This is a genomic window from Paraburkholderia phenazinium (genome assembly GCF_900100735.1).
GTDB classification, from domain to species: Bacteria; Pseudomonadota; Gammaproteobacteria; order Burkholderiales; family Burkholderiaceae; genus Paraburkholderia; species Paraburkholderia phenazinia.
In genome coordinates, this window is sequence record NZ_FNCJ01000032.1 from 1 (window position 1) to 56,035 (window position 56,035).

Annotated in this window: 56 protein-coding genes (1 of these 56 cut by a window edge); 37 read left to right on the forward strand and 19 right to left on the reverse strand. The window is 62.0% G+C overall.

Translation table 11 applies throughout. From position 1 onward, the window contains the following. The first annotated feature begins 113 nt into the window (after positions 1–113). Entirely contained in the window at positions 114–1,151 is a 1,038-nt protein-coding gene (locus BLQ92_RS37010) for an IS481 family transposase (RefSeq protein ID WP_090691711.1), read from the forward strand. A 90-nt stretch (positions 1,152–1,241) separates the two neighbouring features. On the opposite strand, the gene BLQ92_RS37015 is transcribed toward BLQ92_RS37010, so the two are convergent. Beyond that, on the reverse strand, positions 1,242–1,511 hold the full coding sequence (locus BLQ92_RS37015; protein WP_090695562.1) for a DUF7660 family protein: 270 nt from the start codon (positions 1,509–1,511) through the stop codon (positions 1,242–1,244). Continuing rightward, positions 1,501–7,494, reverse strand: a complete 5,994-nt coding sequence (locus tag BLQ92_RS37020) for a LysM peptidoglycan-binding domain-containing protein (RefSeq protein ID WP_090695565.1) — start codon at positions 7,492–7,494, stop codon at positions 1,501–1,503. Before BLQ92_RS37020 ends, BLQ92_RS37015 begins: the two co-directional genes overlap by 11 nt. A 62-nt stretch (positions 7,495–7,556) precedes the next feature. Here BLQ92_RS37020 and BLQ92_RS37025 point away from each other — a divergent pair, with 62 nt between their 5' ends. The 16 genes from BLQ92_RS37025 to BLQ92_RS39745 are packed head-to-tail and all read left to right on the forward strand — an operon-like array spanning position 7,557 to position 18,437. Continuing rightward, the gene (locus tag BLQ92_RS37025; protein ID WP_175773312.1) at positions 7,557–7,784 is read left to right on the forward strand and encodes a flagellar basal body rod protein FlgC; all 228 of its coding nucleotides are present in this window, start codon (positions 7,557–7,559) and stop codon (positions 7,782–7,784) included. Then, a complete protein-coding gene (gene fliE, locus BLQ92_RS37030; RefSeq protein WP_090695567.1) occupies positions 7,781–8,080 on the forward strand; it encodes a flagellar hook-basal body complex protein FliE in 300 nt (99 codons plus the stop codon). The genes BLQ92_RS37025 and fliE overlap by 4 nt, the downstream gene beginning before the upstream one ends. Positions 8,081–8,093: 13 nt before the next feature. After that, positions 8,094–9,587, forward strand: a complete 1,494-nt coding sequence (gene fliF, locus BLQ92_RS37035; RefSeq protein ID WP_244106595.1) for a flagellar basal-body MS-ring/collar protein FliF — start codon at positions 8,094–8,096, stop codon at positions 9,585–9,587. Continuing rightward, positions 9,584–10,123 carry a hypothetical protein gene (locus BLQ92_RS37040; RefSeq protein ID WP_090695571.1) on the forward strand — a complete coding sequence of 180 codons (540 nt, stop codon included), beginning with the start codon at positions 9,584–9,586 and terminating at the stop codon, positions 10,121–10,123. The genes fliF and BLQ92_RS37040 overlap by 4 nt, the downstream gene beginning before the upstream one ends. Further along, on the forward strand, positions 10,120–10,833 hold the full coding sequence (locus tag BLQ92_RS37045; protein WP_090695573.1) for a FliH/SctL family protein: 714 nt from the start codon (positions 10,120–10,122) through the stop codon (positions 10,831–10,833). The genes BLQ92_RS37040 and BLQ92_RS37045 overlap by 4 nt, the downstream gene beginning before the upstream one ends. Next, positions 10,820–12,157, forward strand: a complete 1,338-nt coding sequence (locus BLQ92_RS37050) for a FliI/YscN family ATPase (RefSeq protein WP_244106594.1) — start codon at positions 10,820–10,822, stop codon at positions 12,155–12,157. The genes BLQ92_RS37045 and BLQ92_RS37050 overlap by 14 nt, the downstream gene beginning before the upstream one ends. Beyond that, entirely contained in the window at positions 12,154–12,606 is a 453-nt protein-coding gene (locus BLQ92_RS37055) for a hypothetical protein (protein ID WP_090695578.1), read from the forward strand. The genes BLQ92_RS37050 and BLQ92_RS37055 overlap by 4 nt, the downstream gene beginning before the upstream one ends. After that, positions 12,603–13,346 (forward strand): hypothetical protein, encoded by a 744-nt coding sequence (locus BLQ92_RS37060; protein WP_143016742.1) that lies wholly within the window; start codon positions 12,603–12,605, stop codon positions 13,344–13,346. Before BLQ92_RS37055 ends, BLQ92_RS37060 begins: the two co-directional genes overlap by 4 nt. Beyond that, on the forward strand, positions 13,336–13,743 hold the full coding sequence (locus BLQ92_RS37065; protein WP_090695582.1) for a flagellar hook assembly protein FlgD: 408 nt from the start codon (positions 13,336–13,338) through the stop codon (positions 13,741–13,743). Before BLQ92_RS37060 ends, BLQ92_RS37065 begins: the two co-directional genes overlap by 11 nt. A gap of 12 nt (positions 13,744–13,755) precedes the next feature. Then, positions 13,756–14,949, forward strand: a complete 1,194-nt coding sequence (locus tag BLQ92_RS37070; protein ID WP_090695584.1) for a flagellar hook protein FlgE — start codon at positions 13,756–13,758, stop codon at positions 14,947–14,949. Further along, the gene (locus tag BLQ92_RS37075; RefSeq protein WP_090695586.1) at positions 14,946–15,782 is read left to right on the forward strand and encodes a FliM/FliN family flagellar motor C-terminal domain-containing protein; all 837 of its coding nucleotides are present in this window, start codon (positions 14,946–14,948) and stop codon (positions 15,780–15,782) included. Before BLQ92_RS37070 ends, BLQ92_RS37075 begins: the two co-directional genes overlap by 4 nt. A gap of 32 nt (positions 15,783–15,814) precedes the next feature. Then, positions 15,815–16,108, forward strand: a complete 294-nt coding sequence (fliN, locus tag BLQ92_RS37080) for a flagellar motor switch protein FliN (protein ID WP_090695588.1) — start codon at positions 15,815–15,817, stop codon at positions 16,106–16,108. Further along, the gene (locus BLQ92_RS37085; RefSeq protein ID WP_090695590.1) at positions 16,105–16,488 is read left to right on the forward strand and encodes a flagellar biosynthetic protein FliO; all 384 of its coding nucleotides are present in this window, start codon (positions 16,105–16,107) and stop codon (positions 16,486–16,488) included. Before fliN ends, BLQ92_RS37085 begins: the two co-directional genes overlap by 4 nt. Next, complete coding sequence (fliP, locus tag BLQ92_RS37090; RefSeq protein WP_090695592.1) at positions 16,485–17,279, forward strand: flagellar type III secretion system pore protein FliP; 795 nt, start codon at positions 16,485–16,487, stop codon at positions 17,277–17,279. The genes BLQ92_RS37085 and fliP overlap by 4 nt, the downstream gene beginning before the upstream one ends. Continuing rightward, positions 17,276–18,064, forward strand: coding sequence for a sigma-70 family RNA polymerase sigma factor (locus BLQ92_RS37095; protein ID WP_244106593.1), 789 nt, complete (start codon positions 17,276–17,278; stop codon positions 18,062–18,064). Before fliP ends, BLQ92_RS37095 begins: the two co-directional genes overlap by 4 nt. Positions 18,065–18,068: 4 nt before the next feature. Next, entirely contained in the window at positions 18,069–18,437 is a 369-nt protein-coding gene (locus tag BLQ92_RS39745; protein ID WP_143016743.1) for a hypothetical protein, read from the forward strand. Here the strand turns inward: BLQ92_RS39745 and BLQ92_RS37100 are convergent. The 3 genes from BLQ92_RS37100 to BLQ92_RS37110 form a co-directional block, all read right to left on the reverse strand. Continuing rightward, on the reverse strand, positions 18,434–19,246 hold the full coding sequence (locus BLQ92_RS37100) for an alpha/beta hydrolase (RefSeq protein WP_090695665.1): 813 nt from the start codon (positions 19,244–19,246) through the stop codon (positions 18,434–18,436). The two genes, BLQ92_RS39745 and BLQ92_RS37100, sit on opposite strands and share 4 nt — an antisense overlap. A 2-nt stretch (positions 19,247–19,248) precedes the next feature. Further along, positions 19,249–20,544 carry an MASE1 domain-containing protein gene (locus BLQ92_RS37105; protein WP_090695594.1) on the reverse strand — a complete coding sequence of 432 codons (1,296 nt, stop codon included), beginning with the start codon at positions 20,542–20,544 and terminating at the stop codon, positions 19,249–19,251. A 161-nt stretch (positions 20,545–20,705) separates the two neighbouring features. Beyond that, positions 20,706–21,593, reverse strand: coding sequence for an AraC family transcriptional regulator (locus BLQ92_RS37110; protein ID WP_090695596.1), 888 nt, complete (start codon positions 21,591–21,593; stop codon positions 20,706–20,708). A 223-nt stretch (positions 21,594–21,816) separates the two neighbouring features. Here BLQ92_RS37110 and BLQ92_RS37115 point away from each other — a divergent pair, with 223 nt between their 5' ends. Together BLQ92_RS37115 and mprA are read left to right on the forward strand one after the other, a co-directional pair. Beyond that, on the forward strand, positions 21,817–22,716 hold the full coding sequence (locus BLQ92_RS37115) for an NmrA family NAD(P)-binding protein (protein ID WP_090695597.1): 900 nt from the start codon (positions 21,817–21,819) through the stop codon (positions 22,714–22,716). A gap of 34 nt (positions 22,717–22,750) precedes the next feature. After that, positions 22,751–22,972, forward strand: coding sequence for an MprA protease, GlyGly-CTERM protein-sorting domain-containing form (gene mprA, locus BLQ92_RS37120; protein ID WP_090695599.1), 222 nt, complete (start codon positions 22,751–22,753; stop codon positions 22,970–22,972). A gap of 48 nt (positions 22,973–23,020) precedes the next feature. On the opposite strand, the gene ribA is transcribed toward mprA, so the two are convergent. After that, positions 23,021–23,668, reverse strand: coding sequence for a GTP cyclohydrolase II (gene ribA, locus BLQ92_RS37125; RefSeq protein ID WP_090695602.1), 648 nt, complete (start codon positions 23,666–23,668; stop codon positions 23,021–23,023). A gap of 281 nt (positions 23,669–23,949) precedes the next feature. On the opposite strand from ribA, the gene BLQ92_RS37130 reads away from it, so the two are divergent. Continuing rightward, positions 23,950–24,390 carry a CBS domain-containing protein gene (locus tag BLQ92_RS37130; RefSeq protein ID WP_090695604.1) on the forward strand — a complete coding sequence of 147 codons (441 nt, stop codon included), beginning with the start codon at positions 23,950–23,952 and terminating at the stop codon, positions 24,388–24,390. Positions 24,391–24,660: 270 nt separating this feature from the next. Here BLQ92_RS37130 and BLQ92_RS37135 read toward each other — a convergent pair whose 3' ends face one another. Both BLQ92_RS37135 and BLQ92_RS37140 read right to left on the reverse strand, forming a co-directional pair. Then, positions 24,661–25,017 carry a DUF4148 domain-containing protein gene (locus tag BLQ92_RS37135; RefSeq protein ID WP_090695607.1) on the reverse strand — a complete coding sequence of 119 codons (357 nt, stop codon included), beginning with the start codon at positions 25,015–25,017 and terminating at the stop codon, positions 24,661–24,663. Between the two features lie 275 nt (positions 25,018–25,292). Beyond that, positions 25,293–25,919, reverse strand: a complete 627-nt coding sequence (locus tag BLQ92_RS37140) for a DNA-3-methyladenine glycosylase (protein ID WP_090695610.1) — start codon at positions 25,917–25,919, stop codon at positions 25,293–25,295. Between the two features lie 352 nt (positions 25,920–26,271). On the opposite strand from BLQ92_RS37140, the gene BLQ92_RS37145 reads away from it, so the two are divergent. Further along, positions 26,272–26,628, forward strand: a complete 357-nt coding sequence (locus tag BLQ92_RS37145) for a BON domain-containing protein (protein ID WP_090695612.1) — start codon at positions 26,272–26,274, stop codon at positions 26,626–26,628. Positions 26,629–26,762: 134 nt separating this feature from the next. On the opposite strand, the gene BLQ92_RS37150 is transcribed toward BLQ92_RS37145, so the two are convergent. After that, positions 26,763–27,917: an acyl-CoA dehydrogenase family protein gene (locus BLQ92_RS37150; protein WP_090695614.1), complete on the reverse strand. Its 1,155-nt coding sequence runs from the start codon at positions 27,915–27,917 to the stop codon at positions 26,763–26,765. A 123-nt stretch (positions 27,918–28,040) separates the two neighbouring features. Between BLQ92_RS37150 and BLQ92_RS37155 the strand changes: the two genes are divergently transcribed. After that, positions 28,041–29,120, forward strand: coding sequence for a calcium:cation antiporter (locus BLQ92_RS37155; RefSeq protein WP_090695615.1), 1,080 nt, complete (start codon positions 28,041–28,043; stop codon positions 29,118–29,120). A gap of 38 nt (positions 29,121–29,158) precedes the next feature. Here the strand turns inward: BLQ92_RS37155 and BLQ92_RS37160 are convergent, their stop codons facing one another. Beyond that, positions 29,159–30,034 (reverse strand): LysR substrate-binding domain-containing protein, encoded by an 876-nt coding sequence (locus tag BLQ92_RS37160; protein ID WP_090695667.1) that lies wholly within the window; start codon positions 30,032–30,034, stop codon positions 29,159–29,161. A gap of 347 nt (positions 30,035–30,381) precedes the next feature. Between BLQ92_RS37160 and BLQ92_RS37165 the strand changes: the two genes are divergently transcribed. The 7 genes from BLQ92_RS37165 (at position 30,382) to BLQ92_RS37195 (ending at position 36,749) form a co-directional block, all read left to right on the forward strand. Next, positions 30,382–31,476 (forward strand): ABC transporter substrate-binding protein, encoded by a 1,095-nt coding sequence (locus BLQ92_RS37165; RefSeq protein ID WP_090695617.1) that lies wholly within the window; start codon positions 30,382–30,384, stop codon positions 31,474–31,476. Then, positions 31,473–32,381, forward strand: coding sequence for an ABC transporter permease (locus BLQ92_RS37170; protein ID WP_244106592.1), 909 nt, complete (start codon positions 31,473–31,475; stop codon positions 32,379–32,381). The genes BLQ92_RS37165 and BLQ92_RS37170 overlap by 4 nt, the downstream gene beginning before the upstream one ends. Beyond that, positions 32,378–33,241, forward strand: a complete 864-nt coding sequence (locus BLQ92_RS37175; RefSeq protein WP_090695619.1) for an ABC transporter permease — start codon at positions 32,378–32,380, stop codon at positions 33,239–33,241. The genes BLQ92_RS37170 and BLQ92_RS37175 overlap by 4 nt, the downstream gene beginning before the upstream one ends. Before the next feature lie 45 nt (positions 33,242–33,286). Then, positions 33,287–34,366: an ABC transporter ATP-binding protein gene (locus BLQ92_RS37180; protein WP_090695622.1), complete on the forward strand. Its 1,080-nt coding sequence runs from the start codon at positions 33,287–33,289 to the stop codon at positions 34,364–34,366. Between the two features lie 53 nt (positions 34,367–34,419). Then, positions 34,420–35,283, forward strand: a complete 864-nt coding sequence (locus BLQ92_RS37185) for a transporter substrate-binding domain-containing protein (protein WP_244106591.1) — start codon at positions 34,420–34,422, stop codon at positions 35,281–35,283. 63 nt (positions 35,284–35,346) lie between these two features. Continuing rightward, positions 35,347–36,090 (forward strand): amino acid ABC transporter permease, encoded by a 744-nt coding sequence (locus BLQ92_RS37190; RefSeq protein ID WP_090695624.1) that lies wholly within the window; start codon positions 35,347–35,349, stop codon positions 36,088–36,090. A 2-nt stretch (positions 36,091–36,092) separates the two neighbouring features. Next, positions 36,093–36,749: an amino acid ABC transporter permease gene (locus tag BLQ92_RS37195; protein WP_090695626.1), complete on the forward strand. Its 657-nt coding sequence runs from the start codon at positions 36,093–36,095 to the stop codon at positions 36,747–36,749. Between the two features lie 14 nt (positions 36,750–36,763). Here BLQ92_RS37195 and BLQ92_RS39750 read toward each other — a convergent pair whose 3' ends face one another. The 5 genes from BLQ92_RS39750 to BLQ92_RS37215 all read right to left on the reverse strand — a co-directional run bounded on the left by BLQ92_RS39750 (position 36,764) and on the right by BLQ92_RS37215 (position 43,387). Next, entirely contained in the window at positions 36,764–37,108 is a 345-nt protein-coding gene (locus BLQ92_RS39750; RefSeq protein ID WP_143016744.1) for a hypothetical protein, read from the reverse strand. Positions 37,109–37,172: 64 nt separating this feature from the next. Beyond that, on the reverse strand, positions 37,173–38,891 hold the full coding sequence (locus BLQ92_RS37200; protein ID WP_175773311.1) for an asparagine synthase-related protein: 1,719 nt from the start codon (positions 38,889–38,891) through the stop codon (positions 37,173–37,175). Positions 38,892–39,341: 450 nt separating this feature from the next. Beyond that, positions 39,342–40,622, reverse strand: coding sequence for a cytochrome c (locus BLQ92_RS37205; RefSeq protein WP_090695631.1), 1,281 nt, complete (start codon positions 40,620–40,622; stop codon positions 39,342–39,344). A gap of 13 nt (positions 40,623–40,635) precedes the next feature. After that, positions 40,636–42,930, reverse strand: coding sequence for a xanthine dehydrogenase family protein molybdopterin-binding subunit (locus tag BLQ92_RS37210; RefSeq protein ID WP_090695633.1), 2,295 nt, complete (start codon positions 42,928–42,930; stop codon positions 40,636–40,638). A 1-nt stretch (position 42,931) separates the two neighbouring features. After that, complete coding sequence (locus BLQ92_RS37215; protein ID WP_074268351.1) at positions 42,932–43,387, reverse strand: (2Fe-2S)-binding protein; 456 nt, start codon at positions 43,385–43,387, stop codon at positions 42,932–42,934. Positions 43,388–43,580: 193 nt separating this feature from the next. Here BLQ92_RS37215 and BLQ92_RS37220 point away from each other — a divergent pair, with 193 nt between their 5' ends. Continuing rightward, the gene (locus BLQ92_RS37220; RefSeq protein WP_090695635.1) at positions 43,581–43,979 is read left to right on the forward strand and encodes a hypothetical protein; all 399 of its coding nucleotides are present in this window, start codon (positions 43,581–43,583) and stop codon (positions 43,977–43,979) included. A 35-nt stretch (positions 43,980–44,014) separates the two neighbouring features. Here the strand turns inward: BLQ92_RS37220 and BLQ92_RS37225 are convergent, their stop codons facing one another. The 4 genes from BLQ92_RS37225 to BLQ92_RS39755 form a co-directional block, all read right to left on the reverse strand. After that, positions 44,015–47,764, reverse strand: a complete 3,750-nt coding sequence (locus BLQ92_RS37225) for an alpha-L-fucosidase (protein WP_090695637.1) — start codon at positions 47,762–47,764, stop codon at positions 44,015–44,017. A 254-nt stretch (positions 47,765–48,018) separates the two neighbouring features. After that, on the reverse strand, positions 48,019–48,420 hold the full coding sequence (locus BLQ92_RS37230; RefSeq protein WP_090695640.1) for a DUF3597 domain-containing protein: 402 nt from the start codon (positions 48,418–48,420) through the stop codon (positions 48,019–48,021). Between the two features lie 147 nt (positions 48,421–48,567). Then, a complete protein-coding gene (gene ccmI / locus BLQ92_RS37235) occupies positions 48,568–48,963 on the reverse strand; it encodes a c-type cytochrome biogenesis protein CcmI (RefSeq protein WP_090695642.1) in 396 nt (131 codons plus the stop codon). A 9-nt stretch (positions 48,964–48,972) separates the two neighbouring features. Beyond that, positions 48,973–49,203, reverse strand: a complete 231-nt coding sequence (locus tag BLQ92_RS39755) for a chaperone NapD (protein WP_143016746.1) — start codon at positions 49,201–49,203, stop codon at positions 48,973–48,975. 498 nt (positions 49,204–49,701) lie between these two features. Here BLQ92_RS39755 and aceB point away from each other — a divergent pair, with 498 nt between their 5' ends. From aceB to BLQ92_RS37275, 7 genes are all read left to right on the forward strand, one after another. Next, entirely contained in the window at positions 49,702–52,227 is a 2,526-nt protein-coding gene (aceB, locus tag BLQ92_RS37245) for a malate synthase A (RefSeq protein WP_218133064.1), read from the forward strand. Between the two features lie 29 nt (positions 52,228–52,256). Next, positions 52,257–52,520 (forward strand): MoaD/ThiS family protein, encoded by a 264-nt coding sequence (locus tag BLQ92_RS37250; protein WP_090695646.1) that lies wholly within the window; start codon positions 52,257–52,259, stop codon positions 52,518–52,520. A gap of 42 nt (positions 52,521–52,562) precedes the next feature. Beyond that, positions 52,563–52,802, forward strand: coding sequence for an acyl carrier protein (locus BLQ92_RS37255; protein WP_090695649.1), 240 nt, complete (start codon positions 52,563–52,565; stop codon positions 52,800–52,802). Between the two features lie 4 nt (positions 52,803–52,806). After that, positions 52,807–53,916 (forward strand): LuxE/PaaK family acyltransferase, encoded by a 1,110-nt coding sequence (locus BLQ92_RS37260; RefSeq protein WP_208449437.1) that lies wholly within the window; start codon positions 52,807–52,809, stop codon positions 53,914–53,916. Next, positions 53,913–54,680, forward strand: a complete 768-nt coding sequence (gene fabI / locus BLQ92_RS37265; protein WP_090695651.1) for an enoyl-ACP reductase FabI — start codon at positions 53,913–53,915, stop codon at positions 54,678–54,680. Before BLQ92_RS37260 ends, fabI begins: the two co-directional genes overlap by 4 nt. Before the next feature lie 25 nt (positions 54,681–54,705). Beyond that, a complete protein-coding gene (locus BLQ92_RS37270) occupies positions 54,706–55,473 on the forward strand; it encodes an SDR family NAD(P)-dependent oxidoreductase (RefSeq protein WP_090695677.1) in 768 nt (255 codons plus the stop codon). Between the two features lie 74 nt (positions 55,474–55,547). Next, a protein-coding gene (locus tag BLQ92_RS37275) for an AMP-binding protein (protein ID WP_090695653.1) crosses the window boundary here: on the forward strand, positions 55,548–56,035 show its beginning. 856 nt of this gene lie beyond the right edge of the window; the window shows 488 of its 1,344 coding nt (coding positions 1–488); the start codon lies at positions 55,548–55,550; the stop codon falls past the right edge of the window.

Sequence of the window (56,035 nt, forward strand, 5' to 3'; positions counted from 1 at the left end):
TGCAATAGCCTAGACTAAATCTGACAGTGGTCGGTTTCTCGTGCTGTTGCGCGTGGGCGTGGAGGACGTAGTCCGAAGCGGCAACGCGCGCGGCAAACCGCAAGGAGTCAACCATGACTCAGGAACAGAAAGTCATCCGTGCCAAGGTCGGCATGCTCGAACTGGCTCGGCAACTGGGCAATGTCAGCCAAGCCTGCCGGGTAATGGGCTATTCCCGCGACAGCTTCTACCGCTTCAAGGAACTGTACGACAAGGGCGGCGAAGCGGCCCTGCAGGAAATCTCCCACCACCGCCCGCTGCTGAAGAACCGCGTGGATCCGCGGGTCGAGGCGGCGGTGGTCGAACTGGCCCTGGAACTGCCCGCTTACGGCCAGATCCGTATCGCCAACGAGGTGCTCAAACGCCACGCCCTTAGCGTCTCGCCTCAGGGGGTGCGTAGCATCTGGTTGCGCCATGACCTCGAGACCATGAACAAGCGCCTGAAGGCGCTGGAGGCCAAGTCCGCCCAGGAAGGACTGGTGTTGACTGAATCGCAGTTGGCGGCGCTTGAACGCGCCAAACTGGAAAAGGAAACGCACGGCGAGTTCGAATCTGAATGCCCCGGCTACTGCGGCGCCCAGGATACCTTTTACGTTGGTACGCTCAAGGGCGTGGGCCGGGTCTATCAGCAAACCTTCGTCGACACCTACTCGAAGGTGGCGTTCGCCAAGCTTTACGACCGGAAGACACCGCTGCCGGCCGCCGACCTGCTCAACGATCGCGTCGTTCCGTTCTTCGACAGCTATGGCATCCCGCTCGTGCGCGTGCTCACTGACCGGGGTACCGAGTATTGCGGCAACCCGGAGCACCATGAATACGAGCTTTATCTGGCCGTGGAGAACATCGATCACACCCGCACCAAAGCGCGCTCTCCACAAACCAACGGCATCGTCGAGCGGCTTCACAAGACCATGCTCAACGAGTTCTATCGCATCGCCTTCCGCCGGAAGATCTACGATTCGATCCCGACCTTGCAAAGCGATCTCGACGCATGGCTTGACCAGTACAACAATGAGCGCGAACATCAGGGGCGATGGTGTTATGGCAAGACGCCTATGCGTACCTTCCTCGATTCGCTTGAACTCGCCAGGGAGAAACTGATTCCTCGCTGAATCGTGTTCCTTACCTCACTTCCCCGACTACCTGTCAGATCCGGTCTAGGCTAATACACTTTAATGGCTACGCAACGCGTGAGCCTTGAATCAACTGCCGTACACCGTCGCCGCCAACAGCATTTCAGCTACCAGCCGCCATGAAACGACATCAACGTCTACCGTCTCACCCATGTTCTTGTAGTAGCCTGCCATGTCGTTGGCAAACGATGACAGCCCACCCAGGAACTCACCTAGCGAGCGGTTCTCCCATTGAGCCTGCTGCTGCCGGTAATCCTCGTTCAAATACTCAACAAACTTTATAAAGTCCTCGCGAGACTGAACTGTCTTTGCGTACTCGTACAAATCATCACCTACCATTGTTGCCTCCGCGAATCACTAGCGAAACCCCATCATTCTGAGTTGTGAATTTGAACAACTCACGCTTAGGGATGCTATCCAGCTTCTGGTATGGAACGTCAACCCCTGCCTGCTGGAAGCTATAAAGACGTCGATTGTCCAACGTAAACACCTTGTTGTTCAATTCAACCAACCGCACCGGATCAATAGAAGTGGCTTCAATAGCACCACTTTTCAGGCCTTCAACGAACTCGTTAACCGACCCATACGGCGGTCTAAAATTCGCGCTGGCGTTATCCTGACTAAAACGGATAGTTCTTGGGTTAATCAGTCCACTCGGAGCTAACTCGGCAAACTGCGCTCCCGATAGAAACGTTGGCGCTGTACTTGCAGGACCATTTTCAACAATGGCCATGCGGAAGCCAAACTTATCGGCTGCGCTTCCGATCATCTCATCGGCCGTTTGCGCCACGGATGTACCCACCCGTCCCGCAACACTGCCCGCATCCTCAGCCAGCCACGACGTATACACCGAACGCGCCGCAAGTCCTTCCAGACCGCCGATCATTGGACCGATCAGCTTGCCGGCAACCGCACCGCCAGCCACGCTGAACACTGCCTCGGCCTTCGAATTCGGCAACATCCCGTCGGCAACTCCGCCGACCAGGGCACCGCCGTACAGCGCCGCACCTCCCAGGATACCACCCTGATGCACACCCCAGGCCGACACATCGGTCGCGGCATTGAGTACCGCGTCCTTCGGGTGGAATACCTCCCGGATCTGACCCGCGCCCATCTCCAGCGCATCGCCCAGTCCGATCGCCCCGTTCCAGTACGCATTCGCAATGTTGCCCAGACCGTCGAACAGCCCCGGCGCCGCGCCGATGCTACCCGGCGTACCTCCCGGCAACACACTCACCGAGATCGGCGGATACGGTACAGCCTTGCCAATTACGTCCGGCGAGATCGACGAGCCAACAATCGATCTGCCGTTGTCCACCAGCGTCAGCAGACGCTCATCGGCTGGCGTCAGGTTCATGGTGGACACTGCCGAACCATACGCGCTCGCCCCGGGCGTGAACTGGCTATTGGCCAGCCACGCAAACTGATCGCCCGCATTGGCACCGTAGCTCGCCTGCGCCGTCTGCCTCACCAGTTCTTCGTAGCTGCCACCAGAGCCATACAGTGCGCTCATGCTGCCGTTACCGCTCACGGCAGTTTTCCCGACGCTTTGCGCCTGCACCTGGTTCACTACAAGGTTTCCAACCGTGGATGCGATCGCATCCGCGGTGATCGCCCCAACATTGCGCCCAAGACTGCCACCACGCGCTAACGTACTCGCCGCGCCCGCCGCAACTCCCGACGCAACTCCACCCACAACCGGTATTTTACCCACCGCCGTCTGGCCAACACCATACCCCGCACCCGACGCAATTGCACTCGCCGCAACACCTTTCCAGTCAAACCCATGCGACAGCCCCGTTGCTATGCCGAGCCCTTGGGTCAGCGCCGAGCGTCCCGCCCCCAGCACCGCCTGAGCACCGATCTGGCTACCCGCCTCACCCAGCCCTCCCATCGCGTCGGCCAGCGCCTTGCCCACACCGGAAGCAGCAAACCCGCCAGTCAACGCCCCAGTCAACGCTCCCTGCGCCAGGCCATTCCAGTTGAAACCGTTCTGCTGACCGGCCGACATCATCACACCCTGACCCGCGGCAGCACCCGCGGCTCCCGCCGTCACGCCCGCAGCCACTCCCACGCCCACAGACGTCGCCGTGCCCGCAGCCGCAGCCGTCGTGCCCAGTTCGGCATACAGAAGTTCAGAGGTCGCTCCATAAGTCACTGCGGTCACGATGGCCGTAATCACCACCGCAACGATCATGGCGATCCCACCACATCCACTTCCCCCCGCCGAAGGCGGCGGGGGCGGATCCGGCAACGTCGGCTGCGTATTGCCAATCGCACGGCCCGGGTCATACGGCTTGAAAGTACTCGCCGTGTTATGCACGTTCGTCACCCGGTTGGGCACCGTCAGCACCTGGCCGGCCTTCAGCACATCGTCGCCCTTCAGCCCGTTCGCCTCCGCCAGCACATACCACAGCGTGCTGTCGCCCCACAGCGCAGAGGCCACCGACTGCAGCGTATCGCCCTGGCGCACCGTCCACTGCCCCGGACTCACCGCGGGATACACCCCGCTGATCGCCATGAAGTTCTCGTCGAAGTCCGCGCTGCCGACTGGCGTGAACACCTTGTACTGGCTTTCGCTGCCCTTGCCCAGCTTGCCCGCCAGCTCTTGCACGTAGTCGACCTTGTCGGTCCCGTCGTTGCCCTGGTTGCCCACCCGGTTGCCGTTCAGGTAGTAATAGTTATGCTTGCGGTCGCCCGTCGCGCCGGTGATCGTCCCGTTCGCATCGACGCTCACGCCCACCAGTTCGTCGCGACGCTGCACCTGGCCGCGCAGGTCGGTCCAGTACCTGAAGGCGCGCGCGGCACCTGGGGCACCGCCTCCGTCGTCGTACGCGGCTTTCAGATTGCCGTTCGCGTCGTAATTGAAGTACGAGCTGGCCGGCTTCCAGTCCCGCACCGCCGGATTCGAACCCTGCGAGACCACCGACTTCTGCTTCGCCGCGTCCCACCACTCGTACGTGTAGGTGGTCGTCACCGTGGTGCCTCCCGTCTGGTCGGGATTCGTGGCCACCTTCGCCAGCGTGCCGTCGGCCATGCGCGTATACGTCGTGGTACGACCCTCGACGCTGTCGTGTTCCGACGTCATCAGGCTGTCCGCGTCCCAGTTCCGCGTGGCATTCGTCACCACCTGCCCGGTTCTCGCGTCCCGTTCCACCACCGCCGTGACCCGCCCCAGCCTGTCGTTGGTGCGCTGCTGCACCACCACGCCGTTCACCCGCTGCGTCGACAGATAGCCGTTCGCGTCGTACTCATAGCGCTCCGTGCGGCCATCCAGCGCGTACACCGCCAGCACACGCTCACCCGCCGCGTTGTACCCCAACTGGACGCCGTCGCCACCGGCCGCACCGATCACGATCGAGACGCTCCGGTCGTCAGGACTGGTCGCGCGTGCGCCCGACAGCGTACCCATCGACACCGTGAAGCGGTTCAGCGCGTCGTACTCGTACCAGTACTCCTGCGTCTTCGCATGGTAGCCAACCATGTCCGTGTATTCCGCCAGCATTCGCCTGCGGTTGCCCACTGCGTCGTACTCGTAGGACACCTTGTAGCTATCGTCGCGGATCGCGACCACCCGGTTCAGCGCGTCGTATTCAACTGTCGACTGCGCGAACGTGTAGACATCCCCAAAACTCTGGAAATATTCCGCCGTGCGGTTGCCGTCGCCGTCGTATTCATAGAGCGACTGCGTTTTCGTGGCGTTGTCGACAATCGAGCGCACCAGGCCATGTGAGTAGTACGTGTAGTCGACGTTCTGACCGCTCGATCCCTCCTGCTTCGTCAGCAGGCCCGCCCAGTTGTAGGTGTAGCGGAAAACATGGCCGCCCAGGTCGGTATGCTTCGTCAGCCGGCCGAACAGGTCCGTCTCGTCAACCATCGAGCGCCCGTTTGCATCGGTCGTGGTTCTGATCCAGCCGCCGGCGGTCGCGGTGCCCAGCGAACCGATGCTGCTCGCCCACCGGTAGTCGTACTGCACCGTACGCCCCGCAGCGCTCACCGTCCGGATGATCCGGCCATCCGCGTCGTAATACGTCCGTTCACGGCCACCCAACGCGTCAGTGTGCGCGATGCGGTTACCCAAGGTGTCGTACTCGTACCGATCGACGCTGCGTTGGCCGTTCGCCAGCACCGGGCGCGCGATCTCGATCAAACGGTGCTCTCCGTCGTACGTGTAGTCAGTGCGACGGTTCAGCTCGTCGGTCGATACCCGCAGGTCACCCCGCACATCGTGCTGGAACACCTTGCTGTAACCCATCGCGTCCCACGACTTCGCCACGCCCGGCTGAGCCAGTCCGTAGTTCCACTGCTGGGTCGACAGATTGCCGTTCGCGTCTTTCTGGCCGACCAGATTGCCGGTGAGGTCGTAGTAGAACGTGGTTAGCGGTGCGAGATCGATCTGCGCGCCATTGGCGAGCGTCACCTTCACCAGCGGCTCGCGCTTGAGCGTGAGCATGCCCATCGTGTTGTACGACAGGTAAGTCCAGTTACCCCTGCCGTCGCGTTCGGCCGACACTTCGCCAAAAGCGTCGTGCGACTGCATCCGGTCGATCGTCATGTCCTTCGCAGTCTGGTCGATCACGCCGACAATATCGACGTTCGTCACCGGATTGTTGCGGGTACCCGTCAGGAAATAGCTTTCACGCTCCATGAGAACGGTACCGCGCACGTCTCTCGCAAGGTAGCGGTACTCGTATTCGACGTTGGTCGGCAAGGACGTTGCATCGAAGAAGAAGTGCCCGCCTGCATCACGGGTGAGCGTCACTTCAACAAACGGCCGGGCGTAGTCCTCCTCATTCTTGGGGGCCTCGCGGTAGAACAGCGTCAGCGACGTGGCATTCGTCAGTGGATGTCCGCCATCGTCGGTCGGACTGAACTCGAATATGCAAGGGCGTTCGCTACCCGTGAGCGTCACCTGCGAATTGCCGATGTCCCCCACCGTAATATCGCCCGCGCCCATCGACAATGGCCGGCCATACGCGTCGTATGCGGTGAACTTGATCGCATAGCGATACGAGGAGCCAGGGTGAGGAATGAGCCCGTCGTTGAGCGTATCCCACGCGAACTCGCCGTTGCCGCCGCGTTTGATCGCACTGTAATGCGTCGTGCCGTCCTGCTCCCACGAAACCATCATGTATTCCGTGTCGGAAGGCTGCGCGTGGAATACGAGCGTCGATTTGTAGTCGCTCAGATAACCGAAGTTGAACTCGGGCTGCTGGCCAGCGCCGGGCAGATTGACGCTGCCACGCAACAAATCGAGCTTCGTGTTGCCGCCGTACAGATCGATCTCCACGTCGTATTTTCCCGCGGCGTACGCGGACAGGTCGAGCGCGAACGCTCCCGTGGCCGGGTTGCGTCCCACTGGGTATTCGGTCCGCCAGTTCGCCTCCCCCGCTCCGCGCACTCGCACCACAAGGTGATCGGCAAGCTTCGCGTCGATGCTCTGCGGCGAATACAGGTTGAGCACCTGTGGCGCCGACCAGATGTAACTGCCCGAGGAGTCTGCGGCGAAGCCCGGGCGGGTGCTTACTGCATCGTATGGGAGGTCGGTTTGCGCAACCGACGAACCGCCCGCACGCGAGATGTGCACCGCGTATCCCTCCCGGCGCAGCAGTGTATCCGGCAGACGCCCATCGCTGCCGTCGCTCACCGCCATGAAAATCATTTCATAGTCGCCGTCGGGCAGTCCGCTGATGTCCGCACTATATGAGCGCGGCTGGGCGTTCGGGCTGTTGCCCAACAACTGGAAGTTCCCGGTCGAGCCCGCTGGGCGGTAATAGAGCATGCCCTGCGCGCCCGATGGAAACGTTCCACTCGCGACGGTCAGCAGGTTTGACGCTTGCGCGATGAGTGTCGAACTGTTGAGCGCGTCGCCCGCCGCCACCGTGTAAGGCGTAAGGTTCGAGGCACCGGGTACGGTCGAGTCAAACAGTCGTGTCGTCTGCTGGACCGTGCTGATCAGTTGCGGCGCGCCGATACCGTTAAGCGGCGTGAGGTAGATTTCGACGGAATAGCTGAAGTCGACTCTGGAACCCATGTCGCCATACAGCGTCGGATAGAGCGCCTGGTGCGCTCCCACCGGCTGGGCAAAGGGTTTGTTGCTCGGAAAGCCTCCCACGAAGTCCCAGTCGACCGGGATTTCGACGCTGCCGCTCAGCGGGCTGCCGATCACCGAGCCGAGTGTATACGAATCCGTAAAGGGTGCGAGGTACAAGGGGTCCGGCGAATCGCCCGCCCTCGGGGGTTGAACCCACCCGATGCCCGAATACGAGACCTTCGTCCTGAACTCGAGTTGATACGCCCCGTAGCTCGACAGGTCCGGCACACTAACGGTCAGCGAATCGCGCGGGCAGCACCGCCACAGCCGCCGGCCCAGGGCTGAGCGGCGTGCAAACCTACGGCATCGAGCAAATCGATGCACCCGCACGCCTTGTCTATGACCCCGCGCATCCTCATGCCGATGCCAAGGGTTTCGTCGCCTACCCGGGTCTCGACCATGCTGGAGAGATGGCCCTGATGGTCCAGACGCTACGGGTCTACGAATCCGACGTGGTGATGTTCAACGCGGCTCGCTCGATGTACATGCGCGCACTCGATCTGGGAAGTCACTCATGAATGTCGCCGAAATCAGCGCCGCTCAATCGGCGTTCCTCGCGCCAACGTGGCAGTCGAGCCTTGCCCAGCACCCCCAGCAAGGCTTCGGCGAGATGCTCGTGTCGGGCGCGCAGCAGGTCGACACGTCGGTGGCTGCCGCCAATAGCGCAGTGCTGGACTTCGCGCTTGGCAAAGCTGTGCCGCCGCATCAGGTCATGATGGCGCTGGAAGATGCTCGCCTGTCACTTCAGTTCGCGCTGCAGGTTCGTTCACGGCTGGTAGAGGGTTATCAGGAACTCATGCGGATGCAACTCTAGGATGGAAGCCGAAATGTCGAGCCTCACCTCGTACTTCACCGAAGGCACACGCCGGCGGCAATTCGTGCTCGCCGGCGTGCTGGCGCTGTTGCTGGTCGGCATCATGCTGGCCGCATACCTCGTGTTGCGCCCGCGCTATCAGGTGCTGTTCAGCGATCTCAGGCCACAGGATGCCTCGACGCTAATCGCAGCACTGGAGAAACAGAAGGTTCCGTACCGGATCGACGAGAAGTCGTCCGCCATTCTGGTGCCCGAAGGCGACACGCGCGCCATGCGTCTGAAGCTCATGAGCGGCGACCTGCGGCTGCAAGGTTCGGTCGGCTTCGAACTCTTCAACAACTCCGACCTCGGTCTGACCGACTTCGCACAAAAGGTGAACTATCAGCGCGCCCTGCAGGGCGAACTGGCGCGCACGATCATGACGCTCGACGACATCGATCTCGCACGCGTTCACCTGACCTTGCCCGAAGCGTCGATTTTCCATCGCGACGCGGCGCGCCCCAAAGCGTCGGTCGCGCTCTTCATGCGCGAGGGTCACGTGCTTGCGCCGGACACCGTGCGGGGCATCCAGCGACTGGTGGCGGCCACCGTGCCCGAGTTGTCCCCGACCGACGTGATTGTGGTCGACCAGAAAGGCGACCTCGCCAATCCGCGCGGCAACGACCTCGACGATCCAAAGTACGCGCTGAAGACCGCGCTCGAACACCACTACGAACAGAAAATCCTTGCGCAGATCGCCCCATTGACCGGCTCAAGCCATGCGTCGGTTAGCGTCGACGCGAGCCTGAATTTCGACCAGTCGAGAACCACGCGGGAATCGGATCTGACCCAGCCGGTACCGGATCCGGAAAGCAGAACGGCGTCCCTGACAACTCCGCTGCCGGGGGCATCCGGCAGGTCGTCCATCCCTGCCGGGCTGCCGCCGCTGCCCTCGGCCACGGCGGCGGACGGCACCCGAACCGACCGCAAGCTGGAACAGACCGTCTCCGAACCCGGCTCGATCCGCCGGCTATCGGTCGGGATCGTACTCGACCATCCGCTCGCGCAGGAAGATCTGAACCGCATCCATTCTGTCGTTGCGGCTTCGATCGGCCTCGATCCGGCGAGAGGCGATGTGCTGTCGATCTTTGTAGGCGGCCCGCTTGCGGCTGGGGCGTCGAGCGCTCCCGCTGCCCTTGGCGTTGCGCTCCCGGCCAGCGATGCAGACCCCGCGGAGACCGCGGGGCTATCGCAAGCCGACGAGCCAGCCCAAAGCAGAGAGCGTTCAGAACCCGTTGCCACCCAGGCATCGCAGGAATCGCTCGGCACAACGAGCTTTGGCGGCTGGTCGCTGCGTCAAGCCGCTGCGGTTGCTGGCGTCGGGTTGCTGCTCCTTCTCGCTGCATGGACGATCTGGCGGTTTCGCAAGCGGTCGTCGGCAGCTGCACGCACATTAAGCCAACAACAACGCGACGAATACATCGTGCGCTTGCGCAGGCTGCTGGCGCAGGAAGGAGCAGAACAGTGAGCGTCTCCGGGCCACAACACGCCAACGCGCGACGGCTGCGCCGCACGGTAGCTGAACTGAGCCGGTGCTCGATCGAGGACATCGAGGCGGTGTGGAGCGCGCTCACTCCCCCCGAACGGACGCAACTACGCCCCCTGCTGGCCGAAGCGCCGTATCACGCGGGAGCCGCTGTGAGCGGATTCGAAGACGTCGGCAACGCCGAGGTCCAAAGTAACGCGAACGAGCCGCATAGCGCCCTTGGCGCACAGGCATTGATTCGCACTTGCGACACCCTGCCCGCCGAACTGATGTCGCGCCTGTTGTCCTGCGTCGATCCTCAGACGCGTGAGGCAGTACTCGATGCTCTGCCCAGGGACCGGCATATGGCGCTCGTGCAGCCCAGCCGCGTCTATGCGATGACCGGGACTGCGCGCGCCGCGTTGCTGGAGGCCGCCAGCACGTCGCTGGAGCAGCCGGAAGCCGCAACGGCAGCAAGCGCGTCGAAGCCCGCCAATCTCGGGCAGAAAATTCGCGCCTGGTTGGGGCGAAAAGTATGAGCCAGCTACTCAAAGCGGGCCATGTCACGATCGCCACGGGTCGCAAGGCGCTCGAAGCGCGGACGGCCATTCAAGTGGAAACGAAGCGGCTCGATCAACGTGCGGATCAACCGCACGCGCCACAGTCTGGCGACGAACAAGCCGAACGGCTCAAGCACCGCATTGCCGAGCTTGAGCAGGCCGCAGCGGACCAGGTGCGCCAGTGCGAAACGCTGGAACAGGCCGCGTATCAGCGCGGCATGGATGAGGGCATGCAACTGGGCGCAGCCACGGTCAAACGCGATCATGAAGCGCAACTCGCGACGTTACGCGAGGGTGTCCAGGCAGCGTTGGAAGCGTTTGCCGAGCAATTGCGCGCCATCGAACCGCTCGCGCTCGAGATGACGCTCATCGCGCTTGAAAAAATTCTCGGCGATCCGGCCGCGTATGCCGAGCTCATCGGCCAAACAACGCGGCACCATCTCGCGCAAGTAACGGCAAATTCAACCGTCGGCGTGCGGGTCTCTGCAGCCGATTTTCCGGATGCCGAACAACTGCGCCTCGCGTTTGCCCCCCTTAGCGGGCATTCGGCGCTTTCGGTACAGGCCGATCCACAGATGCCAGCGGGCTCGTGCATGATCGATCTGAAGCTCGGCCGGCTGGATATCAGTCTGCCACAGCAGAAAGCGCATCTGATGAGTGCGCTGGCAACGCTGCATGAGACCGCCTGACATGCGCGCCGAGCATCCCTACCTCGCCGCCATGCGCCGCGTCGATCCGGTAACGCGGCTTGGTACCGTCACGCGCGTGATGCCCACCTTCATCGAGGCCGATGGCCCCGGCGTGCCGCTCGGCTCGCTGTGCACGCTCGGCAACCCGGGCCCGCAGCAGGGGCTGGCAGAGGTCGTCAAGGTCGAGGTGGGACGCGTCACGCTGGTGCCGTACACCGCCGCCTCGTCACTCTGTGTCGGCGACACGGTGCGCGCCACCCGGGTCGGCGCCACCATGCCGATGGGAGCAGGTTATCTCGGGCGTGTCATCGACCCGCTTGGCCGGCCAGTGGATAGCGGGCCGCCTGTCATCGCCGGCGAGACGTCGTGGCCGCTCGCAGGGGTCGGCACGCCGCCGCTGGCACGTCTGTCGCCGTCACTGCCGTTGCAAACCGGTGTGCGGGTTCTCGACAGCCTGTTGACGCTGGGCATCGGCCAGCGGGTCGGCATCTTCGCCGGCAGCGGCGTGGGCAAAACCACTTTGCTCAGCAGCCTCGCAAGCCATGTGGAAGCTGACGTTTGCGTGCTCTGTCTGGTCGGCGAGCGCGGGCGCGAAGCGGACGAATTCTGGCATCGTTCGCTCTCCGAATCGGCCCGCGCGCGCTCGACCATGGTCGTGGCCACCTCGGATCAGCCAGCGGTGATGCGTGCACGCAGCGTGCTTGTCGCGCTGTCACTCGCTGAATACTTCCGCTCGCGCGGCGCCCATGTATTGCTTCTGCTCGACTCGGTAACCCGCTACGCCCTCGCACTGCGCGAAATAGGTCTCGCGGCAGGCGAGCCGCCAACCGTGCGCGCTTACACCCCGAGCGTGTTCGCCGCCCTCCCCAAGGTCGTCGAACGATGCGGCGCGCTCAAAGGAAGCGGCGCCATCACCGCGTTGATGACCGTACTGACCGAAACCGACGACGTCGATGACCCGATGGCCGAAACAATGCGTGCGCTGCTCGATGGGCACATCGTGTTGACCCGCGAACTCGCCGAGCAGGGCCACTTTCCGGCCATCCACGTAGCACGCAGCGTCAGCCGGGTCATGCCGCAGGTCACCCGTTCTGAGGATCGGCAGCTTGCCGCCGACGTGGTCGCACAGCTCGCGCTGTATGAATCCTCGCGCACCTTGATCGAATCGGGACTCTACGCGGCAGGCAGCAATCCGGGACTCGATCGCGCGCTGCGGCTGCGTGCGGGCCTAACCGGCTTTCTTCGTCAGGACACCAGCAAGGCCATCTCGCGTGAGACCGCACTCGCGGAGCTGGCCGTGTTGTTAAAAGAGGAGCGGACGTGAGCAAACGCAAACAGTTCGATACCGCAAAGGTGATAGCCGAAGTTCGCCGGCTGCAACTCGAGCGCACGCGCATCGAAACCCTGCGCCGCGCACAAGCCCATCAGAGCGAGCAGGTGCGCGAGCACCAGGTGTTAGCCGAACTCGACGCCTGCCTCGATGGATGGCGCCGCGCCTTGCTTGCGCCCACGGGTCTTTCGCCCACTCTGGCGCTAAACGGTGCGGGCGCCGTTGCATCGGGGCGCGTCGCGCATCTGCAGGCCCAACAGGCGACACGAGACGCGGCAGCGCGTGTCGACGAAAAACGCACCGAGATGCTGGGTCGCGAACACCAGGCCGGCGTAGCGGAACAGCGTCTAAAGGACGCCCGGCGCCGCTTTCAGCGTTCCAGCGAGGAGCGCGAAGCGAGCCGGCTGGAAGATATGCACGTTTTATACGGAGACCGCTTGTGAATCTGAGTGTATCTCGCACCTGGCCTGAAGCGCGGGGGCAGGCTGACCCTTCACGCTCGCCGAAAGGCCCGGATCGCGTTGCGTTCCAGCAGGTTCTGCGGGTGATGGAAAAAGACATGTGGGCCGGCGCGCAATCGCCAGGCACTGCGGGGAAGCAGCCGGGGACAGCCCAGACGGTGCATCCCGGCCCCACTCGCGATCATGCCCATCCGATACCCGGCACTGTTGCCAGCTCGACTGAGAATCCGGGCGTGGGCGCCCCACGTGCGACGCCTGCCGTTCGTGCTCGTGCGCATGGCCTGGCGCTCCCCGAGGCCCAGGTGGCGCCTGCGCGTCCAGTCGCGGCGAACGGCCCGGAGCAGCAGGAAGCCGCGAGTGCGATACCCATATGTCTCGCCTCGTCCGCTCAAATGATGCACACGCCATCGGCCGGACGCGAAGCGACGCGGCTACCGTCAGACCTCACCATGCCGCCCGCGCCGCAGGACGCTCGTCTGGACACGCCCGTGAAACCGCCGGGCGCAGTTGGCGCAGTCCCCTACCGGCTCAACGTCACAGTTGATGCGGGCACGGTTTCCATCGTCGTGCGCATCAACGGCGCGGCGTCTGAAGACCTCGATACGCTGAAGCAGAAAGCGCTGGCCGAAGCACGCCGGCATGGCATGCACGAGGTCAGACTCGTGATCAACGGCATCGCGCAGACTTCGAACCCCTTGCCAGGAGCACCCTATGGCTATTAGCCCCGTCAGTTCCACCAGTGATGTGAACAACCGGATCGATTCGATGGGTCTCGACATGCAGTCGCTGCTGCAAATCATCCTGACTCAGTTGACCTATCAGGATCCGCTCAAGCCGGTCGACAACTTTGAATTCGTGTCGCAGCTCGCGCAGTTCACCTCACTTGAGCAAACCCGCCAGATGACCGACAAGATCGACAACCTGCTGTCGGTCCAGTCAGCGACGCAAACCTTGGGTCTGCTCGGCCGCAACGTCGACGTGCAGACCGACACCGCGCTCCTGAGCGGTGTGGTCAAGAGCGTGTCGTTCAAGGACTCGCAGCCGCAACTGACGATCGAGACCGACAGCGGCCAGTTTCTCACTAACGCAACCATTTCGCAGATCGTCTCGGTCCGCTAAAGGAAAGTGCAAATGCTAGAAAGCATCTATATCGGCATGAGCGGGCTGACCGCTTACTCGAAAGGCCTGCAAACCATCAGCAACAACGTCGCCAACCTGAATACCGCCGGGTTCAAGAGCTCGACACCGCGCTTCGCGGATCTTTACTATGGCCAGCAATTCCAGCAAGCCGCGCCTGGCTTGGCCAATACCGGCCAGTTCGGCAGCGGCGTCGAGTACGGCTATTCGTCCCTGAACTTCGCCCAAGGCGATCTGCGTGCGAGCAACGGTCAACTCGACCTCGCGATTCAGGGTAACGGGTTTCTCTCGCTGCTCGACGGAGCGACTACCCGTTACGCACGCACCGGACAGTTCGCGATCGGGGACGACGGTTTTATCGAAGAAAAAGCCACCGGACTCAAACTCGCAGCCTTGACGTCTTCCGGCAGCCTCGGCCCGATTTCGCTCGCAGGCAAGCAGATCAGCCCACCGCAAGCGACCCAGTCCATTCAGTTTACCGACAATCTGTCACCCGGCTCGACCGGCTTTTCCGTCCCCAACATCGACGTCTACGATGCCAACGGTGGCAAACATACCCTGAGCGTTGCGTTTGCGCCGGACTCGGACATCATGCCGGGACGCTGGAAGGTCACCGTCACAGATGAAAACAATTTGCCCGTTCAGGAAGGGACGTTGCAGTTCAACGGCGGAATTCCCGAACCCGGACGCGACAAGATCGATGTGACGCTCAAACCCACCGACGCCCCGGCATTCACGTTCACGCTCGATTTTTCGACCGGCGTAACCGGATTTTCGGCGGGCAGCTCGTCCACGCTGCGCGTCTCCAAGAGCGACGGCTACGGCACCGGAACGCTGTCCTCGATGAGCATCAATACCGACGGCGAACTGGTTCTGCAGTATTCGAACGGACAAAGCGACACCATCGGCACGGTTGCGCTTGCGAGCTTCAAGAATCCTCAGCAGTTGCGCCAGATGGGCAACGGATTGTTCGACGCCTCGCACGCCTCGCCGCCCGAGTTCCGTGCGAGCGGCAGTGGAGGGATCGGGCAGTTGCAGGCCGGCGCAAGCGAAGCCTCCAATGTCGATCTGTCCAGCGAATTCGGGCAGCTCATCCTGATCCAGCGCGGCTTTCAGGCATCGTCGCAAGTGGTGAGCGCCGCTAACGAAATGATCATGCAGTTGTTCCAGATGCGAGGTCAGGGGTGAGGGTCGTACCGATTCGCTGGCGTCCGCTCGGTTCGCGCGATCTCGATGCGGCCAGGACCCGTCTCACCCAGGCAATCGGAGGCTGGCAGGAACAATGGTTTGCCACGGCGCTTGCACGGGTCGAACCCCTCTCGCTGATCGGCACAGCAGGCGAGTTCGCTTTGCCCGCCACCTCGTCAAGCTGGTTGCTCGGATCGGACGTATGGTTGCACGCCGCTCCCCGCGCGCTCACGGGTCTCGTCAACCGCGCGCTCGATCTGCCGAAGTCGTTCGTCCCGGTCGAGCCTGCAGCCGCCGCCATGCTGGCCGAGATCCGGACGAAGCTCCTCGATGCCCTGTTCGCCACCGTTCGCGAAGCGTTAGCGCTGGACCCTGGGGAGATTGTCGAGCCTCTATCTGCTCGCGATATAGCCGCTCCCCTGCGCCTTCCCTACGGCGCGGCGCACTTGCGCATGATGGCGCCTGACGACGAACCCCTCCTGTCGATCGTCTGCGGCGCTGAAACACTGTGGCGCTGCCTGCCGGTCACGGCCAATGCAGCCCGGCCAGTCACACCGTCACCGTCGCTCACGAGCCGTGCCGAAGCGGTCGAAGGGACGCACCTGACAATCGAGGCAAGCCTCGGTTCGTGCGAATTGACCGTCTCGCAGCTCGCCACCTTGGGTGTCGGCGACATCATCACACTGGATCGCCCGCTTGGCGAGCCGATGCCTCTCATGCTGGCCAGCCCCGACCGCGCGCGCAGGACCCCGCTTGCCATGGGCAAGCTAGGGCAAAGCGCGGGGAAACTTTCGCTTCAACTTACCTCGATTACGAGGCCTGATATTTCATGACTTCAAATGTTTCATCCCGTAGACCACTCGTGATGCGGGTCGATCTTCCCGAACAACAGCCGTCGCTCGATGACAAGGATACCGTTCGTCCCATGCTGGAATTGCTTGACGACGTCAAGGTCAAGGTGGACATCCATCTCGGATGTGCCGAACTCAGTTTGAAGGAGTTGATGGCGCTGCAGACCGGAGCGGTGGTCGAACTCGACCGTCATCTCGGTGATGCCATCGATGTTTTGCTAAACAATCGCAAGATTGCCCAGGCCGAAATCGTCGCGGTCGGCGAGCAATTCGGCATTCGCATTACGGACCTGCCGGCCAAGCGATGAACGCAGTCATTCATACATCGTGGCTGCAGGACGCGCCGTCAGGGGCAAGCGCTGCGGCTACCGGATTGGCAGCGTCAATGGGAGCCGGTTCGGCATTGGCCGGCGTGGATCTGCTGCGCACCGGTCTCGCGCTGGCGTTTTGTCTTGCTTTGGGGATCGGCGCGATCTTCGTGATTCGGCGCAGCCACGGCATCAGCGGAAAATGGTTGCCCGAAGCAGCCACACGGCGCCTTCGCGTCGTGGAATCTACCCGTCTCAGTGCGCGCGCCTCGCTCCATCTGGTCGAATATGGCAACCGCACGGTGCTCCTCGCTTCGGACGCAAGTGGCATCAAACTGCTAGACGCACAGGACGGTCCGGCCACGGAGCCGAAATCATGAACGCACGCCGCGCAATCGCGCCGCTGCGCGTCTGGGTCACCGCCTTGTTGCTCGGCTGGGCGGCTTTTCATGTGGCACCGGTCGCCGCCAAGATCTCATCAAGCAACGACACCATGACATTGTCACTGTCGGGGTCTGCCCAGGACCTGGCCAAAGACGGCAAAGGTGTGTCTGAGACGGTCCGGATCGCCACGCTACTCACGGTGTTGAGCGTGGCGCCCGCCTTGATTGTCTCGATGACGGCATTCATCAGAATCGCCATTGTCCTGTCGATCATTCGTCACGCGTTCGGCATGCCGGAGACGCCCCCCACACCGGTTCTCATTAGCCTCGCGCTGTTCCTCACCGTGTTCGCCATGCTGCCGACCTTGCAGACGATCAATCAGGATGCGCTGCAGCCATTCATGCATGGGCAGCTTCAGCTCGAACAGGCACTGGACCGAAGCAGCGCGCCGATTCGCGACTTCATGTTGCGTCAGGTACGCGAGGACGAACTCAAACTGATGTACGAGCTCTCGCGCCAGCCGTTGCCGCAAACGCCCGCCGAGGTCAGTCTGCTGCAGTTGACGCCGGCCTTCATCCTGAACGAACTGCGGGTCGCATTCCAGATTGGCTTCGTGGTGCTGTTGCCGTTTCTGCTGATCGATCTCGTTGTCTCAAGCGTTCTGCTCTCGCTCGGGATGTTGATGGTACCGCCGGCAACAATATCCCTGCCCTTGAAGGTACTGATGTTCGTGCTGGTGGACGGGTGGGGGCTGGTGTTGCGAGGCGTACTGGGAAGCTTCAAATGAGCCTTCCGGCGCAATTCGATGCGCCGCAGGACGGTACCGATCAAACCGCCCTGCCGACCTTCGAGCGCGCGTTGTGGGCACGCCTCGAATCCGAAGCCACTGCGTCCGCTCGTGAGGCGGTGTTTGCGCACTACCTGCCCTACGCACGCGCGGTTGCCGCCCAACTCTATGCCGGACGGCATCGCGACGATGTCGAATTCAAGGATTTCCTGCAATTGGCGTGCATCGGACTGCTTGAATCGATCGACCGCTTCGAACCGGAACGCGGCGTCAAGTTCGAGACGTTCTGCACGCCGAGGATCAAAGGCAGTGTGCTGGCCGGCATTACCCGTTTGAGCGATGGTCAGGAGCAGGTATCGTTGCAGCGGCGCCTGCGCTGCGAACGGCTCACCTCGCTGGAGCTGGAGCCGGAGCCAGAAAGCCGTGGCCGCCCGGATGACGCCTTTCACACGCTCGCCTCGATCGCAGTGGGGCTGGCGATCGGGTTCCTGCTCGACGATACCGGCCTCGTCGAAGCGCAGACCGCCATACCGACGCCTTACGGAAACGCCTATCAGACGATTGCGTGGCGTCAGACGAGAGAACGGCTGCACAGCGCGGTTGACCGCCTTGCCCAGCGCGACCAGAAGATCATTCGCTACCACTACTTCCACGGACTGGGATTCGAGCAGATCGCCGATATCCTGGGATTGACCAAGGGCCGCATTTCGCAACTGCATCGTGCCGCACTCCTCGAGTTGCGAACCCATATCGGCGAAACCCAGCATCTATTTAACGTGAGTTAGGATCATGATCGTCGACCTCAATCAAGTCATGCTGCTACTACGTCAGCAGCTTGCCGAAAAAACTCAACGCCGGGAACGAGCTTCATCGAGCCGCCGGACATCTGGGGCGCCGCCGCAGCCGGGCAGTTCGCCTCAAGCCGCAGCCGACAGTGGGCCAGAGCTTATCCGGACGCAAATAGGTCGACTGCGCGCAGCGGGAGTGGCAGACGAGCGGCAATTGTTTCGGGTCGCCGTGGAAGGCCTGCTGCTACGCGATTTCGGCACGGACCTCACTAACGATCCCGCGTTCCAGCAAATGAGCGACTGGATCTGCGCCTGCCTGGACGAGGAACCGCACACGAGAGAAATGCTGCGTAAGCTGATTGATAGCTAGACCGCCGACTGAGCCCGCCGCCGCGCCACCGGGCTCGCCGCATGCACAGGGTCGAAGCCGAAGAACTCCAGCACATGATGCGCGACCAGATCGCGGTCGTTATCCGCGCAAATCATGTGATAGCTGTTCTCGACCACCACACTGCGCGCATCTTGCATTGAACTCTGCAGAAATTCCGCCGAGCGCAGGCTCGTCAGTTCATCCTCGCGCGCATGCACGATCAACGTCGGACAGCGTGTAGCAGGCGCAGCCGTGCGCACCCACTCCCGCATCCGGTCCACCTGCCGCACACACGCGAGCGGCACCCACGGATAGTGAAAATTGTCGCCGCGCTCGAACTTCTTTTTCACAATCGCGCGGATCAGCGGATTTTTCAGGCCGAACGGCTCCCCCTCTTCCACCTTGGTCCGCTCCGCCATGCCCGGCACGTGGTACAGCACATGACGCAACGCTCGATACCACGGCGTCGACCACCCGTCGATAAACACCGGCGCCGCCAGCAGCGCGAGCTTGCCACGCGCATGCTCCACGCGATGGCATAGCAGCAACGCGACGAGCGCCCCCATGCACATGCCCGCGACATGCAGCGTGTCGTATTGGCTTTCCAGTTCGCGGTATTGCTCGGTGACGGCATCGAGCCACGCTTCCGCCCGCACGCCGATCAGGTCCTCCGGCTGTGTACCGTGGCCCGGCAGCGTAATCATGTGCGCCTCGGTACCCGCACGCCGGAACGCCTTGTGCAGCGAGCCGAGATCGTATTGCGTACCGCCAAGTCCATGGATCAGCAGAACCCCGGTCCGGCCGGTCATGGTCATACGTCTGCGTCCACGTAGGATCGTTCGACTTGCCAGACGCCGGCTACCACGGTCACGTCGACGTTCGAATCCATCAGCGGCGCACCGCGATCGATCACCGTGCGGGTGCCGCCGCCCGGCTGCACGATGCGCAACGACACTGCTTCGCGATCCTCACCCGCGGCTTCGGCGCTCCAGTAGTTGTGCAGCGCCTCGCGATCGTCCGGATACAGGCGCTCGAGCACCTGCGGCACGCTGGCTAGCTGCGCGGCATCGGCGCCCTGGCCGAAGGCCAGTTGAACATCGCCGCTCCATTCGATCCGGCCAGTGGTCGGATCGAGCACGTAGGCCACCTGCTCGGCGCTGGCAAGCGCGAGCTCCATGTTGTTCTGCAATACCGCCGCGCGGTTGTGCACCAGCTCGCGGGTGGTCTTGAGGGTGCTGACGGTCAGCACCAGCAGCGACGCCACCGCGAGATAGAGCTGCGCTTCCAGCAGCGAGCGGCCACGCTGTTCGTCGAGCATCGCGAACACGCCGTCGCCCTGCGCGGTCTGCAGGATCACGATGATCGCCAGCATCAGCACCGACAGCGAGCCGGTGCGCCCACCGAGCAGCACCGTCACGACCACAGTCAGGAACAGCGGAATGTAGGTCAGCGCGAAGCCGACGCCAATGCCGAATTTCGCGGCGCTATTGCCGTCGAAAATCAGCATGGCGAGCACGGCGAGCAAGACGAACGAGACGATGCCTAGCACGATGTCGAAGCGCTCGTGATCGCCGGAGCGATGGGCGCGGAACCGCGACCACGACGCCAGCACCGGCGTGACGAGCACCACGCCGACAAAGTCCGACGCCGCCCAGACCGTCCAGACGTCCCAGAACCTCACGCCTTTCACAAGAGCGTACCAGGCCGCGCCGCCGACGGCGCCCAGCACGCCCGCGAGCGTGGCGGACAGGATCACCGAGCGGAGGAAATACAGGCCTTCGAGCGAAAAGCGTACGCGTTGCACGAGCCAGACCGCGAGCGCCGCCGCGCCGACTTCGTCGAGGGTGAACAGGAGCGCGTTGAACAGGTTGCCTTGCTCGACGGCGCTCAAGGCGAGTTGCGCGACGAGGAACGCAATGCAGACCGGCAGCCATTGACGCACCGGCCGCAGCATGAAGGCCGCCACGGTGACGCCCGCCGGCAACCAGATATAACCGGTGCCGCGCACGGGCCCATTGAGCTGGTGCGAAACGTAGCCGCACGCGAAGTACAGCAGCGCCCACAGGAGCGGCGTGACGAGTCTCGGCTTCGAGAGTGAGGTGGCCATCGACAGTATCCTAGAGTCCCATCATGCGCATGACGATAGTGCCGTGCGGGAGTGCGCCGCGATAAGACCGGCGAGGCGAGCAACAGGTGCCAAAAAGGCGCCATTATAAAGACTCGCCCACTCGCGACTCACTCGCGACTCACGCGCGGGCTGAGCGACGGCTAAACGCTGCGCAAACCTGGCACCCCGCTCCTCACCAATTCCCGTGGCGTCACCCCCAACAGGCGGTTCATCCAGTGCGCCATATGGCTCTGGTGCGCGAAGCCGGTCTCGAGCGCCACCTGGCTCGCGCTAAGCGCGCCTTGCAGCAACAGCGCCCTCGCCCGCTCGACACGCCGCTGCACGACATACTGATGCACCGGCATCCCGAACGTCTCCCGGAACAGCACCTTGAAATGCGGCACGCTCAGCCCGGCGAGCGCGGCTAGTTCGGTGAGCGTGAGACTCTGATCGAGATGACTCTCGACAAACTCGACCAGCCGCACGGCCGTGCGCGGCGCGAGCCGCTGACGGCGCTTACCCTCGAGCGCCGGCGCCCCTTCGATCAAACGCACGAGCATCGCCGTGCCGAGGCTCTCCGCGTAGAGCGGATCGGACGCGTCATCGGCTTCGAGCTCGGCGCGCAAGGCCCACGCCAGATGCTGAAAGCGCGGATCGCGCATCTGAAACTGTGGACGGATCTGCGCCTCGCTGCCGCGCAGTTCCATCTGCTCGAACGTCCTGCGCGCGAACGCGTCGGCAAACCAGACGGTGAAGATGGTGCAGTCGGCTTCGTCGGCCCATTGACCATCGAGTCCTGCGGGAATCACATCGGTGTCACCCGGCGACTGCAGGCGCGCGTGGCGCCGCTCGTTGCACAGGCAGCGTGCCTTGACCGGTGCGCTGACGTGAATCCCTACCCGGTGATGCGCCAGCGCCGGAATCCGATGCACGCCTGCGGCCACCTGGACCAGCTCCGCGCCGAAGCCCTGCCAGCCGAGGCCGGTGCTCGTACGCAAACTGATGCGCGAGCCTGAGTGCGGCGTCGGGATCGGAATCACAGCGTTCATGGCGGGCCCTCCTGGGTAGCGGCAGATGTCGCCTGCATTGTGCGGTGTTTTTGCGCAGGTTGCTCATTGTGCTTGAAGCAGCGTGTCGTCCGGCTTCGCCCATCCATCGTCACCCGCCGGTGCGAAAACAATCATCCGGATCTGCTCACGGCCATCCGTCTATGCGCGTCTTACCGGGTGACCGCTCCTATGATGGCCACACTCTATCCACAAGGAGCACAACGTGTTCGTGATATTTGGAGCATCAGGCAATGCAGGCAGCGTCACAGCGGCCCGGCTACGCGAGGCGGGTTGCGCCGTACGCGCGGTCGTCCGTCATGAGCACCAGGGCGAGCAGTTGGCAAAGCTCGGCTGCGAGATCGCGTTAGCCGACCTCAACGACCGGGCCTCGGTCGCCAGCGCGATCGAGGGCGCAGACGCGATCCAAATTCTCTGCCCGGTACCGCGCGCCGATCCTCAGCCCGCCGAATCGATGCGGCGCATGATCGCCACCGCGGCGAGCGCGTTGCGGGCCAATCCGCCACCGCGGCTCCTCGCATTGTCCGACTATGGCGCGGAACTGGATCGCGGCACCGGCATCACGCTGTTGTTTCACTACCTGGAGACTCAGTTAAAGCCGGTGGAGAGCCACCTGACCTTCCTGCGCGCAGCGGAGCATATGCAGAACTGGGGGCGTGTGATGGCGGGTGCGCTGAAGGCAGGCGTACTGCCGAGTCTGCATCATCCGCTTGCCAAGCGGTTTCCGAGCGTCGCCGCGCAGGATGTGGGCCGGCTCGCCGCCGATCTGCTGCTCGACCACGATCCGGCCGGCGAGGTCACGCCCCGGATTGTCAGCATCGAAGGACCGCAGCGCATCAGCGCGCTCGACGTCGCCCGCACGCTGGGCGAGTTAAGCGGACGCCAGGTGGTTGCGCATGAACTGCCGCGCGACGCATGGACGCCGATGCTGCTGCGCGCCGGACTCAGCGCCGAGCACGCGCAGTTGATCACGGATCTCTACGAGACGCACAACAACGGCCGCATCGATGTCGAAGCGGGTGTCGGCGAGCGGCGTTTCGGGACCACGGCACTTGCGGAGGTGCTGGCGGCGCTGCTGCCCCGTGTCGAAGCGGCCGCGAGCTAAGCGCGCGGTGACGCGGTTCAACCTGGAGAAAACGATGTCGACCTGCCCTTTGCTGCGCATGTACTTAACGCCACCGCTATCAGCGAGCCTGGCGAAGCCGACCACCGGCAGTCCCACCGCAGACACACGAGTCAAACGCAAGGGACAGCTATGGCTTGCGGTCTTGCTCAGCGTGGCAGGACTGGCCGGCTTCTATCAGCTCCGGCAAGTGCTAAATGCGCTGCCTGATAGCAACGACGACTTTATCTACTTTTGATGCTCGGCACGGCCGCACTGCGACATCCAGGACGAATAGAGTTCTACCCTATTCGTTTTCGTCGAAGTAATGCCCGAACTTGACCTGCTTGGTACGGATATAGCGCTCGTTTTCCTCGCGCATCGGAATCGCCAGCGCTACCCGCTCGCACACGGGAATGCCGTGCTGCGACAGGGTGTCGAACTTCTTCGGATTGTTGCTCATCAGCTTCACCGAACTGACTTTCAGCGTCCGCAGAATGCCGGCGGCCGAGTCGTATTCGCGCGAGTCGTCAGGCAAGCCGAGATCGAGATTGGCCTCAACCGTGTCGCGCCCCTGCTCCTGCAGCGCATAGGCGCGGATCTTGTTCGACAGGCCGATGCCGCGCCCTTCATGGCCACGCAGATACAGCAGCACGCCGCGACCCTCGGCGGCGATATAGCGCAGCGCGAGATCGAGTTGCTCGCCGCAGTCGCAACGGTACGAGCCGAGCACGTCGCCGGTCAGGCATTCCGAATGCAGGCGCGTGAGCACCGGTTCGCTGCTGGCGACGTCGCCCATCACAAGCGCCAGATGCTCGGCGCCACTGTCGCAAACGCGAAAAACATAAGACGTGAACGTGCCGTAACGGGTGGGAAGCGTGGCGACCGCGTCGAGAACGACGCATTCACCGTTATGTTGGCCGTCTGCGTTCGACGGATCGTGAGGCGTGAGCATGGCGATAGGCAAAGGCACTGACATGAACCCGTGAACAACCGGGGATAAAGTATGGAACTGGAGTTTACCGCTAATCGGCGTGGCGCACCTGCAAGCCCGTACACGGCGCAGTACGCGGGAGGCGTAATTGACTCCGTTCGCTATGCCTTTTACCAGAAGTGTGCCACCAGGTATTTGCCCATGCGTGTCTGGCGGGCGGCTGCGGCCTATACTGGAAACGCCTGTCCTCTACGACCGCACGTCAGATACCGGCGTGCTGCACTGCGATACGGAGCCGCTCCATGACTAGCGTTGCGCAACTTCTCAAATCGAAACCGAGTCAAGACGTCTACACGGTTGCGGCCGAAGACTCTGTCTACAACGCGATCAAACTGATGGCGGACAAGCAGATCGGCGCGCTGGTGGTGACCGATGGCGACAGCATCGCCGGCATCATCACAGAGCGCGACTATGCCCGCAAGGTCGTGCTGATGGACCGTTCGTCCAAGGCCACGCCGGTGCGCGACATCATGAGCAAGGCCGTGCGCTTCGTGCATCTCACCCAGACCACCGACGAATGCATGGCGCTGATGACCGAGCGGCGCATGCGCCACCTGCCGGTGATCGATCAGGACAAGCTGGTGGGAATGGTATCGATCGGCGACCTGGTCAAGAACATCATCGCCGAGCAGCAGTTCACCATCCAGCAGCTCGAGTTCTACATTACTGGCGAGCACCCCTGAGCGCCGTCTGACCGGCTGCTCAGACGACCCAGCAAGCCATCTTCGCCGCCACGGCTGCAGACGCAAAAAGAGCCCAAGCCCGCAAAGGGTTGGGCGAAGCTACCTTGCGGCAGCGGAGGTTCCTGAATTTCGTGGCAGCGGTTATGCGGCTCGCATGAAATGCGGCGACGCCCCGCTCTGCCTGGTCGCGTGGCGCACCACCCGGTGCGCACGCCTGGCTTACTCCCGCACTAACCGGCTCGGGTGCGGGCTCCCTGAGCGTTGGTCCGCTTACTGGCCGCCAAAGTAGATGCTTTGGTTCGCCCGTAGAGGCTGGGTCGGTTGCATCGAACCCGAGGCCGACGAGCCGCTCGTCGACGGGCCGTAGCCGCTCGTATCCGCAACGCTGTTTTGCGCAACCGGCGGGTTTTGTGCCTGAACGCGCTGTTCAGCGGCCTGGATGTCAGCCGGATAGGTGGCGTCATTGGCGCTGGCAGGGTTGTAGCCGGCCTGTTCCAGCTGGATCAGTTGATTCTTGACTTCAGCACGTGTGATGGGCTGCTGGTTCGTGTCCGCGGCTTGGGCGAACGAGGCAACCGGCGCCGCGAGCAGTGCGGCAATAGCGACAGCTTGAATGAGCGACTTCATGATGTTGACCTCCAGACTTGGTTTTTTGGCTTCGCTTGGCACACCGTGTGGGAAGCGAGTGATTCCAGTCTAGTCAGCACAACCCCAAGGGAAAACCCTTAATTACGAGATACATAATTGCGAGATTCGCAAGGGTCATCAGGGAACTTGAAGCAAATACGCTCGACCTGTCAGCTTTAGCGTAGCAATTACTCGTTTCGTAAGCTTTGAAGGCGGACCGTTAAGCAAAGACTCCCTAAACCGGTCGCTCTTGCCGAAACCTCTGTCGACCAGGGTCACAGGATGGCACGCGTCAGGAGCAGCTTGCGCGGCCCGCTGACGAAGGGGCTGCCCGGTTCGTAGAAGCGCAATGGCTGGTGCATTTCGCGCGACAGGCCGATGCGCCGGCCGACGCCAATCGGCCCGTCCCTGCCCTCGATCCGGCCGATCCATAGATCGCGGCCGGTACACAGATCCCGTCCGTCGAACGCTTGCGTAATGCCGAACGCTTGCGTGAGGCGGCCCGGTCCACGTGCGAGGTCGCGCGGTTTGACACCAGGACGACGCGCCTCCATGAGTGGAAGACCTTCGAGCGGTTCAAGCGCGCGAATCAGGATGCCGGCGCCCGTGCCTTCCGCTTCGCTCGACATATTCAGCATGATTGACACGCCGTAGGTGAGCCGCACGTAGGCATGGCCTCGCGCCAGAAACATCGAGGCGTTGTAGCTGCGCAGCCCCCCAAACGCATGACTGGTGGAATCGCCGAGCGGATAGGCTTCGGTCTCGACGATCCGGCCGCTGATGCGTCCTTCGGGGAGGTCGTGCACGAGATACTTGCCCACCATGTAACGGGCCAGCTCGACGGTATCGACCGGCAGATCGTCACGCCGCAGCGGCAGGATAGGCAGCAACGCAGAAGTCATGGCGTTATGCGGCAACAAAGTTGTCTCCCACGGGCGTTTGTTCTACGGCTACAAGGTGGCAATACCGTGCAATGACTGTCTCTATGTTGGCGTGTCAAGTCAATCCGTTGTGCCAAAGCAGCATTCCGCTGTACGGCTGCGTTCAAAATTCTTTCAAGTGGAGTATTGTTACAGTCCGGCCAGTAGCACAGCCCTTGCCGGCCTGCGCGTGCCTCGGCCCGCTTGATCAGCAGACAGGTTTGCATCGCTCGCAGCATCGTTTCACTCAGATTTGATCCCGAAGTACCCGTTGGTGCAATCCTGCGGTTTCCGTCCGGAACCGTGATGAATCATGACAACAGGAGAAAGTTGAATGAAAGCATTCCAGGCAATCAAGCTTATCGGTGGTGCACTCATCGTCGCGGCATCTCTCAACGCCTATGCACAAAGCAGCGATGCAATGGCAGCATCGGGCACGATGGCTGCCCCGAGCGCAAAGGCGACCAAGGCCTCCAACCGCGCTCTGGAACGCAGCGTGCGTAAGACGCTGTCCAAGACGAAGGGCCTGAGCGTGACCAACATCACGGTTCGTGCACGCAGCGGCGCCGTGACGTTGGAAGGTTCGGTGCCGGAGCAACCGCAAGTCGATCTGGCTACGCAAGCGGCTCAAGGTGTGGCTGGCGTGACGTCGGTGAAGAACGCACTGACGATCCGCGCGATCGGTCAGTAACCTGGCCATTGGCCTCGCCACCAGGCAGGCCAATAGCGCATCAGACCGGGCCCAACCCTGGATCGCTCAGGGTTGGGCCCGTTTAATTTGCCAAGCCCTATCGTCAAACCCAGTCGTCAGGCCCTCAGGATTTTTCAACCCTCGAAACTGCGCTGCATCTCACGCGCAATCACAATCTGCTGGATTTGCGTGGTGCCTTCGTAAATCCGGAACAGGCGCACGTCGCGATAGAACCGCTCGATTCCGTACTCGCTCATATAACCTGCGCCGCCAAAAATCTGCACCGCACGATCGGCCACCCGTCCGCACATTTCCGTCGCAAACATCTTCGCGCATGAGGATTCGCTCGTAACCCGCTCGCCTGCATCGCGACGGCGCGCCGCGTCGAGGATCATGCAGCGTGAGGCGTAGATCTCCGCCTGGCTATCGGCCAGCATCGCCTGGATTAGTTCGAATTCGACGATCGGCTTGCCGAACTGCTTGCGCTCCATTGCATAACGCAACGCGTCGGCGAGCATGCGTTCGGCGGCGCCTGTGGCCACCGCGGCGATATGCAGGCGCCCCTTGTCGAGCACCTTCATGGCGGTCTTGAAGCCGACGCCCTCTTTCTCGCCGATCAGATTCGCCACCGGCACGCGGCAGTTGTCGAAGATCACGTCGCAGGTATGCGCGCCCTTCTGACCCATCTTGCGGTCGATCTTGCCCAGCGACAGCCCCGGCGTGCCGGCTTCGACCACGAACGCGGAGATCGCACCGGCGCCTTTCGCGGTGGGATCGGTGCGCGCCATCACGGTGAAAAGCCCCGCCTCGGGCGCGTTGGTGATGAAGCGTTTGGCGCCGTTCAGCACGTAGTGATCGCCGTCACGCACGGCCGTGGTTCTGAGCGATGCCGCGTCCGAACCGGCCTCCGGCTCGGTGAGGCAAAACGAGCCGATCAGTTCGCCCGAGGCGAGCCGCGGCAGATACTTCTCCTTCTGCGCCGGCGTGCCGTCGATGACAATACCGGTCGAGCCGATACCATTGTTGCTGCCGATCGCCGAACGAAACGCCGGCGAGGTCTTGCCGAGCTCCATGGCAGCCAGCACTTCTTCTTCCATGGTCAAGCCGAGGCCGCCGTATTCTTCGGGAAGGCATAAGCCGAACAGGCCGAGGTCCTTCATTTCCTGCAACAGCGCTGCGGGAATCTGATCGGTTTCGGCGACGATCTCTTCATTCGGCACCAGACGTTCACGCACGAACCGGATAATGCTGTCGAGCAGCAGATTCAGGGTTTCCTGGCTTCGAATCACAACGTCTCCTTGAAAACTTGCATTCGCTATCGATACATATTCGTTATAGTTTAATGTACTAGCGCGTTTTCCTGATTCAATGCTTGAACTTGAATTGACGCGCATCGAACAAGGAACGACTGGATGACGACATCGACCGTGCTACCCCGCTGGACCATTGGAATGCCCATCGCCGCCTGGGTGATTCTGGGCGCCGCGTTTGCCCTGCCAGGCTATGGCTTCATCCTGGCGCTTGTCGGTGTGGCGTTGGCCGGCGCCGTATTCGCCGCCGTCCATCACGCGGAGGTGGTGGCGCACCGGGTCGGCGAGCCATTCGGCACCTTGGTGCTGGCGGTCGCGGTGACGGTGATCGAGGTCGCGCTGATCGTCTCGGTGATGCTCACCTCCGGTCCGGAGAAAGCCGGCCTTGCACGCGACACGGTGTTCGCCGCGGTGATGATCGTCTGCAACGGCATTGTCGGCATCTGTTTGCTGGTGGGCGGCATCCGTCACCGCGAACAGGACTTCCAGGCGCGCGGCGCGGCTGCCACGCTGGCGGTGCTGGCCTCGCTCTCGGTATTGACGCTGGTGATGCCGAATTTCACCACCACCCGGGCAGGTCCGCTGCTGACGTCGTCGCAACTGGCGTTCGCGGGGGTGTCGTCGCTGGTGCTGTACGGCGTCTTCGTGTTCGTGCAGACGGTGCGCCATCGCGACTATTTTCTGGCCGCAACGCCCGATGAAAGCGTGCACGCTGCGCCGCCTACCGCCACCCAGGCATTGCTCAGCGCAGCGCTTTTGCTGGTATGTCTGGTGGCCGTGGTCTTGCTCGCCAAACTGTTGTCGCCTACCGTCGAAACGGCGGTGCAAAACATGGGCGCGCCGCCTGCCGTGGTGGGCATCGTGATTGCGGCGCTGGTGCTGTTGCCCGAGGGACTCGCCGCGGTGCGCGCAGCGCGCGCCGACCGCCTGCAAAACAGTTTGAATCTCGCGCTCGGCTCGGCGCTCGCCAGTATCGGCTTGACGATTCCGACGGTCGCCGCGGTGTTTCTGTGGACCGGCCAGCCGCTGGTGCTCGGCATCGACGGCAAGGAGACCGTCCTGCTGATCCTTACGCTGCTGGTCGGCACGCTCACGCTCAGCAGCGGGCGCACGACCATCCTGCAAGGCGTCGTGCACCTGTCGCTGTTTGCCACCTATCTGTTTCTCTCGTTCGCCCCGTGATGGATTGAGTCAACGAGCGGGCGACGCGCGTCGCCCCCTCACTCGGTCCAACGTTCCGCGATCCATTCGCGGAACAGGTTGACCTTCTGCTGATGCGCGACACAGTCCGGATAAACGAAGTAGTAGCGCGATCCGGTCGTCAACACCGTATCGAAGGGGCGCACAAGGCGCTTGGCCGCGACGTCCTCGTCGACCAGCGCAAGGTCGCTGATCGCCACGCCGAAGCCTTGTAGCGCCGCGTTCGTGGCGAGATCGAGCGTATCGAAGCTGGGACCATGACCGGCGTCGATCTCGCGGGCCTCGACGTGATCGAGCCACATCCTCCAGTCGCGGTGGTCGCGCGTGGGATGCAGCAACGTGTGATGGGCCAGATCCGCGACGCTCTCGAGCGGCTTGCGATGGAGCAACTCGGGCGCGCAGACCGGCGTCAGGCGCTCTTCGAAAAGCGGCACAGCCTGCACGTCGACACCCGGCGACGAACCGTAGATGATCGCGGCGTCGAACGGTTCGCTCTGGAAGTCCACGTCATGCTGCCAGGTGGTGGTGATCTGCACATGCAGGTCGGGGTACTCCGCCTGAAACTGCATGATCTTCGGCAGCATCCAGCGCATCACGCAGGTCGGCACTTTCAAGGCCAGATCGGTGCGCTGACGGGTGAGGCGCAGGGAAATCTCTTCGATGCGCGCGAAGCTCTCCTTCACCGCCGGCAATAACAACTCGCCCTCCGCCGTCAGCGTGAGACCCTTCGCGTGACGCTTGAAGAGCGGAAACTTATAGTAGTCCTCGAGCGCCAGAATCTGCCGGCTGACCGCGCCCTGGGTCAGGCACAGGTGATCCGCGGCACGCGTGAAGCTGCGATGCCGCGCGACGGTCTCGAAGATCTGCAGCGCGTTTAGCGGGGGAAGTCGTCGCATGGCGCCGTCCAGGTTCCAGGTATCAGAAAAATGCATCGCAAGGGCGGCTGGCCTGAAGGCCGCTTACGCCCCATAAGCATCCAGCATAAGCGATCAAAAAACCGTGCGGCGCCTTTGACCGCGTTGCCGCATGCATGGCGCTCATGCCGCGTGGCCTGGCGTCTCGCCGTCTCTACCCACCCGCCCCCACCCAGGCACAACCCTTCCTGCATGAGCTTACGTCATGGCGTCCATGCAGAGATTTCGTTTGTTGGGTGATTTTGGCAAACCTAGAGTGCATTCACCCGCAACGTCTTCGCACGGCACGATCCACGCGAAAGTTGCTCCGTTCAACCAGGGAGACGCTCATGCAGGACATCAAACACGGCAGACGGCAGGCCATCAAGGCGCTCGGTGCAGCGCTGGCAGCCTCGACATTGCCCATGCCGTTCGTGAATCTGAAGGCGCAGGAGCAGAATTTCTCCGGCAAGACGCTGCGTCTGCTGACGTGGTCCGACGATACCGGTGCGGCCGCGCTGCGCAATATCGCCGCGACCTTTACGGCGAAAACCGGCGCCAAGGTGATCGCCGATCGCGCCGACGGCACCTCTGGGATGGTCGCCAAGGTCAAGGCCGCGGGCGACCGGCCGACCTATGACGTCATCACACTGGCTGGCGTCGGCGCGTCCGGTCTCGGCGATGCGGGCCTGCTTGTCAAACCAGACCTCGACAAACTGCCTAACCTGAAGGAAGTCGCGCCGCAATACCGCACCGGCGCCGACGGCTTCGGCGTCGGCTACCTGTTGTGGTCCGACGGCCTGATCTACAACACGTCGACCGTTAAAACCGCCCCCGCCTCGTATGAGGCGCTGTGGGATCCGAAATACGCCGGCCGCCTGTTTCTGCCCCCGCCCGAGTGGGCCGAAGCGGTCGACCTCGCGATCATCGCCGCCAAGATGTCGGGCGGCTCGCAGCAAAACATCGAACCCGGTTTCAAGAAGCTCGCGGAACTGAAGGAACGTGTCATGACCCTCGGCGAGAACCCGAATCAGGTGGCCGACCTGTTCCGGACCGGCTCGCTCGATATCGGCGGTATCTATTCGCCCGCCTTCTTCCCCGATCAGATTCGCAAACCCGAGTACAAAATGGGCGTCACTTACGGCATGAAGGAAGGCTTCGCCACACAGCTGATGTTCACCGTGATCCCGAAGTCGCACCCGGGTGACAGCGATCTGATCCACGCCTTCATCAATCATTCGCTCGACGCCGGTGTGCAAGGCCGGATGGCCGCCGACGTGCTGAACGGCCCGGTCAATTCGAAGGCCGTGATTCCCGCCGAGAGCCGTGCGTTCGTGCCGAGCCCGAAGCAGATCGCCGAGAAAGCGGTCCTGCATGACGACAAGGCGCTGGCTGCGGTACAAGCGGCCTGGATCAAGCGCTATACCGAGATTTTCTCGGCATGACCACGACGCCCGGGCTCTCCTTGCAGCGCGCTTGCGAGGCCACCGGCGCGGCTTGGCCAAAGGCCCGGCCGTGGCTCCTGCTGGCGCCGATCCTCGTGTTTCTCGCGGTGCTGGCGGCGGCCGCGCTGGTGGTGTTGCGGATGAGTTTCGGGACCCAGGGCAACGAGTGGCACGGTTTCACGCTACAGAATTATGTCGATCTGGCCGATAGCTATTTCATGACGTCCCTCTGGATCACCTTGAAACTGGCGTTTCAAAGCATGGTCTGCGCGGTGCTGCTGGCAATTCCGGTGGCGCTCGCGATGGCGCGCACCGAATCGCGGCTGGCGCGCCGGCTGCTTCTGGCCGGCGTGCTGCTGCCATTGCTGGTCAATCTGCTCCTGCAAGGCTATGGCTGGCTGGTGATCCTCGGCCCGGCCGGTCTGCTCAATCATGCGTTGCTCGCGAGCGGCTTGATCGAGCGTCCCGTTTTATGGCTGTATCGCCAGCATGGCGTGCTGCTCGGCTTGATCCAGACCGCGTTTCCACTCGCCGTGTTGCCGCTATCGAGCGCAATGCGCGCCGTGTCGCGCTCTTACGAAGAAGCCGCCGCGACGCTCGGCGCCACCCGTTGGCAAACCCTGCGCCACGTGATGCTGCCGCTGGCCATGCCTGGGCTCGTCTCCGGTGCGTTGCTGGTGTTCGCTTATAACGCGAGCGCTTTCGCTGTGCCTTTGCTGCTTGGCGGGCGCCGCGTGCCGATGCTCGCCGTGCTGGTGCACGACCAGGTCGCGCCGTTGTTGAACTGGCCAGCCGCGTCGGCCTCGGGCGTGGTGCTTATGGTCGCAACGCTGGCGGTGATGGCGCTCTCGCAACGGCTCGTGCGGCGCACACAACGGCTCCATCCGGAGGAACCTTCGGCATGAGCACCGTCCCTCTGCGGCAGCGCGCGCTGCGCCTGCCAACCACCATGCCCGGCCGGCTCAGCAAGCCTGCGGCACTCCTGGCAGCCATCGTCCTGTTGCTCGCGGCGCTGCCGATCCTGACGATGATTACGATGTCGTTCAGCGCCTCGGACACGCTTGAATTTCCACCGTCCGGCTACAGCCTGCAGTGGTACCGCGCGGCGTGGCACAGCTTCGTCGCGCCCGATGCCAGCGACGCGCTCTCGATGGGCAGCGCGTTGAGCACCAGCCTGATCGTCGCCGTCGCCACGATGATCGTCGCCACGCTCGTTTCCGTGCCGGCCGCCTATGCGTTGAGCCGATACCGGTTTCGCGGCAAGCCGGCCGTCGAGCAACTGGTCGCGCTGCCGCTCGTTTATCCGCTGGTGATGCTCGGCCTCTCACTGCTGCTGGTGTTCAACGTGCTGCCGGTCGAACTTGGCGTGTTCCGTCTGATCATTGCGCACGTGATCCTGGCGCTACCGTTCACCGTGAAGAACTGTGCGGCCTCGGTGGCCTCGATCGGCCCGGAATTCGAGGAAGCCGCCTGCGTGATGGGCGCGAGCCCCGGTCGCGCCCTCATCGACGTGGTATTGCCGCTGATGCGCCCAGGCATTCTTGCCGGCATGCTGTTCGCGTTCATCATCTCCTTCAACGAATTCACGGTGACGTTCTTTCTCTACGGGATCAACACGATGACGCTGCCCGTGTGGCTCTATAGCCGCACCGTATCGTCGCTCGATCCCACCGTGTTTTCCTTTGCGGTATTTATCGTCGCGATCGATTTCGCGCTGATCTGGCTGCTTGAAAAGCTGATTGGCGATGAAGGCGTCGCGCTTTGATATCGCTTTGATTCCTTTGCGATTCTGGTCCAGCAGGAACCCTTCATGACTCATCTGACATTGCAGGCCGTGACCAAGCGCTTTAGCGCCGCATACGCCGTCGACCACGTCGATCTGAGCGTGCCGGATGGCAAGCTGGTCTGCTTTCTGGGCCCTTCCGGTTGCGGCAAGACGACCCTGTTGCGCATGATCGCCGGGTTGGAAACGCCAAGTTCAGGCAGCGTGAACTTCGCCGGCCGCGACATCACGCATCTGCCGGCGAACCAACGCGATTTCGGCATGGTGTTCCAGTCGCTCGCGCTGTTTCCGCATATGAGCGTGGCGCAGAACATTGCCTATCCGCTGCGGCTGCGCAAGACCGGTAGAGCGGCACAAATACAGCGCGTCACGGAGCTGCTTGAACTGATCCAGTTGCCGCATATGGCAAACCGGCCGGTCACACAGCTCTCCGGCGGCCAGCGTCAACGCGTGGCGATTGCCCGGGCGATCGCGTCGTCGCCGAAACTGCTGTTGCTCGACGAACCGCTCTCCGCGCTCGACGCCAAACTCCGCGAAGCGATGCAGGTCGAAATCCGCCTCTTGCAGCAACGCCTGGGTATCACCACCATCATGGTGACGCACGACCAGCGTGAAGCGATGACGATGGCCGACGAGATCGTCGTGATGGAAAAAGGTCGCATTGCGCAGGTCGGCAAGCCGCTCGACATCTATCGCGATCCGGTCAACGAGTTTGTCGCGGATTTCATCGGCCTCGGCAATATCCTGCCGGTGACGTACGACGGTCATGGCGGCGTGAGCTTGCCGGGCGGCCAGCAGATCGTCGTGCCGCAGCCTGCCCGCGTGCCGGGGTCCGCTTCGGAGATTCGTCTGCTGATCCGCCCCGAAGATGTTTGCGTCAGAACCGGTTCGGCTGGCCCCGGCCAAAACCAGAACCGGCTGCGCGGCACAGTCACCTTCATCCGTGACGTCGGCGCCTCGCTGGAAGCGACCATCGACTGCGCCGGTTTCACGCTCACCGCCGCGACGACGCCGCGTGAAACACCCGGGCTTGTGTTGGGCATGCCCGTGCTGGCCGAGTTGCCGCCGCACGCCTGCAAGCTGATCGCGGCCCGTGCCGCGCACTGAATTCATCCCGAATTGATCTGATAAATAACCAGGTTTTCGACAGAGGAACGACCATGAACACCCCCGACTCACTTGCTCTGCGCTCCCACCGTAGCTGGCTTGCCCGGGTTGCCGGCAATACCCGGCGTGCCCTGGCGGCGGCCGCCACCACGCTCGCTTGCGCCGGCGTGACCGCACTCTGCGCGTTCGCCGCGCCCGCGGCCCATGCCGATGCGCTGGATTCGATCACCAAATCGGGCGTCGTGCGGATCGGCGTATTCGAAGACTACCCGCCGTTCGGCTCGATCGGTCCGGACATGAAGCCCGAAGGCTATGACATCGACGTCGCCAACCTGATCGGCAAGGCGCTCAACGCGAAGGTGGAACTGGTCCAGGTCACCGGCGACAACCGCATGGCCTACCTCGCCGACCATAAAGCCGACATGTTGCTTTCAGTCGGCCAAACCCCGGAGCGCGAGAAGGTCATTGATTTTTCACAGCCCTACGCCCCCTACTACCTCGCGGTGTTCGGCCCCAAGAACCTCGTGGTCAAGAACGCCGGCGACCTTGCCGGCAAGACGATTTCGGTCGCACGCGGCACGCTGGAGGACCTGAGCGTCACCAAGATCGCCCCGCCGAGCGCGACCATCAAAAGATTCGACGATCCTAACGGAGCAATTTCGGCGTTTCTTTCTGGTCAGGTACAGTTGATGGTGGTCGGCAACGACGTGGGCGCAACGATCCTCGCGCGTCATCCGGCCAACGATCCCGAGCAGAAGTTCGCCTTGTTCAGTTCGCCCGATCATGTCGGCCTGAACAAAAACGAGCCGCGCCTGAAGCAGAAAGTCGATGAAACGATTGCCCGCGCCCGCAAGGACGGCACGATGAATGCGATTTCTGAAAAGTGGCTGCGGGCGCCGCTGCCGGCCGATCTCTAACCTTGTTGGTCCGGTCCCAACGCGTGGCCCGGATGGAGACTGATTCACGATGAGCGGCATGTCATGAGTTATGCGTTCGATTTCAGCGGCTTCGGCGTCTATGCCGGCATGCTGGCCCACGGCGTGGCGGTCACACTGGGACTCACTGCGGTGTCCACCGTGCTGGGTGGCCTCGTGGGCATCGGCGGGGCGAGCGTCAGCGTCGCCGGGCCGCGCTGGGCGCGCACCTTGATTGCCGCTTACGTAGAACTGATCCGCAATACCCCCTTCATCGTGCAGTTGTTCTTTGTGTTCTTCGGCCTGCCGAGCCTTGGTATTCATATCGACGAGGTACAGGCCGCGATTCTGGCGATGACCGTCAATCTCGGTGCTTACGCCATCGAGATCGTGCGCTCCGGTATCGAGTCGGTGCCGCGTGGCCAGGTCCAGGCGGCGCAGGCGCTCGGCCTGCACGGGCGTCAGGTGTTTCGCTTCGTGGTGCTGCCGCAGGCGCTGGCCAACGTCTTCCCGGCGCTGCTGAGCCAGGTGCTGATCGTGATGCTGGGCTCCGCCGTGGTGTCGCAGATCTCGGTGCCGGACCTGACTTACGCCGCGAACTTCATCCAGTCGCGCAATTTCCGCTCGTTCGAAAGCTACGTGATCATCACGGTGACGTATCTGGTGCTCTCCATCGTGTTGCGGCAGGTGCTCAACTGGCTGGGACGCGGCCTCTTTGCCGGCCGCATGCCGCACCGCCCTGATGAACCGCGCGGCTGGCGAACGCTGCTCGCGTGGCGCGGTCCGCGCACTGTCCCGACGGAGCGCTGATCATGGTCGAATTTACCCTGTGGGATATCGCCCGCAATCTGCTGCTCGCGGCGCGCTGGACCGTATTGTTGTCATTGATCGCGTTTGTTTGCGGCGGCATAGTGGGATTCGCGCTGCTTGCGATGCGCGTGTCGCCGCTGCCGTGGCTGCGGCGGGTGGTCTCGGTATATGTCGAACTGTTCCAGGGCACCCCGTTGCTGATGCAACTGTTCCTGGCGTTCTTCGGCTTGCCTTTGCTCGGTGTGGATGTGTCGCCGTGGACCGCGGCCATCGTGACGCTGACGCTTTACACCAGTGCGTATCTGGTCGATATCTGGCGCGGTTGCGTCGAGGCTGTGCCGCGCGGACAGTGGGCGGCGGGCGCGAGCCTCGGCATGACGTTCGGCCAGCAGTTGCGTTATATCGTCTGGCCGCAGGCTAAAAAGATCGCGGTGGCGCCGACTGTCGGCTTTCTGGTGCAGGTCGTGAAAAGCACCGCGCTGACCTCGATCATCGGTTTCACCGAGTTGACCAAGACCGGCACGATGATTACCAACGCCGCGTTCCGGCCGTTTCCGATCTACGGCATGGTGGCGTTGATCTACTTCGCGATGTGTTTTCCGCTCACCTGGTACGCGCGTTCGTTAGAGAAGCGGCAAAAGGTTGGGCAGCATCGGTGAGGCTGCCTGGCAGGCTATCGACACCCCTGGTTCCGATACTCGGTTTCGAGAGTCGCTCGTTTATCGTATTCCTGTAACTCGTTGCGCGGTTTTCCATCTGGGCCATAACCGCGAACCGTAACGTTCTTGCGCTCAGGCGAGGCGATGGCCTGATCGATGGCTGCGTTGAGTTCCTGGCAACGCCCTTTTGCTGAGCTTGCCTGCGACGCCGACGTGCCACTTGCAATGTTGCGCGACATGGGTGAAGTGAATTGATGGCCAGGCGCTTCAGTTGACGTGCTGCTGCCGGAAGCTTGAGCGCCGGCATAACCTGAGAATGTCGAGAAACATAAGAGTGCAAAAATTGCGCGCGTGTTCATAGCCGCTCCTTTACGAAAGCCTTTCAGACTCCAGATCATCAACAATGGTTCGCGTACGCGTTCTCTACCGCCCACGAGGCAATCCACTCAAAAACATCTCGGCCGCGAAGACCCGTGCGATCTCCACCAATCCAGCGGCATGCCCCAACACCGCGCGATTGATCAGTTTTTCCAAACCGTTGCGCTCGATAACCCCTTCCGATACGCACCAGCCGTTCAGGCAGGTAGCACGGACATGATCCTGATGGACCGCGATCCCCTTCAAGGCAGCTTGAGTGGTATCGCCGACATCTCGCCGCCAAAGGTTATGCAAGGCCGAGGCGTGGTACGCGGATTGACGAACGGATAGCCGGTTGTGAAATGCCGAGAACAGACTGTGCGGCGGCATACTCAAAACTAACTCGACAAGCGGCTGCGACAGAAACGGTAGAAACAGGCGCCCAGTCAAGAGCCTTGCATCGACGACGGTTTCATCCAGCGTTGCCGCTAACACCGCGAGTTGATAACGCTTGGCTGGCTTGAAACGGAGGTCACGCCCCGCAATCAGGTCATCGCATGCCCCTGCCGGACGAGGACCGGGTTCGAAACGCAATGCGTCTGTACAGAACGGCTGAGCAAATGTGCCACCGTGTGACTGACCGAGCGCGCCCATCGCCTTGCGCAGAGTCGATGTCAAAGGCCAGCCGTACAGAATAGCCAGATCACGCAAGGCCGACGCCGCTCGAAGCACACGCAGATGTGCCAGCGCATCCACCGATGCCCCAAGCGGGGACGGCGCGAGAAACAGCGCATCTGCACCGTGCCCGTTTATCACCACCGAAAGCGCGTCCTCCCCGAGAGAATCGGCCATGCTCCTCATCTGAGCCAAGAAACAAAGCTGTGGCGACGGTTGCGGCACCACAGGCAGTGTTTGGCACGGCGCGAAAGGCAATGCATCGAGCAACGGGCAGGACCGGTGAGCAATCCCGCATTGCTTCGCCACCGAGCGCGCTACGTTCAGCTCATTTGACGATGCATAGTACGGATCGAAGTGAGTGACGGCGACGGTGCGATCGTTGCGTCCTGAGTGCTGCAAACCGATTGCCAATGAGCTTGACTCGAGGCCATCAGACAGTTCGAGCATGATGCTCACCTCGTCGCCGAGGGCCAGGTACAGCACGCTTGAGAGCACTTCGATCGGGTCTCTGACGACACTGTTGGCGTAGTCCTGCAAATTCGGGAACCAGAATCTCCGCTGCGTTGGAAGATGCCCCCGATCCCAGCTTAACGCCCGCCCGGCCGGCAAATGAAGCAAACCTTCGATCCCGGTTTCCACTGGGTCGCCACTTCCGTGACAGAGATACGAACGCAGATAACCGCTGTTCGGGTGCTGCAGAAAACCGCCGATCTTCGAGAAGGCTCCTGCCGACGTACCGACGTGTAGCTCGCCGAGCCGTCCGATTCGATAAAAGACGGGAACCTGGCCGCAAGGCTCGGAAACAACCAGCAGGCAATCCGCTTTCTTGTTGTAGACCATCAGGAAATAGGTGCCCCAAAAGCGGTTTGCAAAGCCATTCAGGTCGTCCACTACCGCTTCGACGATTTCTTTATCGTCGACAGCAGAAAAATTCCCTGATCGATAAAGGCGCCCACTTATAAACCATAGTTCCGATTCATTTTCGCCAATGCGCGGCCACCATGCTTCGTTTTGCGGCTGCGTTTGATAAAATCGGGCAATGATGTGGCCTGCCAGGCTCCATTGAAATGTAGAGTCGCAGGAGATTTCAGGTAATCGACCTTCCATCGAGACTATGCAATATGACATGATTGAGCCCGCGCTTTGGTCGCTTCTGGCTCATGGATGACCGCTAGTTGCTTACAGCGATATTGGGTCTTGCCCGGATAGATGGAATTTTCAGAATTCGAGAATATCGATTGATGGACGCAGCCATCATGACTTCCTACCGATTCACGAAATCACATGAGCATGAAATCAATTTATCAATCAACCGGGTCTTTGGATAGTAACAAATACAGACAAGGTGTTTCAATTTGAAATATTTCGAGATTGGATTTTAATTCGGAAAATTTATTGTTAATTTTCAGAAAAATTGAGTATGCCGAGATTAAATTGTCCTATCGGATTCCTATTTCTTGACGGGTATTTCCCACGCAAGCGATAGATGAGTGCCACCCAATAAAAAAGAGGCAACGCACGGTTGCCTCTTTTCCAGTCCAGCCCTGAAGTATCGCTTCAGCGCGCGGCTTGCGTCGACTTCCTCAGCTTCGCCACCTCGTCCGCACTCACCGCGCCTGCGCCGTTATTCCACCCGGCACGGACAAACGTCAGCACATCGGCGATCTGTTTGTCGTTCAACACTGCTGAGTATTTCGGCATCGGATACGGCGCGGGAACGCCCTGAATCACCAGATCTCCGGTACCGTTCAACGTGACGTTGATCAGCGACGAAGCATCGCGCTCCAGCACATTCGGATTGCCCGCGAGCGGCGCCAGCATCGGCGCAAAACCCCGGCCATCCACCCCGTGGCAATGCATGCAGTACTCGGTGTAGACCCGGGCGCCCGCATCGTTCGCCGGGCGCGTCAGCGACACCCTGGTTGCCTGTGCATCATACGAATACGGTGGCGCACCTGTACCGCCTGCTGCCGGTAGCGACTTCAGATACGTCGTCATCGCGGCAATGTCCATATCGCTCGTGGCCTGCGTGCTGTTGTTGATCACGCTGGTCATCGAACCGAACGCCGAAGCGTGCGCATTCGCGCCGGTCTTCAGAAACGCCGCGAGATCCGCTTCCGACCAGCGCCCGAGGCCAACGTTGTGCTCGCCCGTCAGATTCGCCGCAAACCAGCCGTCGAGCGGCGCGCCTGTCAGATAGGCGCTGCCGCTTTCATCCAGCGCCTTCTCCTGGAACGCAATGCCGCGCGGCGTATGACACGAACCACAATGGCCGAGCCCCTGGATCAGGTACGCCCCGCGATTCCATGCGACGTCCTTGCCCGCCTTGTCCTGATAGACGGCCTTGTCCAGGAACACCACGTTCCACAGCTTCAACGGCCAGCGCATGTTGAGCGGCCACGGAATGTCGGACTCGCGATTGGCCTGCTGCACCGGCGCCACGCCGTTCATGAAGAACGCGTAGAGCGCCTTTACATCGTCGTCGTTGACCTTCGCGTATGACGGATACGGCATGGCGGGGTACAGGTTGTGCCCATCCTTGGCCACGCCCTCGCGCAACGCCCGGGAAAAATCTTCCTCCGTATAACGTCCGATACCGGTGTCCGGATCGGGCGTGATGTTGGTGGTGTAGATCTTGCCCATCGGCGTCGTCATCGGCAGGCCGCCCGCAAACGGCTTGCCTTTAGGCGCCGAGTGGCACGCCACGCAATCGCCCAGCTTCGCCAGATAGGCGCCGCGCTGTACCAGCGCGTCGTCCGCAGCATGCGCGCTTGATGCCAGCGCAAACGGCAATGCCACACTCAGCGCCGCCCCGACAACCTTCAGTGTCTTGATCATGGTCGGTCTCCGATTAGGCGCTTTGCAGTTGATCGCCAACCGGCAACTGCCGCAGCCGTTTGCCAGTCGCGGCGTAGATCGCGTTCGCCAAGGCCGGCGCCAGTGCCGCCGTGCCAGGCTCGCCGATCCCGCCAGGCGCCTCGGTGCTCTTCACGATATGCACTTCGATACTGGGCGTCTGGTCGATGCGCAGCATGCGGTAATCGGTGAAGTTATTCTGCTCGACGCGGCCGTCCTTGATCGTGATCTCGCTATACAGCGCCGCCGTAATGCCGAAGATGATGCCGCCCTGCACCTGCGCTTCGATGGTGTTCGGATTGACCACCATGCCGCAATCGACCGCACACACCACGCGGTTCACCGTCACCTCACCCTGATCGACCGTCACGTCCGCGACCATCGAGAAGAAGCTGCCGAACGCATTCATCACCGACACGCCGCGCCCTTGCCCCTTGGGCACGCTGGTGCTGCCCCAACCGGCTGCGCGCGTGGCCGTATCGAGGACGTTCAGCGCGCGCGGCGACTTGCCGAGCAGATCGCGGCGGTATTTCACCGGATCCACCTTGGCCTGCGCCGCCAGTTCGTCGATGAAGCTCTCCACCACGAAGGTGCCGCGGGTCGGCCCGACGCCGCGCCAGAACGCGGTCGGCACGGTGCGCGGTTCCTGGCGCACATAATCGATGAACTGGTTCGGCAAGTCGTATGGCAGGTCGGCCGAGACCTCCACGGCGTCGGGATCGAGCCCGTGCTGGAACGCCGGGGGTGCGAAGCGCGCCATGATCGACGAGCCGACAATCCGGTGCTGCCACGCAATCGGCTTGCCGTTCGCGTCGAGCCCGGCCGAGATCTTGTCGTAGTAGTAAGGGCGGTACATGTCGTGCTGGATGTCTTCCTCGCGCGTCCAGACCACCTTGACCGGCGTGCCCAACTGCTTGCCGATCTTCAGCGCCTGGGCGGCCATGTCGACTTCGAGCCGCCGCCCAAAGCCGCCACCGAGCAGATGGTTGTGCACCGTGATCTTCTCTGCCGGCAAACCGGTGATTTTCACGGCCGCGTCGACAATCCGCGTCGGCACCTGGGTGCCCAGCCAGATATCGCAGCCGTCGGGGCGCACGTGCACCGTGCAGTTGACCGGTTCCATGGTGGCGTGGGCCAGGAACGGTTGCTGATAGACCGCATCGACACGCGTCTTGGCGTCCGAAAAGCCCTTCGCCACGTCGCCGTCCTTGCGCGCCACGGCACCCGTGCCATGGTCCGCTGCGCTAGCGAGATCGTCGACGATCTGCTTCATCGAGAGGTTCGCGCCCGCCCCTTCGTTCCACTTGATATCGAGCGTCGCAAGGCCGCGTTTAGCCGCCCACGTGTGGTCGCCGATCACGGCAACCGCATTATCGACCTTGACGACCTGGCGCACGCCGGCAATCTTCTTCGCGTTGCTGTCGTCGACGCTGGCAAGCGTGCCGCCGAACACGGGACACGTCGCAATCGCCGCATACACCATATCCGGCACCCGCACGTCGAGGCCGAACTGCGCGGTGCCGTCCACCTTCTCCGGCGAGTCGAGCCGCTTGACCGACGTGCCGATGACCTTGAAGTCCTTCGGGTCTTTCAAGGGCACGTTCTGCGGCGCCGGCAGCTTCGCCGCGGCATCGACCAGTTGGCCGTAGCCGATGCTGCGGTTGCTGGCCGCGTGAATCACTTGCCCGGCCTGCGCGTGACAGGTGGCCGGATCGACCTGCCATTGCTGCGCCGCCGCATTGATGAGCAGCACCCGTGCAGTCGCACCGGCCTTGCGCATCGGATCCCATGCATAGCGGATCGAGGTCGAGCCACCGGTCAACTGGCCGCCGAGCAGCGGGTCCATGAAGAGCTTTTCGTCAGGCGGCGCATGGTCGAGGGTGACGCTTTCGAGCGGTACTTCCAGCTCTTCAGCGATCAGCATCGGGATCGAGGTATAGACGCCCTGACCCATCTCTACTTTGGGCATCACCAGCGTGACCTTGCCTGCGGTGTCGATCTGGATGAACGCATTCGGTGCAAACATGCCGGCCGGCGCCGGTTCGCTGGCGTCCCCGCCGATCACCGATTTACCCGGCAGGGCCTGGGCCTGCCCTTGACCCTGCCCCTGGCTTAGCGCCGGCACGCTGAAACCGAGCAGCAGACCGCCGCCCGCGGCCGCGCCTACGGTGGCGCTGAATTTCAGAAAGGTGCGGCGCGAGAAACGCGGGCCGTTGGCATCGGGGGCAGCGCCTTCTGTGCCTGTGGTGTCCGTCGCGCTGTTTTTCGCATCAAGCAATCCTTGCGACATGTCAGGCCTCCTTTGCCGCTTGCTTGATGGCCGCGCGAATGCGGTTATAGGTGCCACAGCGGCAGATGTTGCCGGCCATGGCGGCGTCGATGTCCGCATCGGTGGGATTGGGGTTCTGTGCAAGCAGCGAGGCGGCCGACATCACCTGCCCCGACTGACAGTAGCCGCACTGCACCACGTCGATCTGGCGCCAGGCCTGCTGCACCTTCTTGCCGGCGGGTGTCTCGCCAACCGCTTCGATGGTGGTGATCTTCTTGTCCCCGACCGCCGCCACCGGCAAGACGCACGAGCGCACCGCGGCGCCGTCCAGATGCACAGTGCAGGCGCCGCACTGGGCGATACCGCAGCCAAACTTCGTGCCGGTCAGGCCAACGAGGTCGCGCAAGACCCACAGCAAGGGCATATCGGGCGGAGCGTCGACGGTATGCGTCTGTCCGTTGATGTTGAGCGTTGTCATGGGGACTCCGGGTGCGGATTATTGTTGGCTTGGGTCGAGGACGAGCGCTGCGCTCATGACGAACGAGCGGCAAGACATTGTGGCGAGGAAATTGTAGCGTCGCCCGAAAAAGTTCGCAGAGAACGTGTCGAGCGGTGGAATTTTGCTAGCATGGCCTTATATAGCCTTATCCCCACCCACGCGGAGTCGCGCTATGACCGAACAGCAAGCCATTCAATTCCTCTCGGAGGTTCGCCGGCCTTTGCTGTCCTTGCACAAGGCGATTCTCGATCACGAGCGCGCGGCCTATGAGAAGGAGTTCGGCCCGGTGACACCGGCGGCGTTTCTGCAAGTGCTGATCAATGGGTCCGGGTTTCGCTGGCTCACACCGCTTTCGACGGTGATTGCCAATGTCGACGAAACGCTCGATGACAAGAAAGCCACCGATGCGGACCGGATCGCGGCGGCAGAAGCCGTGACGACGCTGTTTTCCTCCGAGCTGCCTGAGAACGCGTTTCTGCCGCGCTATCTGCCGTTGTTGCAGGCGAGCCCGGCAATCCTGCATGAGCATGGGAAGGTTGCGCAGGTGTTGCGCACGGCGGAGGGAAACTAGCCGAAATGCGGGTTCGGCGGGGCGCTACCGGACGATCAGTCGAAGATAACCGGCAGCCCCCGCTGAAGAACCGGATGACTCATATAGGTTTGCCAGATGAGTCCGCTGCGATAATTCTCGATCATCAGCAAGGTTAATCCCTTGATCAAACCCGTGTTGTAGGGGTTGTACCACGGCATCGCCGTCGACAGGTTATACGAGTCGAGAAATCCGTATCCCGACCACAACCTGGGATGCTGGTGATACCAGTAACGCATGGCCGGCAACACCCGCTCAGGCGTAAACGGCAGCGAACCCAATGGCCCGCTCGGCGTGATGGTGCCATCGGTAACATGCCTGTCATTCAGGCTCTCGCCGTCGCTGTTGAGATAACCCGAAGGCGGTGCACCGGATGCCACATACCCCGAGGGCGTCTCGCAGGCGGTCAGCCCCCAGTCGTTCTCGCCCATCGACGAAAAGACGTCGCTGTTGTCCACACAGAACTGCCGGTTCGCCTCGGTGGCGTTGACCGAGTTTTGCCACCAGTCGACTCCCTTGCGATCTTTCAGATTGCGGAAGTCAAGCCACGCGTGAGAAAACTGATAGGTAAATAGCGCCCCTCCCCAAGCGTAAATCACCTCTGCACCGCCGTCGTAGGTTCCCGGCCGGCGGATCAGCGAATAGAACATGCCGGCGCTATCGGCGGGCGCGTGTGTGGTCGATCCTGCGGCCATGGGATACATGCAGAATTGTTCCGTGTATCCGCTCCAGGTCGACGAACTCATCTGCCCGGTACTATCCCACGACATCGTGAAATTACCATCGGACGCGACGGCGCTGGTCCAATCGACCCGGTCAAAAATCTGCTGCGCCAGATCGCCACATTGGCCGCCGAAATACTGGCCGGCGGTCAGGATGCCGTTGAGCGCAAGCATGGTATCGACTGTGGAGACCTCGCTCGATCCTGGATCGAGCGTATCCATGTCGATGAAATGATAGTAAAACCCGTTGAAGTGCGGGACATTGTCCCAAAGCGCCTGCAGCGATTTCTGGCAACGCTGCTCGGCATCGTCGTGACTCACCCAGCCGCGCTCCGCCGCGATTACCAGAGCACTCAACGCAAAACCTGAGCAAGCGATACTGCTGCTACGCGAGCCCTTCTGTTTCGCAACGAGCCCGTATCCCAGCGCCCCTTCGGTCGTATTGGCTTCACGCCAGAAGTATTCGAAGCTCAGGCGCGCCTCGGCCTCCAGCAGGTCGCGATCGCTGAGCGCCGGCAAGGGGCCACGTGCGGTTTGATAGACCTCGATCTCGAACAGGCTCGGCCCCTTGTCGTCGTGCAGCAGGCTATCAATTCTTAACCGCAGCCCCGTGCTTTGCGTGAGCGCCGGCAAAACGATGGCTGCGCTGGTATCCGTGCCCTGATACACATCGAGCCAGGTCTGCCCATCGTCCGCCATGATCTGCAGGGTGAAACTGGCAATTCGTGGGCCGTTTGCGTCCGTATACTCAGTAATCCGTACGACGTCGAAGGTTTCCTGCTTGATGAAACCGATCGTATGGAAGATCGGAACCGGAGCGTTGTCGTACGCCGCCCAACGGGTCGACGAACACCCATCGATAGCCATGCTGGCCTGATAGGTGGGATTGTCGTACCAGGTGCTGCTCGCGCTGGCTTTGGCGCCTCGCGCCACATTGACGGGCGCCTGCACCGGCCACAGGGTGTCGTTGGCATCGAACAACGAGAATGAATACAGGCTCGGGGGATTGGTGGGATCCGGCACGGAACTGATCGTCATGCGCACTTGCTCCACCGTGACCGGTTCCGGCAAGTAACCCAAATAGTTGACTGCGGGGTTGTCCCCCTCAATCAGCGTTTGCCAGGCACCATCGATGTACGCCTCAATGCTAAATTTACCAATCCGGCTGTCGTATTGCAGGAATGCCACACGGTTGAACGTTTCCTCGCGGCCGAGATCGAGTTCGAAGGTAATCGGCAGCACGGCCTCGTCGTCGGTCGCCCAACGCGTCTCGCTATCGCCGTCGACGGCCAGTTGCGGCCCATAGCTCTGCGCATTTCCGTTCCATACGTTGCTCGCAGTGGCCTTGCGAAACAACGCTTTGTCCGGATACGTTCTGGCTTCCGGAAACCCGCGAACCTCCATGACAAGCACGACACCCAACGGATCCCATGACTGATCCGGCAATTCGACCTCGATCAACCCATTGACAACGGTATAGGCCTGCGCAACCCCGGGGTTGTCGAGCCAATAGACCTGGTTGATGACATTGACGGGAAGGTCGACGCGTAAAGTCTTGTCCTGCGGCCATTCGGTTAGCGTGACGTACAGCGTACCCGGCAGCTTTAGCGTGCAATAAGCGCCTGCCTGAAAGGAAACATCGAGGGTGCCCGCACGTGTGCCGTAGACCGCGTTTCCCCATTTTCCAAGCCATTCGCCCAGATCAGCCAGCCGGTCCAGACTGGGCTGGGGTATCACGCCGTCGGCCGTCGGGCCGGTATTGAGCAGATAGTTTCCGCCCTTGCTGGCACAGTCCAGCAAGTATTGCAGGAGTTCGAGGCTCGACTTCCAGTTGTCGTCCGAAGCGGTGTAACCCCAACTGTCGTTGATGGTCATGCAGCATTCCCAAGGGCCGGACTGCGCACTGGGGGGAATGCTTTGTTCGGGCGTGGTGTAATCGCCCGCGTTCGGGGAGCCGCCCAGCCGGTTATTGATGATGATATCGGGCGAGAGACGGCGCAAATACCAGCGGATCTCGTCCGACAGATCGTCGTTCATGAACGCAGCCCAGCCGCCATCGAACCAGATCAGTACCGGATCGAAAATGCGAATGAGCTCTCTTAGATGTTCCTTCAACTCCGACACGTACCATTCGGCATCCGGCGCATCCGGATCGGGATCGTCGGGGTCCGCTGTAGCAGCACTCTCCACGGCGACTTCATGGACGTTGCCCCAGTCCAGCAATGAATAGTAGGTCGCAAAGCGGATACCCCGTTCGTTGCAGGCCTTGGCAAGATCGGCCAGCACGGGCTTGTGAATGCTCGCGGTATTCACCACGTCGTAAGGGGCAAAGTCCTTGACGTTGGTTTCGAACATGGCAAAGCCATCGTGATGCTTGGTGGTGATGGTCAGGTAGCGCTGACCCGCGTCAACGATCGTGTCAGCCCAGGACTCTGGACTGTAGGCGGACGGATCGAATGGAATGCATGCTTCTTCTATGTACGTATTCTTGGGAATCTGCTCCGTATTCATCACCCATTCACCACTTGCAAGGACCGAATAGGCCCCCCAGTGCATCATGTGGCCGAAACGGCTTTCGTTGAACCACTGCATCCGGCGCATGCGCGCCTCGTCAGTTTCAAGCTCCGGGTTCTGGCAAAACACGAACCAGGCAAGCGCGCCTTCAAAGCCGTCTGGAAAGCAGAAGTAAGCGTCCTGCTCGCCTTCTCCTTGATAAAGAATGTTCGGCGCCATGCTGTCCGTGAAGATCTCGGCCTGTGACGTAGTCGCGCTAGTGATGGTCCACAGGGGGGCGGCGTCAGGTCGCCCGAGGCAGATCGTCACTTTCTGGCCGCTTTGCTGGCAAGAGGTGAAGATCATGCAAGTGGTGTAGTTCCCAGCCGGGATCGTGACTTTAAAATGCAGCCACGCCTCATCTGAGGTGGGACTGAGCGAAGCCGCCGAAGTACCGTCGTAATTGACAGTCTGGTAGGCATTGTTCGAGCTCTCGGCAAAATCACCGGATTTGTCCAGAAACTGGTTGAAGTAGTAGACGGCATTGCTCACGTCCGATCTCCATTCAAGAGTGTCTCGATTCGCCGCTGCAACCGCTCTGGCATCGGTGTATTGCTGTTTTACATGACTGTTATCGGGGTTCCAAGATGGCGATGGAAATTTTCAGGGTCGGTCGAAATGCCGGGCTTCGTCGTTTCGAAGCGCGTTTCAATACGCGTGCCGCCGCGTGCACGGGATGGCTCGACAAGAAAACGGACCCCGTGGGGTCCGTGGTAGCCAAAACCGCTTTCTTCGAGCCGTTAGATTCAGCCTGCCAGGTCCGCCGGCAGCTTGCCGCCATTGGCGGCCAATGCCTGCATCACCTGCTTGTGCAACCAGATGTTCATGCTGGCGGAATCGTTCGTGTCACCGCTGTACTTAAGTTCCTGCGCGAGTTGCTTGCGATGCTCGAGACTGCTGTCGACGCCGAGCGCCTTCAACGTATCGACGATCGAGGTGCGCCAGTTCAACGTTTGACCGCTTTCGCTCACGAACTGGTCCATCACGGCCGCGACATCGACATCCGCCAGAGGCGCCGGTGCGGGCGCTGCATCCGGAGCGGCAGCTTGTGCCGCTGCGGGATCAGGCGTGGGCTCTACAGCGGGCGGCGCCTGATCGGGCTTGGCCTTACCGAACAACTTATTGACGATGTCACCAAAAATGCTCATTTCCAATTCTCCTTACTGGGCAGATATTGCGGGAGCCGCATGCCGCCGGTCGCGGACATGCACGCCTTCAGGATCATAGACGCATGTGCTCGCCCGGTCGTTGCAGATTTGTGTCAATAAAGGTCAAGCCTGTCACCACCTGCCAATCTACGCGCTCGCGCGATATCCTGACGCGCCTGTTGACCAATCTCCGAGTCCGTGCCCACCACTCCCTCCAACCGCTCCCAATAGCCGATCGCCGTGCGGTAATCGCGCCGGTCGAGCGCCGCTGAGCCCGCCAATGCCAGCGCCTTCGGATTTGATCAGGCGCCGTTCCAGTTCATGCAACGCCCCTGCCCGATGTTGCGGCGACAGGTGGCCGGCCGCAAATTCGCGCTCGACCTCAAGCAGTTCCACCCGATAGATCGCAACTGCGAGCGCGTGCCCATCGTGGCCCGCGATGCCGTTCGCGTGTACCGCTGCGCGCCGCAACAGCGGCAAGATCACGCATAGCAGTGCGGTAAGCAGCATCGCGCAAGCGATCAAACAGAATCGCACCATCATAAGGAATCCTCATCCTCGCCAGCCAGCCAGCCAGCCAGCCAGCCAGCCAGCCAGCCAGCAGCATCGAAGCACAACGACGCTCGTCGTCATCGAGCGCGCGTGGATGGCGTTCGTTTGATTGGCCACCTCGGATGCATGGCGCCCTTCGAGCGTGACGACCAGTTTGCCGTGCTCCGTTACGGCGTGAATTAAGGCAGCAGGCATCGCACCGATCGCCTGCGACTCTTCGGTTGAACGCATGCAGTTATTTTTTGTGCGATCAACCAGAACTCGTCAAGAGAATTTGTCGTTAAACAGCGATAAAAAATCGCGTTGACAAGTTACGTTACGACATCGAAAACAATCGATGCGAATTGCACAAATGGCGCAACACTCGACCTGCCCGAGCCCGTCGAGACAGAGCATGCCATGTAAAGCGCACTCCACCCACATCGGTTTTAACATGCACCCCGCTGCGCCGTTGCAAATTGAAAAACAATGACGTTAATTGAATATCCTCCCAAACAGAATACCCTCAATCAATTAACTAACTCAAGAATCCAGATAGCCTTAATTAGCTTGAAATTACGAATTGTTCCGTATAAACATTGTTAACCGGAAGGCTATGCGGATCAGCTCGACGCGTTGTATGCCGATCCTTCAAAGCAAGTCACGCCAGCAGGCCCATGGAACAGCCGCTTTCGGCGCATCGAGGCAGACAGGTAATCGGGAACACATCACTTTGTCGTGGAGTTCAGCTTGATCACACTAACCCATGCGGCCTGCGCGATTGAAAGCGAGCTGGTAAAGCAGTTCCCGGACGTGCTGTCTACCGACGCGACGGATTTCATCGCGGCACTGGAGCGCGAATTTGCGAGTCGGCGCGAAGAAATTCTGCAAGCACGCACGCTATCCGCCAGCCGTGTGCATAACGCGAGCTTCGATTTCCTTGGCGCGACTGCCCGCATCCGTAACGATCCGGATTGGCGGGTTCCCGCTCCTCCTTGCGACCTGATCGACCGGCGTGTGGAGATTGCCGCTCCTGCAGAAAACCGCAAAGTCGTCATCAATGCGCTCAATGCGCACGCCCAGGTGTGGGTGGCGGATCTTGAAGACGCGTTGTCGCCAACCGGCCGTAACGTCATGCTAAGCCAGCGCAACCTGCACGATGCGGTCGTCGGCGATATCACTTATGTGGACCCGCGCGGCAAACAGTACAGGCTGGACGAGCGCACCGCGGCGATCGTGGTGCGGCCACGCGGCTGGCATTTGCCGGAACACCACATTCTGATAGACGGCCGACCGGCGTCGGCGAGCCTGGTGGATTTCGGGCTCTACTTCTTCCATTGCGCGCGTAAGCAACTCGAGCGCGGCAGTGGGCCCTATTTTTATTTACCCAAACTGGAGAACCACCTCGAAGCCCGGCTCTGGAACGACGTATTCGAATTTGCCCAGGACTGGATCGGCATTGCGCGCGGCAGTATCCGCGCCACGGTGATTGTTGAGCACATCAACGCGGCTTATGAAATGGACGAAATCCTGTACGCGCTAGGCCCGCACGCGGCCGGCCTGACTGCGGGACGCTGGGACTATCTGTTCAGTATTGCGCGAGAGTTCCGGCACGCGACCGACTTCGCCATGCCAGACCGTTCAGAATTGAAGATGAACTTGCCGTTCATGCGCGCCTACACGGAGCTTCTGATCCGGACCTGCCATCGGCGTGGAACTCATGCCATCGGCGGAGTCGCCACGCAAATCCCCGACCGGCATGATGCGAAAGCGTGCGCCCAAGCCGTCGCGGCAGTCCGTACCGACAAGGAACGCGAGGCCGAAGAAGGCTTCGACGGCACATGGGTAGTCCATCCCGACCTGGTAGCCGTTTGTCACACCGCGTTCGAACGTATCCTTGCAGGCCGGCCACACCAGATCAACCGTTTGCCAAGTAGCAGCCGCATCGCGGGAACTCATCTCTCGCCCGCGCACGGCGTGGACGGCCAGGTGACCGAAGCCGGCTTGCGCTCGAATATCGCCTTGTCGATCCGCTATCTCGACGGCTGGTTGTGCGGCAGCGGCTCGATCAGACTGTTTGACCTCATGGAAGGGGTGGCGACAGTCGAGATCGCACGTTCGCAAATCTGGATCTGGCTACACCGGCGCGCGCGCCTGCAGGATGGCCGGCGCATCACCCCCGCTCTGGTGCGCACCATGCTGGATGACGAAATCACTCAATACGTTGCGCAGTCTCCCGACCAGCGCTCGGAACGCAGCCTCGACGAGGCGCGCGCACTGTTCGAAGCTGTGACCATGAACAAAGATTTTCCGGATTTTTTGACCCTTCCCGGCTACGAGCGCTTGAACCGGATGCCCCCTGCTTCCGATCCAGCTAACGGCGCTGCGACTGGCGACAAGACAGCGGCCGCCCAACCCAGGCCAGCGCCAATGCAGCCCCCCGTCCGCCGCACGGACTTCAGGCTGACCTGCAGCAGCGGCATGTTCACGCACTTGCAACTCAAACCGCGAGTTGCTTTTTCATTCGCGTTCATGGGTTGGTCGGCGTGGCTGATCGAGCACGCCGTATCGCATGCGACGCTGATTCGCGAGCACGCAACGGGTTTCGTTCCCATCGGCCTCGAGATCGAGTACCTGCAATTCGCTACATTCGACGATTGCGAAACGCTCGACATCTCGACCCAGGTCAGAACGTGGAACCCGCGCCGCTTTCATAGCCTGCAGGAGGTGGATGTGCTGCTTGACGCGAGCGGTATTCCGTTGGCGCGCATTCACCTTCAGGAGGTGTGCGTACGTATTGAATCGCAGGAAACCTTAGCCGCCGCGCCGGGGCGGGTGCCGGACGAAATTTCCGCGCTCCTGCTGGACAGCCCCGGTGACATCGACGAGCGCCCGCGCCTGCTCAACCGCGGCGCCGCTCGCGTATCGGCGGACGCGAAACCGATCGCTGCGTTTCAGCATGATTTCACCGTTTATCGACATGCCTGCGAGGTGTCGGATCAATGGTACTCAGAGCACGTGTGCGACTACCTCGGCGCGAGCCGCGAAAGCATGGTGTTTCAGTTACTGCCGGATCATCCGGCACTCGCCGCTGGGCTCGCGAGGCCCGTTGAGCGGATCAGCATCGGCCTGCGGCAGCCCTACGCGTTGTTCGATCGTGGCCAGGTCGCAACCGAGGCATACCGCATCGGCGACGAGATTCATTTCGCTCATCGCCTGCTTACCGCATCCGGCACGCTGGCCGGCGACGCGATCGAAGTGTTTTCTTCGCTGTGATCCCCAATCCCGATAGAAAGGAAACCGCTATGACCTTCCTGTTTTCCGGTTCTTTGCTCAGGTATGTGGGTTTCCGTCGTCAGATAGACTATGAAACCAGCACACTCGCCATTGCGCTTCGGGTGCTGTTCGCCGACTATCCGGAGATTGAAGGAATACTGATGAATCAGGACGGCACATTGCGGCGCAGCCTGAGACTCGCGATCAACGGCGAGGTGGTTCACACGGATCTCTCGCAGCCGCTGGTGGCGACCGATTCGGTCACGATCATGACCGCCATCGCGGGTGGCTGAGCGGCCCGCGGCCGCCCCAGTTCAACCGAAGGAGTCTGCCCCATGTCGCTCGATACCCGGCTGCGAACCGTGTTCAATACGGTACTGGAACTGGATGCGAAACTGCCCGATGCCGCACTGCGTTACCAGGAAACGCCCGGCTGGGATTCGCTCGGGGCCGTTTTGTTGATCGCGGCGATCGAAGACGAATTTCACGTCGAGATCGATACCGGGCGAGCGTTGAAGATGAATACCTTCAGTGCAACCGTGGGATTGCTGCGCGAGCTAGGGGCAGAGGCCTGAACTCATGGCGGACTTGAACGCGGAAATCGCCATGAAAGGTTCGCCGGGTAGCCAGCCGCTGCGTGAGGCGCCGCTCCTGCCAAGGCTGATCAAGCTGGTCGACTATCATCGGCGCGCCTGCCCTGCTTACGCACGCATCCTTGCTGCCATCGGGCACCCGCCCGCCCGGCACTATGAGGATTTGCGCGAACTGCCGTGGTTGCCGGTGCGACTGTTCAAGGAGCATCCGTTAGTCAGCACGGAGCGCGAACAGGTCGCGGTGCTCACTTCGTCGGGCACCACCGGAACGGGTGTGACCCAGATCGCGCTGGACCGCGATGCCGCTGAACGCCAGCGTCTGATGCTTATCGCGACGCTGGAGAAGATCACCGGCCCGCGCCGTCTGCCGCTTCTGATCATCGATTCGCCCTCGTCGGTACGCGCAGAACGGTCGTCCATCCGCGGCGCCACGGTGCTGGGCGTGATGAATGTCGGCCGCGAACACGTCTTTGCTCTCGACGACCAACAGCACATCGATGCAAACGCAGTCGAGCATTTCCTGCAACGCCACGCTCATGCGGCCTTTCTGATCTTCGGATTTACGTCTCTGGTCTGGACACGGTTCTACGAACTGGCCCGGACGCGCGCTTTCGATCTCGGCAACGCGTTGTTGCTACACACCGGCGGTTGGAAAAAATTAGCTGACCAGGCCGTTTCCCCGCAAGTCTTCCGCACGCGCTTTCGCGAGGACACCGGCCTCGTGCGCTGCCACAATTTCTACGGCATGGTCGAACAAGGCGGCACCATTCACATCGAATCCGCCTCGGGAGATGGCTTGTATTGCCCTGATTTCGCCGACGTCATCGTGCGCGACCCGCAAACCTGGGAAGAAGCCGCCGTCGGCACGCCAGGCGTAATCGAAGTGCTGAGTTCCGCTTGCCGCGCGCATCCGGGCCACGTGCTGCTGACCGAGGACCTCGGCGTCGTACACGGCGTCGACGACGGCGAATGGCCCGGCAAGCGCTTTAGCGTGCTCGGCAGGCTGGCGCGCGCCGAACCGCGCGGCTGCTCGGATACGCGGCCTGAAACGCTGCCTCAAACGCTGCTTGAAGCCCCCTCCGGAGGACGGCCATGAGTGGTCTGCTCGAGGGCAAGCGCCTGCTGATTACCGGCATCATCAACTACGCCTCGATTGCCTTTGCCGTCGCGCAACTCGCGCAGCAGCAAGGCGCACAGCTTGTTCTCACCGGTCACGGCCGCCTGCACATGGTCGAAGAAGCTGCCCGAAGGCTGCCGCAGACGCCGCCGGTCATCGAGCTCGACGTCACCCGAGACGAGCAACTGGCGTCCCTGGCCGAGCGCGTGGGCCGACACGTGCCGCGCCTCGACGGCGTCGTGCATGCCATCGCCTACGCGCCTCACGCGGCGATCTGCGATGACTTTCTGGCCGCGGGCTGGGCCGATGTGCAATCCACCCTGCAGGTATCCACCTATTCGCTGGCGGCGCTCGTTGGCGCGGCGTTGCCCCTGATGCATCCGGGCAGCGCAATCGTCGGCCTCGATTTCGACGCTGCGGTGGCCTGGTCCGGTTACGACTGGATGGGCGTGGCAAAAGCCGGGCTGGAAGCGAGTGCACGCTACCTGGCCCGCGATCTGGGTCCACGCGGCATACGCGTGAATCTGGTCGCGGCCGGCCCGTTGCGCACCGTTGCTGCGCGTGGTGAACCGCGCTTCCAGGACATCGTCACCGCCTGGCATGCGCGTGCCCCGCTCGGCTGGAATCCGGCCGACGCCGGCGGCGTCGCACGTGCCTGCGTAGCCCTGCTGTCGGACTGGTTTCCCGCCACCACCGGCGAAATTGTGCATGCCGATGGTGGTTTTCACGCAATCGGCGCCTGAAGAGGGGCCGCTCCGGAGGGCGATGATGAATGTGACGAGCTTCAGTGGCCCGCGCTTCGACAATCGCGTTGCGGTCGTGATTGGCGGCACACGCGGCATCGGACGCGCCAGTGCGCGGCTGCTGGCCGAAGCAGGCGCGAGCGTCGTGCTGACCGGCAAGGACCGTGAATCAGCGGAACGCGAGGCACAACGAATCACAGCCGAATGCGGCGTCGCCGCCACCGGGCTCGCTCTGCAATTGGGCGAATACGCGCTGATCAGCCCTGCCATCAAGACGATTGCCGCCGATCATGGCGCGATCGACGCTCTTGTACTCAGTGCGGGCGTAATGCAGAGCACGCCGTTGGGACTTACCACGGAGTCGGTCGCGCGCCATCTGCTCGACATCAATCTGCTCGGCGCCGTCGAGGTGCTGCAGGCCACGGCGAAAGTGATGATGCGTCGTCGCCGGGGCGCCATCGTCCTGCTCGCGTCGTTGGTAGGCGAGCGCGGCGCGCCCGGCCAGGCAGTCTATGCCGCGGCCAAGGCCGGGGTCGCCGCGCTGGCCCGTTCAGCGTCGAAGGAACTCGGCCCGCTCGGCATTCGAGTCAATGCAGTAGCGCCCGGCCTGATCGACACCGATCTGCTGGCGGACCTGCCACCCGATGTCGTCACCGCGCGTTGTGCACAGACCTCGTTGCGCAGGCTCGGCACAGCCGAGGAAGTCGCCGGGGCAATTCGTTTCTTGCTGAGTGACGAAGCATCTTTTATCACCGGGCAAGTGCTGGGCGTCGACGGAGGGCTGGCCCTATGAACGCATTCGGCTCGCACGCGTGCCTGATCGATGCCACTAGCGCGCGCAGTTGAAGCGGCGCGGAGCTGGAGACCATGGTCCGCGTCATGGAACACGAACTGCATGCGATCCCTGCCGGGTTGCTCCTGATGCCCGCCGCCTGGACGATCAGCAACGTCTGCCGCTATCTCGCCGCGTTGCGGCAAGGCCGGCCCATCGCCCTGCTCGACCCACAAATCGAAAGCGACACGCTCGTGGAACTGATGGCGCGGTTCGAGCCGGCCGCTCTCTGGCAGCCCGGACTCGAGCGGCCCGCACCGGCAGGCTATCGCAACGCCGGGTCCGGCTGGCTCAGGCAGACCCAGGCGGCGCCGGTTCATCCCGACCTGACCTTGCTGCTCACCACCTCCGGCTCCACCGGCGCGGCACGCATGGTGCGCCTGTCGCGCGTAGCCGTGCTGGCCAATGCGGATGCAATCGTGCAGGCACTGCACATCACGTCCGCTGACATCGCGCCCACCAGCCTGCCGTTTCATCTCGGCTACGGCTTGTCGGTGCTGAACAGCCATCTGGCCGCCGGCGC

What these genes read in the sequence shown, in the direction of transcription:
- BLQ92_RS37255 (WP_090695649.1), top strand. Translation starts at nt 52,563, where the DNA reads ATGTCGCTCGATACCCGGCTGCGAACCGTGTTCAATACGGTACTGGAA.
- BLQ92_RS37050 (WP_244106594.1), top strand. Translation starts at nt 10,820, where the DNA reads ATGAGACCGCCTGACATGCGCGCCGAGCATCCCTACCTCGCCGCCATG.
- BLQ92_RS37135 (WP_090695607.1), bottom strand. Translation starts at nt 25,017, where the DNA reads ATGAAGTCGCTCATTCAAGCTGTCGCTATTGCCGCACTGCTCGCGGCG.
- BLQ92_RS37165 (WP_090695617.1), top strand. Translation starts at nt 30,382, where the DNA reads ATGCAGGACATCAAACACGGCAGACGGCAGGCCATCAAGGCGCTCGGT.
- fabI (WP_090695651.1), top strand. Translation starts at nt 53,913, where the DNA reads ATGAGTGGTCTGCTCGAGGGCAAGCGCCTGCTGATTACCGGCATCATC.
- BLQ92_RS37100 (WP_090695665.1), bottom strand. Translation starts at nt 19,246, where the DNA reads ATGACCGGCCGGACCGGGGTTCTGCTGATCCATGGACTTGGCGGTACG.
- BLQ92_RS37095 (WP_244106593.1), top strand. Translation starts at nt 17,276, where the DNA reads ATGAGCCTTCCGGCGCAATTCGATGCGCCGCAGGACGGTACCGATCAA.
- BLQ92_RS39750 (WP_143016744.1), bottom strand. Translation starts at nt 37,108, where the DNA reads ATGAACACGCGCGCAATTTTTGCACTCTTATGTTTCTCGACATTCTCA.
- BLQ92_RS37190 (WP_090695624.1), top strand. Translation starts at nt 35,347, where the DNA reads ATGAGTTATGCGTTCGATTTCAGCGGCTTCGGCGTCTATGCCGGCATG.
- BLQ92_RS37220 (WP_090695635.1), top strand. Translation starts at nt 43,581, where the DNA reads ATGACCGAACAGCAAGCCATTCAATTCCTCTCGGAGGTTCGCCGGCCT.
- ribA (WP_090695602.1), bottom strand. Translation starts at nt 23,668, where the DNA reads ATGCTCACGCCTCACGATCCGTCGAACGCAGACGGCCAACATAACGGT.
- BLQ92_RS37250 (WP_090695646.1), top strand. Translation starts at nt 52,257, where the DNA reads ATGACCTTCCTGTTTTCCGGTTCTTTGCTCAGGTATGTGGGTTTCCGT.
- BLQ92_RS37105 (WP_090695594.1), bottom strand. Translation starts at nt 20,544, where the DNA reads ATGGCCACCTCACTCTCGAAGCCGAGACTCGTCACGCCGCTCCTGTGG.
- BLQ92_RS37010 (WP_090691711.1), top strand. Translation starts at nt 114, where the DNA reads ATGACTCAGGAACAGAAAGTCATCCGTGCCAAGGTCGGCATGCTCGAA.
- ccmI (WP_090695642.1), bottom strand. Translation starts at nt 48,963, where the DNA reads ATGATGGTGCGATTCTGTTTGATCGCTTGCGCGATGCTGCTTACCGCA.
- BLQ92_RS37200 (WP_175773311.1), bottom strand. Translation starts at nt 38,891, where the DNA reads ATGGAAGGTCGATTACCTGAAATCTCCTGCGACTCTACATTTCAATGG.
- BLQ92_RS37230 (WP_090695640.1), bottom strand. Translation starts at nt 48,420, where the DNA reads ATGAGCATTTTTGGTGACATCGTCAATAAGTTGTTCGGTAAGGCCAAG.
- BLQ92_RS37170 (WP_244106592.1), top strand. Translation starts at nt 31,473, where the DNA reads ATGACCACGACGCCCGGGCTCTCCTTGCAGCGCGCTTGCGAGGCCACC.
- BLQ92_RS37140 (WP_090695610.1), bottom strand. Translation starts at nt 25,919, where the DNA reads ATGACTTCTGCGTTGCTGCCTATCCTGCCGCTGCGGCGTGACGATCTG.
- BLQ92_RS37195 (WP_090695626.1), top strand. Translation starts at nt 36,093, where the DNA reads ATGGTCGAATTTACCCTGTGGGATATCGCCCGCAATCTGCTGCTCGCG.
- BLQ92_RS39745 (WP_143016743.1), top strand. Translation starts at nt 18,069, where the DNA reads ATGATCGTCGACCTCAATCAAGTCATGCTGCTACTACGTCAGCAGCTT.
- fliF (WP_244106595.1), top strand. Translation starts at nt 8,094, where the DNA reads ATGTCGAGCCTCACCTCGTACTTCACCGAAGGCACACGCCGGCGGCAA.
- BLQ92_RS37215 (WP_074268351.1), bottom strand. Translation starts at nt 43,387, where the DNA reads ATGACAACGCTCAACATCAACGGACAGACGCATACCGTCGACGCTCCG.
- BLQ92_RS37160 (WP_090695667.1), bottom strand. Translation starts at nt 30,034, where the DNA reads ATGCGACGACTTCCCCCGCTAAACGCGCTGCAGATCTTCGAGACCGTC.
- BLQ92_RS37205 (WP_090695631.1), bottom strand. Translation starts at nt 40,622, where the DNA reads ATGATCAAGACACTGAAGGTTGTCGGGGCGGCGCTGAGTGTGGCATTG.
- BLQ92_RS37110 (WP_090695596.1), bottom strand. Translation starts at nt 21,593, where the DNA reads ATGAACGCTGTGATTCCGATCCCGACGCCGCACTCAGGCTCGCGCATC.
- mprA (WP_090695599.1), top strand. Translation starts at nt 22,751, where the DNA reads ATGTCGACCTGCCCTTTGCTGCGCATGTACTTAACGCCACCGCTATCA.
- BLQ92_RS37210 (WP_090695633.1), bottom strand. Translation starts at nt 42,930, where the DNA reads ATGTCGCAAGGATTGCTTGATGCGAAAAACAGCGCGACGGACACCACA.
- BLQ92_RS37155 (WP_090695615.1), top strand. Translation starts at nt 28,041, where the DNA reads ATGACGACATCGACCGTGCTACCCCGCTGGACCATTGGAATGCCCATC.
- BLQ92_RS37175 (WP_090695619.1), top strand. Translation starts at nt 32,378, where the DNA reads ATGAGCACCGTCCCTCTGCGGCAGCGCGCGCTGCGCCTGCCAACCACC.
- BLQ92_RS37180 (WP_090695622.1), top strand. Translation starts at nt 33,287, where the DNA reads ATGACTCATCTGACATTGCAGGCCGTGACCAAGCGCTTTAGCGCCGCA.
- BLQ92_RS37085 (WP_090695590.1), top strand. Translation starts at nt 16,105, where the DNA reads ATGAACGCAGTCATTCATACATCGTGGCTGCAGGACGCGCCGTCAGGG.
- BLQ92_RS37270 (WP_090695677.1), top strand. Translation starts at nt 54,706, where the DNA reads ATGAATGTGACGAGCTTCAGTGGCCCGCGCTTCGACAATCGCGTTGCG.
- BLQ92_RS37015 (WP_090695562.1), bottom strand. Translation starts at nt 1,511, where the DNA reads ATGGTAGGTGATGATTTGTACGAGTACGCAAAGACAGTTCAGTCTCGC.
- BLQ92_RS37185 (WP_244106591.1), top strand. Translation starts at nt 34,420, where the DNA reads ATGAACACCCCCGACTCACTTGCTCTGCGCTCCCACCGTAGCTGGCTT.
- BLQ92_RS37065 (WP_090695582.1), top strand. Translation starts at nt 13,336, where the DNA reads ATGGCTATTAGCCCCGTCAGTTCCACCAGTGATGTGAACAACCGGATC.
- BLQ92_RS39755 (WP_143016746.1), bottom strand. Translation starts at nt 49,203, where the DNA reads ATGCGTTCAACCGAAGAGTCGCAGGCGATCGGTGCGATGCCTGCTGCC.
- BLQ92_RS37130 (WP_090695604.1), top strand. Translation starts at nt 23,950, where the DNA reads ATGACTAGCGTTGCGCAACTTCTCAAATCGAAACCGAGTCAAGACGTC.
- BLQ92_RS37045 (WP_090695573.1), top strand. Translation starts at nt 10,120, where the DNA reads ATGAGCCAGCTACTCAAAGCGGGCCATGTCACGATCGCCACGGGTCGC.
- BLQ92_RS37145 (WP_090695612.1), top strand. Translation starts at nt 26,272, where the DNA reads ATGAAAGCATTCCAGGCAATCAAGCTTATCGGTGGTGCACTCATCGTC.
- BLQ92_RS37070 (WP_090695584.1), top strand. Translation starts at nt 13,756, where the DNA reads ATGCTAGAAAGCATCTATATCGGCATGAGCGGGCTGACCGCTTACTCG.
- fliE (WP_090695567.1), top strand. Translation starts at nt 7,781, where the DNA reads ATGAATGTCGCCGAAATCAGCGCCGCTCAATCGGCGTTCCTCGCGCCA.
- fliN (WP_090695588.1), top strand. Translation starts at nt 15,815, where the DNA reads ATGCGGGTCGATCTTCCCGAACAACAGCCGTCGCTCGATGACAAGGAT.
- fliP (WP_090695592.1), top strand. Translation starts at nt 16,485, where the DNA reads ATGAACGCACGCCGCGCAATCGCGCCGCTGCGCGTCTGGGTCACCGCC.
- BLQ92_RS37260 (WP_208449437.1), top strand. Translation starts at nt 52,807, where the DNA reads ATGGCGGACTTGAACGCGGAAATCGCCATGAAAGGTTCGCCGGGTAGC.